The sequence below is a fragment of the Shewanella maritima genome (assembly GCF_043643735.1).
GTDB lineage: Bacteria > Pseudomonadota > Gammaproteobacteria > Enterobacterales > Shewanellaceae > Shewanella > Shewanella maritima_A.
In genome coordinates this window covers 1-57,671 of the sequence record NZ_JBHZSM010000019.1, presented here as the reverse complement: position 1 = coordinate 57,671, position 57,671 = coordinate 1, and the positions used below count along the sequence as shown (strand labels likewise).

At 41.1% G+C, this 57,671-nt stretch carries 44 protein-coding genes, 5 tRNA genes and 1 other RNA gene (1 of these 50 running past the window's edge); 19 read left to right on the top strand and 31 right to left on the bottom strand.

Features of this window, described 5'->3' with window-relative positions:
* The 3 genes from ACHUGF_RS16520 to ACHUGF_RS16510 all read right to left on the bottom strand — a co-directional run.
* A protein-coding gene (locus ACHUGF_RS16520) for a GNAT family N-acetyltransferase (RefSeq protein ID WP_394132855.1) crosses the window boundary here: on the bottom strand, positions 1–385 show its 5' portion. Its footprint begins 158 nt before the window's first position; the window shows 385 of its 543 coding nt (coding positions 1–385); the start codon lies at positions 383–385; its stop codon lies off the left edge, out of view.
* Positions 386–747: 362 nt separating this feature from the next.
* Positions 748–1,026 carry a peptidylprolyl isomerase gene (locus tag ACHUGF_RS16515; RefSeq protein ID WP_394132854.1) on the bottom strand — a complete coding sequence of 93 codons (279 nt, stop codon included), beginning with the start codon at positions 1,024–1,026 and terminating at the stop codon, positions 748–750.
* An 80-nt stretch (positions 1,027–1,106) separates the two neighbouring features.
* Positions 1,107–2,945: a DUF885 domain-containing protein gene (locus ACHUGF_RS16510; RefSeq protein ID WP_394132852.1), complete on the bottom strand. Its 1,839-nt coding sequence runs from the start codon at positions 2,943–2,945 to the stop codon at positions 1,107–1,109.
* Positions 2,946–3,017: 72 nt separating this feature from the next.
* Between ACHUGF_RS16510 and ACHUGF_RS16505 the strand changes: the two genes are divergently transcribed.
* Positions 3,018–3,527 (top strand): diguanylate cyclase domain-containing protein, encoded by a 510-nt coding sequence (locus ACHUGF_RS16505; protein WP_394132851.1) that lies wholly within the window; start codon positions 3,018–3,020, stop codon positions 3,525–3,527.
* Between the two features lie 127 nt (positions 3,528–3,654).
* On the opposite strand, the gene ACHUGF_RS16500 is transcribed toward ACHUGF_RS16505, so the two are convergent.
* The 10 genes from ACHUGF_RS16500 to ACHUGF_RS16455 all read right to left on the bottom strand — a co-directional run bounded on the left by ACHUGF_RS16500 (position 3,655) and on the right by ACHUGF_RS16455 (position 16,881).
* The gene (locus ACHUGF_RS16500; RefSeq protein ID WP_394132850.1) at positions 3,655–4,899 is read right to left on the bottom strand and encodes a tetratricopeptide repeat protein; all 1,245 of its coding nucleotides are present in this window, start codon (positions 4,897–4,899) and stop codon (positions 3,655–3,657) included.
* Between the two features lie 9 nt (positions 4,900–4,908).
* A complete protein-coding gene (locus ACHUGF_RS16495; protein WP_394132849.1) occupies positions 4,909–5,523 on the bottom strand; it encodes an energy transducer TonB in 615 nt (204 codons plus the stop codon).
* Between the two features lies 1 nt (position 5,524).
* The gene (locus ACHUGF_RS16490; protein ID WP_394132848.1) at positions 5,525–5,929 is read right to left on the bottom strand and encodes an ExbD/TolR family protein; all 405 of its coding nucleotides are present in this window, start codon (positions 5,927–5,929) and stop codon (positions 5,525–5,527) included.
* Positions 5,930–5,943: 14 nt separating this feature from the next.
* Entirely contained in the window at positions 5,944–6,471 is a 528-nt protein-coding gene (locus ACHUGF_RS16485) for a MotA/TolQ/ExbB proton channel family protein (protein WP_394132847.1), read from the bottom strand.
* The gene (locus ACHUGF_RS16480; RefSeq protein WP_394132845.1) at positions 6,471–7,826 is read right to left on the bottom strand and encodes a MotA/TolQ/ExbB proton channel family protein; all 1,356 of its coding nucleotides are present in this window, start codon (positions 7,824–7,826) and stop codon (positions 6,471–6,473) included. The genes ACHUGF_RS16485 and ACHUGF_RS16480 overlap by 1 nt, the downstream gene beginning before the upstream one ends.
* The gene (locus tag ACHUGF_RS16475) at positions 7,826–8,608 is read right to left on the bottom strand and encodes a DUF3450 domain-containing protein (protein WP_394132844.1); all 783 of its coding nucleotides are present in this window, start codon (positions 8,606–8,608) and stop codon (positions 7,826–7,828) included. The genes ACHUGF_RS16480 and ACHUGF_RS16475 overlap by 1 nt, the downstream gene beginning before the upstream one ends.
* A gap of 297 nt (positions 8,609–8,905) precedes the next feature.
* Complete coding sequence (locus tag ACHUGF_RS16470) at positions 8,906–9,847, bottom strand: class I SAM-dependent methyltransferase (protein WP_394132842.1); 942 nt, start codon at positions 9,845–9,847, stop codon at positions 8,906–8,908.
* Between the two features lie 85 nt (positions 9,848–9,932).
* Positions 9,933–12,545, bottom strand: a complete 2,613-nt coding sequence (locus ACHUGF_RS16465; protein WP_394132841.1) for a TonB-dependent receptor — start codon at positions 12,543–12,545, stop codon at positions 9,933–9,935.
* Positions 12,546–13,059: 514 nt separating this feature from the next.
* Positions 13,060–14,259 (bottom strand): porin, encoded by a 1,200-nt coding sequence (locus ACHUGF_RS16460; RefSeq protein WP_394132840.1) that lies wholly within the window; start codon positions 14,257–14,259, stop codon positions 13,060–13,062.
* Between the two features lie 219 nt (positions 14,260–14,478).
* The gene (locus ACHUGF_RS16455) at positions 14,479–16,881 is read right to left on the bottom strand and encodes a DNA polymerase II (RefSeq protein ID WP_394132871.1); all 2,403 of its coding nucleotides are present in this window, start codon (positions 16,879–16,881) and stop codon (positions 14,479–14,481) included.
* Positions 16,882–17,025: 144 nt separating this feature from the next.
* On the opposite strand from ACHUGF_RS16455, the gene dinG reads away from it, so the two are divergent.
* From dinG to ACHUGF_RS16425, 6 genes are all read left to right on the top strand, one after another.
* Positions 17,026–19,098 (top strand): ATP-dependent DNA helicase DinG, encoded by a 2,073-nt coding sequence (gene dinG, locus ACHUGF_RS16450; protein ID WP_394132839.1) that lies wholly within the window; start codon positions 17,026–17,028, stop codon positions 19,096–19,098.
* Between the two features lie 5 nt (positions 19,099–19,103).
* On the top strand, positions 19,104–19,877 hold the full coding sequence (locus ACHUGF_RS16445; protein ID WP_394132837.1) for a sulfite exporter TauE/SafE family protein: 774 nt from the start codon (positions 19,104–19,106) through the stop codon (positions 19,875–19,877).
* The gene (locus tag ACHUGF_RS16440; protein ID WP_394132836.1) at positions 19,874–20,536 is read left to right on the top strand and encodes a primosomal replication protein; all 663 of its coding nucleotides are present in this window, start codon (positions 19,874–19,876) and stop codon (positions 20,534–20,536) included. The genes ACHUGF_RS16445 and ACHUGF_RS16440 overlap by 4 nt, the downstream gene beginning before the upstream one ends.
* Before the next feature lie 10 nt (positions 20,537–20,546).
* Entirely contained in the window at positions 20,547–21,272 is a 726-nt protein-coding gene (locus ACHUGF_RS16435) for a DUF2057 domain-containing protein (RefSeq protein ID WP_394132835.1), read from the top strand.
* Entirely contained in the window at positions 21,272–22,177 is a 906-nt protein-coding gene (locus ACHUGF_RS16430) for a histone deacetylase family protein (protein WP_394132834.1), read from the top strand. Before ACHUGF_RS16435 ends, ACHUGF_RS16430 begins: the two co-directional genes overlap by 1 nt.
* 63 nt (positions 22,178–22,240) lie before the next feature.
* A complete protein-coding gene (locus tag ACHUGF_RS16425) occupies positions 22,241–22,528 on the top strand; it encodes a late competence development ComFB family protein (RefSeq protein ID WP_394132833.1) in 288 nt (95 codons plus the stop codon).
* A gap of 33 nt (positions 22,529–22,561) precedes the next feature.
* Here the strand turns inward: ACHUGF_RS16425 and ffs are convergent.
* An RNA gene (gene ffs / locus ACHUGF_RS16420) (signal recognition particle sRNA small type) lies at positions 22,562–22,658 on the bottom strand.
* Between the two features lie 706 nt (positions 22,659–23,364).
* Between ffs and ACHUGF_RS16415 the strand changes: the two genes are divergently transcribed.
* The 8 genes from ACHUGF_RS16415 to panP all read left to right on the top strand — a co-directional run bounded on the left by ACHUGF_RS16415 (position 23,365) and on the right by panP (position 36,931).
* Entirely contained in the window at positions 23,365–25,506 is a 2,142-nt protein-coding gene (locus ACHUGF_RS16415; protein WP_394132832.1) for an OmcA/MtrC family decaheme c-type cytochrome, read from the top strand.
* Between the two features lie 278 nt (positions 25,507–25,784).
* Positions 25,785–27,746 (top strand): OmcA/MtrC family decaheme c-type cytochrome, encoded by a 1,962-nt coding sequence (locus ACHUGF_RS16410; RefSeq protein ID WP_394132831.1) that lies wholly within the window; start codon positions 25,785–25,787, stop codon positions 27,744–27,746.
* Positions 27,747–27,835: 89 nt separating this feature from the next.
* Positions 27,836–28,825 carry a DmsE family decaheme c-type cytochrome gene (locus ACHUGF_RS16405; RefSeq protein WP_394132830.1) on the top strand — a complete coding sequence of 330 codons (990 nt, stop codon included), beginning with the start codon at positions 27,836–27,838 and terminating at the stop codon, positions 28,823–28,825.
* Positions 28,826–28,837: 12 nt separating this feature from the next.
* Entirely contained in the window at positions 28,838–30,925 is a 2,088-nt protein-coding gene (locus ACHUGF_RS16400; protein ID WP_394132828.1) for an MtrB/PioB family decaheme-associated outer membrane protein, read from the top strand.
* A gap of 229 nt (positions 30,926–31,154) precedes the next feature.
* Entirely contained in the window at positions 31,155–32,306 is a 1,152-nt protein-coding gene (locus tag ACHUGF_RS16395; RefSeq protein WP_394132826.1) for a sugar diacid recognition domain-containing protein, read from the top strand.
* A gap of 138 nt (positions 32,307–32,444) precedes the next feature.
* Entirely contained in the window at positions 32,445–33,806 is a 1,362-nt protein-coding gene (locus ACHUGF_RS16390) for a GntP family permease (protein ID WP_394132825.1), read from the top strand.
* Positions 33,807–33,818: 12 nt separating this feature from the next.
* Positions 33,819–34,994: a glycerate kinase gene (locus ACHUGF_RS16385; RefSeq protein WP_394132824.1), complete on the top strand. Its 1,176-nt coding sequence runs from the start codon at positions 33,819–33,821 to the stop codon at positions 34,992–34,994.
* Positions 34,995–35,275: 281 nt separating this feature from the next.
* Positions 35,276–36,931: a pyridoxal-dependent aspartate 1-decarboxylase PanP gene (gene panP / locus ACHUGF_RS16380; protein WP_394132822.1), complete on the top strand. Its 1,656-nt coding sequence runs from the start codon at positions 35,276–35,278 to the stop codon at positions 36,929–36,931.
* Between the two features lie 65 nt (positions 36,932–36,996).
* Here panP and ACHUGF_RS16375 read toward each other — a convergent pair whose 3' ends face one another.
* On the bottom strand, positions 36,997–37,503 hold the full coding sequence (locus ACHUGF_RS16375; protein ID WP_394132820.1) for a GNAT family N-acetyltransferase: 507 nt from the start codon (positions 37,501–37,503) through the stop codon (positions 36,997–36,999).
* A gap of 98 nt (positions 37,504–37,601) precedes the next feature.
* On the opposite strand from ACHUGF_RS16375, the gene ACHUGF_RS16370 reads away from it, so the two are divergent.
* Positions 37,602–39,077, top strand: coding sequence for an aminotransferase-like domain-containing protein (locus ACHUGF_RS16370; RefSeq protein WP_394132819.1), 1,476 nt, complete (start codon positions 37,602–37,604; stop codon positions 39,075–39,077).
* 197 nt (positions 39,078–39,274) lie between these two features.
* Here ACHUGF_RS16370 and ACHUGF_RS16365 read toward each other — a convergent pair.
* From ACHUGF_RS16365 to ACHUGF_RS16315, 11 genes are all read right to left on the bottom strand, one after another.
* Positions 39,275–39,360: transfer RNA gene (locus tag ACHUGF_RS16365), tRNA-Leu, on the bottom strand.
* A 44-nt stretch (positions 39,361–39,404) separates the two neighbouring features.
* Positions 39,405–39,478: transfer RNA gene (locus tag ACHUGF_RS16360), tRNA-Cys, on the bottom strand.
* 37 nt (positions 39,479–39,515) lie between these two features.
* Positions 39,516–39,591, bottom strand: a tRNA-Gly gene (locus tag ACHUGF_RS16355).
* Between the two features lie 144 nt (positions 39,592–39,735).
* Entirely contained in the window at positions 39,736–40,284 is a 549-nt protein-coding gene (gene pgsA, locus ACHUGF_RS16350; protein ID WP_394132818.1) for a CDP-diacylglycerol--glycerol-3-phosphate 3-phosphatidyltransferase, read from the bottom strand.
* A gap of 45 nt (positions 40,285–40,329) precedes the next feature.
* Positions 40,330–42,162, bottom strand: a complete 1,833-nt coding sequence (uvrC, locus tag ACHUGF_RS16345) for an excinuclease ABC subunit UvrC (protein WP_394132817.1) — start codon at positions 42,160–42,162, stop codon at positions 40,330–40,332.
* A 36-nt stretch (positions 42,163–42,198) separates the two neighbouring features.
* Positions 42,199–42,843, bottom strand: a complete 645-nt coding sequence (uvrY, locus tag ACHUGF_RS16340; RefSeq protein ID WP_394132816.1) for a UvrY/SirA/GacA family response regulator transcription factor — start codon at positions 42,841–42,843, stop codon at positions 42,199–42,201.
* 177 nt (positions 42,844–43,020) lie between these two features.
* Positions 43,021–43,440 carry a secondary thiamine-phosphate synthase enzyme YjbQ gene (locus tag ACHUGF_RS16335; protein WP_394132815.1) on the bottom strand — a complete coding sequence of 140 codons (420 nt, stop codon included), beginning with the start codon at positions 43,438–43,440 and terminating at the stop codon, positions 43,021–43,023.
* Positions 43,441–43,583: 143 nt separating this feature from the next.
* Positions 43,584–44,690, bottom strand: a complete 1,107-nt coding sequence (locus ACHUGF_RS16330) for an AI-2E family transporter (RefSeq protein ID WP_394132814.1) — start codon at positions 44,688–44,690, stop codon at positions 43,584–43,586.
* A 34-nt stretch (positions 44,691–44,724) separates the two neighbouring features.
* Positions 44,725–45,765 carry a DUF2955 domain-containing protein gene (locus ACHUGF_RS16325; protein WP_394132813.1) on the bottom strand — a complete coding sequence of 347 codons (1,041 nt, stop codon included), beginning with the start codon at positions 45,763–45,765 and terminating at the stop codon, positions 44,725–44,727.
* The gene (locus ACHUGF_RS16320) at positions 45,755–46,978 is read right to left on the bottom strand and encodes an HlyD family secretion protein (protein WP_394132812.1); all 1,224 of its coding nucleotides are present in this window, start codon (positions 46,976–46,978) and stop codon (positions 45,755–45,757) included. Before ACHUGF_RS16320 ends, ACHUGF_RS16325 begins: the two co-directional genes overlap by 11 nt.
* Before the next feature lie 351 nt (positions 46,979–47,329).
* A tRNA-Ser gene (locus ACHUGF_RS16315) sits at positions 47,330–47,420 on the bottom strand.
* 295 nt (positions 47,421–47,715) lie between these two features.
* Between ACHUGF_RS16315 and ACHUGF_RS16310 the strand changes: the two genes are divergently transcribed.
* Complete coding sequence (locus ACHUGF_RS16310) at positions 47,716–49,449, top strand: Lon-insertion domain-containing protein (RefSeq protein ID WP_394132811.1); 1,734 nt, start codon at positions 47,716–47,718, stop codon at positions 49,447–49,449.
* Positions 49,450–49,522: 73 nt separating this feature from the next.
* On the top strand, positions 49,523–50,038 hold the full coding sequence (gene fabA, locus ACHUGF_RS16305; protein ID WP_394132809.1) for a bifunctional 3-hydroxydecanoyl-ACP dehydratase/trans-2-decenoyl-ACP isomerase: 516 nt from the start codon (positions 49,523–49,525) through the stop codon (positions 50,036–50,038).
* 86 nt (positions 50,039–50,124) lie between these two features.
* On the opposite strand, the gene rmf is transcribed toward fabA, so the two are convergent.
* The 5 genes from rmf to rlmKL form a co-directional block, all read right to left on the bottom strand.
* On the bottom strand, positions 50,125–50,301 hold the full coding sequence (rmf, locus tag ACHUGF_RS16300; RefSeq protein WP_394132807.1) for a ribosome modulation factor: 177 nt from the start codon (positions 50,299–50,301) through the stop codon (positions 50,125–50,127).
* A 743-nt stretch (positions 50,302–51,044) separates the two neighbouring features.
* Entirely contained in the window at positions 51,045–52,976 is a 1,932-nt protein-coding gene (locus ACHUGF_RS16295) for a DUF3466 family protein (protein ID WP_394132806.1), read from the bottom strand.
* Positions 52,977–53,002: 26 nt separating this feature from the next.
* Positions 53,003–54,919: an ABC transporter ATP-binding protein gene (locus ACHUGF_RS16290; RefSeq protein WP_394132804.1), complete on the bottom strand. Its 1,917-nt coding sequence runs from the start codon at positions 54,917–54,919 to the stop codon at positions 53,003–53,005.
* A 1-nt stretch (position 54,920) separates the two neighbouring features.
* The gene (locus ACHUGF_RS16285; RefSeq protein ID WP_394132802.1) at positions 54,921–55,148 is read right to left on the bottom strand and encodes a glutaredoxin family protein; all 228 of its coding nucleotides are present in this window, start codon (positions 55,146–55,148) and stop codon (positions 54,921–54,923) included.
* Positions 55,141–57,273 (bottom strand): bifunctional 23S rRNA (guanine(2069)-N(7))-methyltransferase RlmK/23S rRNA (guanine(2445)-N(2))-methyltransferase RlmL, encoded by a 2,133-nt coding sequence (gene rlmKL, locus ACHUGF_RS16280; protein ID WP_394132800.1) that lies wholly within the window; start codon positions 57,271–57,273, stop codon positions 55,141–55,143. The genes ACHUGF_RS16285 and rlmKL overlap by 8 nt, the downstream gene beginning before the upstream one ends.
* A gap of 325 nt (positions 57,274–57,598) precedes the next feature.
* Here rlmKL and ACHUGF_RS16275 point away from each other — a divergent pair.
* A tRNA-Met gene (locus ACHUGF_RS16275) sits at positions 57,599–57,671 on the top strand.

The following is a 57,671-nucleotide window of genomic DNA, read 5'->3' as shown; positions in this document are numbered from 1 at the left end:
CGAATTTTCGAACTTCAAATTGATGTAGCCCCCAATCAATTACCGTTTGTAGGCTTTCTGAGGCATAACCTTGACCAAAAAACGTTGGGGAAATCATATAGCCTACTTCGACTCGCTTACTGTTAACATCTTGACAATAAAAACCTGTAATGCCGATGAACTCCCCAGTGTTCAAAGATTCAATTGCCAAAGAATACCAATCACCGCTATCAAACTCTGGTAATTGCATTCTTTGTTCAAACTTCGCTCTTATGATTTGCTCATCTTCAATGTCGCGAATAAATTGATTCACGATTTGAGATGACTGTAAACTCAACACAGAATGCCAATCAGACTCTTTTAACGGCCGAATAAGCAAGCGCTCACTAAATAGATTAATCGACATAATGGGACCTTAAATCTGAACTTTTGATATTTAACATACAGTAAAGAATCCACCTTCTGAAGAAGGTGGCTTTCATTCTGCCCCCTAAAAGGGGGCGTTTCAGTTATTTTGTAGCCTCAGTAGCATCTATGAGTAATGATATTTAAAGCCGTTGAAAACATGGATGTTTTCGTCGAGCCCACAGGGATGTGCTTGCTGCGTGCTTTAAATATCATTGCATAGCTGAATCAACCTCAAGCTGGCATGCCATACAAACAAAGATACAGGCAAACCCTAATTGATGATAACCACCTACTGAAGTAGGTGGTTTAGGGCTGAAAATAAAAAAGGCGGCTGACGCCGCCTTTAATAAAGAGAAGCAATTAGCCTCTGCTGGTAACTTCAAGTAAGTGGTAACCAAATTGAGTTTTAACTGGCCCTTGCACTTCATTCAAAGGTGCACTGAATACTACTTCGTCAAACTCTTTTACCATCATACCTGGACCAAAAGAACCTAAGTCACCACCTTGGGCGCCTGATGGGCAAGAAGAGTTTGCTTTCGCTACATCAGCAAAATCAGCACCATTAGTAATTTCAGTTTTTAGTGCTTGGCACTTTTCTTCAGAGTCTACTAATAGATGTCTTGCAGTTGCTTGAACCATGGGTTACTCCTAAATTGAGTTTGATATGTAATATATATGCACTGACATTATGACAAATCAATGACAGATGCTAGCAAAAATTATGCAGATTTAGCCAACTTTGACTCTACCCAAGCATTCACTTTCTTTTCCATGACTGCCATTGGTAAGGAGCCCGTGGTAAGGATTTGATCATGGAACCCTTTCAAATCAAACTTATCACCAAGACGTTTTTCAGCATCAGCTCGAAGTTTAAGTATGGTCAACTGACCAACTTTATATGATAACGCTTGGCCTGGTATGGCCATATAACGCTCCACCTCTGCAACAATATCAGTTTCAGCCATTGGCGAGTTGTCTTTCATATATTGAATAGCCTGTTCACGAGTCCAGCCTTTAGCATGAAGACCGGTATCAACAACTAGACGCATTGCGCGGAGCATTTCATCTGAAAGCTTCCCGAAATACTGATATGGGTCGTTAAATAAACCCATTTCAATGCCTAAGTATTCCGCATAGAGTGCCCAGCCTTCTTCAAAAGCAGTATAGCCCTTAAATTTTTGAAACTCTGGAACACCTTTAAGCTCTTGTTTAATCGCAATCTGGAAGTGATGACCAGGCGCTGCCTCATGTAAAGAAAGTGTCGTCATCCCCCATTTAGGTTGAGCTTTTAAGTTATAAGTATTGATGTAGAATACACCTGGGCGAGAGCCATCAACAGCTGGAGATTGGTATGATGCACCTGCTGCTGATTTCTCTCTAAATGCTTCAACTGGCTTCACGACATAATCAGCAACTGGCATAACATTGAAGTATTCTGGCAGTACTGCGTTGATTTTGTCTTTCAGCCCCATGTAACCATCAACAAGATCCTGTTTATTATCGAAGAAATACTCAGGCTCAGAAGATAGAGATGCAAAGAATGCAGTTAAGTCACCTTCAAATCCAACTTTAACACGCACTTGATCCATTTCCTCTAGAATCCGTGCCACTTCAGATAGACCTATTTGATGAATCTCATCTACTGGTAAGCTAGTCGTTGTGTGGCTATTTGCTAACTGCTGATACCAAGCTTTACCATTCGGTAACCCCCACCATCCGTCAGTGCCACGAGCATTTGGTAAATAAGTATCTCTAACAAAGTCCCTTAACTGAGTAAAGCTAGGTAAAAGCTCGTTAGCAATCAACGCTGTATACTCAGCTGTCAACTCAGCTTTAGCCTTTTCAGAAAAAGTGTCCGGAAACTTATTAATTGGAGAATAAAATAAGCTATCCGCAGGATTATCAACAAGCTGAGCATCGAGCTGAGGCACAATCCTTTCGACGAGTACTCTTGGCAACACGACTTTATTATCTATACCCTGTTTCATGCGTTGCTGAGCTGAGTCAACCCATGCAATAAATCCTTTTAGACGAGACAGCCAGTTTTTATAGTCCTCAACTGTGTTGAATGGCTGGGCACTTTCTGCTGTACCTAATTGAACCATGGTGAAGACAGTGCTATAGAATTGATTTATAGGTAGGTAATAAGAAGGGTAAGCCTCACTCATTAGGTCCATATCTCTGTCATAAATAAACATGCTATGACTCAAAGCTAAATCTGCAGGTAGCTGCTGCACATCAATTTTCTTTGCCTGAGATAAATAAGATTTGTTTAGCTGGTGACGCTGTTTTAAGTAATCCTCAGATAAATTATTACCAAATTTATCATTGTTATCATTCACACCAACGAACGTGGCGTAAACAGGCTCTAGTGTAAGTACATCTTTAAAGTATTGATCGACCATAGTCATATACTGTTGTTCTGCACTTTGCTGTAAACCTGATTTAACTTGTTCCTGTGCTTCACTTTTATCATTATTTACTTTCACAGTTTCTTGCGAGCATCCAGATAAAGTTAGCAGTAACCCTAGGCTAGCTGCTAAAGCCGTCTTTTTCATTTTTATTATTCCTTTCAACATGTTCTTAAAATTGAAACTATAATTAGATCATCCAACCATGGGAGAGCATCAATGATCTACTCATTTCGAAATTCTAGCTTTCGTGATCCAGAAACAGGTGTCTACAACCAAACCTATTTCATGGAAGTATTCAATCGCGAATGGCACAGGCATTTACGAGAGAAACAAACCCTAGCTTTATTGTATCTATGCCCTCACATACATGAAACAGTTAAACAGCCTCATTTGTTAGAATTGTTTACAAACCAGGTTTCTGAAGCATTATTAAGAGCAACTGACTTAATTGCTAGGCTTGACTCAAATCATTTTGCATTGGGTTTATTCAATGTTGATGACCAAGGTGCACAAGTTGTACTAGATAGAATAGATGAGCAACTTAGCGCATTCATGATGAAACATGGTAATGAGCATCAGTTTACGATGGATTACAAAGTCGCTGCTGGGATTTGTCTTCCATCTGAAGACTTACAAATTGAAAACTTATTTAATAATGTTGAGACATTATCAAGCGAATTAGATACAGCTAGAGATACTCACCAAGCACTGATCAGGGTGCAATAGTTAAAGCCCTAATACGCTAATATCCAAATAGCACATAAAGCTATCAGGTAAAGAAATGTGATAAAGCGGCCAAAAACAAAAGCCTCGTCAATTGACGAGGCTTTTTATGTCATAAACTGTAAACTTTTTACAAAGCTACATTATGAATTCGCGCTTTTTCCTTGATGTAAGAAATATAGCTATTAGCGGTTCGCTTAGTCTTGTTATCTTTTGCGGCCAACTGCGCACGCTGATAAGCAGGTTTGTACTGCTTCAAGGTTAAGTATGCCAAAGCTAATTCAAACTGAGCTTCACCTGGGTGTTCTAAACCACTATCAAGTGCTTTCTTTAGAACAGGGATCGCTTCGCGGTGCTTTTGATCTAAGACTAATATACGGCCTTGTTTCAAATATGTCTCACCATCATTATCTAAAGCAGCAGATTTACCATAATACAGAGCAGCTTCTTTCAGATTTTTAGCATTGTGATAAAAACCAGCTAATTGATTATAAGACTTCTTATTTTCTTCAATCAGGCCTGACTTCATATGCTTCTCAAAGATTTTGGCTGCTTGGTATGGTGCGCCTTGTTGAGATAACAATTGCGATAGGCGTGTGATATTGCCTTCAGTCTCAAGGAAACCATTCTTATACGCCAGATCATAAGTAGCTAATGAGCGGTCATAGTCTTCAGTCATTAAATAAAACTGAGCTAATTGAACCCATAAGCGCTTATCATCTTGGAAAAGCGGTACCATTACTTCAAGGATTTTAACAGCTTGCTTATAATCCTTTTTATTGAAGTAAGCAGTTAGTTTCATCTGATACAAACCTTTGTCAGGTTTATCAGATAACTCTATTCCTTTATCAGCAACTTCTAATACTTTATCCCACTGCTTAAGTTCACTGTAAGCAATACCGATACGGCGATAGATTTGAGATTCAGACTTACAGGTGAACTCCATCCACTTGTAGTAATAAGGAATTGCTTCCTTAAACATCTTCTCTTGCAATAACAAATCGGCATAAAGACGTAATGTAGCAGCATGATCAGTACCACCAAGAACATCAGCAACAACAGCTGTCTCTAGGTACTTGATTGCAGTTTTCATCTGACCTTTTTCAGCATAGAAATTACCTAACATACGGGCAATATATGCTTTGTCAAAATCATTACGAGCATTCGTTTCCAATAAGGTTGCAATAGCTTCGTCGATATTACCTTCAGTATAAGACTCGAAAGAGCTTTGTACTTTTTTAGCAGCAGTTGCACCAACAGCCTTAGATTGGCGTTTGTCAATTGGGCACTTTTCTACTGCCATAGCTGCTGGAGCCACTATTGAACCGCACAAAGAGAGCATCAATACGCTAGCTATTTTTGTAACTTTTTGCATGTTGCCTCCTTATCCTTTATCCAATGTGAAATCCAATTGAACAGTCATACCAGGCTGTTGCAATGGCTTACCATCAACAATTTTAGGTTTGTACTTCCACTTTTTCAACGCGCGGATTGCTTCGCGGTTAAATAAGCGTTTAGGTTCAGCTTTGATAACTTTCACATCTTCAACGCCGCCAACTTCATTAATTGTAAATGAAAGTTGAACCCAACCTTCTTTACCATCCCGAGCTGCTGCGATTGGATATTGAGGTTCGATACGTACGATAGGTGTTGCATCACCATCACGTGTCATCATATTACCAAGCTTAAATCCAGTGCTTACACCACTTTGAGCGACACTTCCCATGTTAAATGACATGCTGGTATCAATGTCAGAAGAGCTCTCTGGTGGAGGCGTATCTGGCAAAGGTGGTTGCTCTGGTGGCGTCGGTGGCTTAGGTTTAACCCTAGGCTTATCCTGAACTTTCGTATCCTGCTTATCCATACTGATCTCAATTACAGGAGAGTCAGTAGAGGTGTCGGCGCGCTTAGCGCCGCCACCGACCAAGAAGGCCATGAAGACAAACAAGCCGAAAGTAACAGCAGCACCAACAATGAGTGATACTATTGCTCTTAGCATATTAGTCTTTCCCCGCAGAAATCGAAATCTTATCGATACCGGCTTTCTTAACGTTATCCATAACCTTAACAACAAGGCCATGCTCGGCTTCTTGGTCTGCCTCAATAAGTACTGATGCTTCTGGAGACTCAGCCAACATTCTTTCAACGTTAGCAGTCACACGTTCGACGTCAACCTGACGGTTTTCCATCTTAATTACACCAGTCTTACTCACACCAATAAAGATGTTTGCAGACTTTTGTTGTGTCGCTGTAGACGCCTCAGGCTTCTTATAATCAAGACCTGAAGGTTTAATAAACGACGTTGTCACAATGAAGAAAATCAACATGATAAACACGATGTCGAGCATCGGTGTCATATCTACTTGTGCTTCTTCCTCTACACTTGAATGCTTTTTACGTGCCATTTTAAATACTCTCTCTAGTGGTGTGGCAAGCTATCTTTTAGCTTTTCAATACTGATTTTCATTCTTGCATCAAGACGTGTACTAAAAAATACACCCGATAATGCTGCGACCATACCTGCCATAGTTGGCATTGTCGCCATTGAAATACCAGCTGCCATCATACGAGCGTTACTCGTACCATGAACTGCCATCACATCGAACACTGCTATCATCCCGGTTACGGTACCTAGTAGACCAATCATTGGACATGTCGCTACTAGTGTTTTGATAATCAGCATACGAGCATTCATATCTTGTTTCGCTTGGGATACCCAAGCTTCACGGATACGGTGCGCATACCAAGAGGTTGAATCCTCTCTTGTATTCCATGCTTCGATAATTGCTTTGTGCTCTTTTGGTGCCGTTAAACTAACGTACCAATAGCGTTCTAGCATTAATACCCACATTAGGAATAGCACTGCCGCAACCAACCAAAGGACGTCGCCTCCGGTGGCCATGAAGCCCCTGACGGAATCCCAGATGTCCATCAGGTATAGCATCATTAGGCGTTCCTCTTCTCAGCGTGCTCTGCAATTAAGCCAGCACTTTGCTCTTCAAGTACTTGAACAACTGACTTACTACGAGCGATAACAATTGCGTGCATTAACATTAATGGAAGTGCAGCGACAAGCCCCTGTACAGTTGTCATCAATGCCATAGAAATACCACCAGCCATTAGACGCGGGTCACCTGTACCAAACAACTGAATCGTTTGGAAGGTTGCAATCATACCAGTTACAGTACCTAACAGACCCATCATAGGTGCGATAGCTGCTAATACTTTAATGATTGAAATACGTGCTTCTAGCGCAGGTGTTTCTTTCAGAATTGCTTCGTCAAGTTTCAACTCTAGTGTTTCAACATCAACGTCTTTGTTATCTTTGTAAGTTTGTAAGATACGTCCAAGTGGGTTATTACCTGGGTTTTCGATGTTCTTACGTTGAGCATTAACTTGAGCACCAACAAGGTACAATTTAACTAGACGCTCGATAGAGATTAACGCACCAAGTATAAGCAAACCAATAATGATGTAACCAATTGGACCACCCGCTTCAATACGCTCCTCGATTGTCGCCTTTTGAGTGAAGACGCTTAGAAGAACACCGCGAGCAGGGTCAACAAACAGTTTTTCATAACCAGAAGTTGCTTGAGAGAATGACTTAACACTTGATACTTGTTCGCCACCTGGTTGTTGAGATAGCTGCTGAATCAAGCCTAAGTCAGCGTTATAAATAACGTACTCACCATCAGCAAGTAGGTTATATGCACCAATACGAGTGACTTTAGTGTCTTTAACACCGCCATCTAAACCAGTAACTTGTGCATCAAAGCTGACAACTTTGCCCGATTCGACCATTTCAAATAATTGTTCTTCCCAGAAACGCTCTAACTCACCAATTTTAGGAAGCTCTTTACGGGCACCTAATTCTGCAATGAACTTATCACGATCAGGATACTGTGCTGATATGTTTGAAGAAACAAGCTTACCAGAGAAATCACCGGCTTCACCTTTAACTACACCGAACATTTCACCCAAGTCACCTTGAGCAATCTTACGATCTTCTTCTAACTGGGCAATTTTACGCTCGTTATCAGTAAACGCTTGTGCAAGATCTTTACCGCGTTGTGTTTCAGCAGCTAAAGCATTTTTCTCACGCTTGAGAAGTGCTGCTTTATCACCACGCTCATTTAAGAACTCAGCTTCACGCTTCTTATTGGTATTGCTAGCATTCGCACGGTCTGTTTGTACTTGCTTTAGTAGTTGTTCAATCGTTTTAGGTGCATCTGCTGCACTAACCATACCTGAAGTTAGTGAAAGAGTAGCAGCAACGATTGCTGTAGAAATAAACTTTTTCATTATTGCGCAGCCTCCGCAGCAGGGATTGGTAGAGCGAACATGTCTGGAGCGCCTTGTCCACGAGCTTGTTTAATCGCTTTGTTTAAGTTTCGAAGATAGCCATCTTCTAAACGATCCCAACCTTTGGTGTCTTTGTTATACATCCAAGCTGATTTTTGATCTTGGCTTTGCGCATATAAAGCAACACGACCGAAGTTAAGGTAATCAACTAAGATATCCTTGCCATCGATATTTACCTGGCCAGTTTGAGCATTCAAAGTTGAGCCATAACCACGCTCAATGTTATATGCATCTAAGATTAGGCGGTATTTTTCAGCTAATGTTACTTCTGCAGTGTTTAAAGTGTCTCTTAAACGCTGAACACGTGCTTGACGTACTTCAAGATTGAATGGCAGGTCAAGTGCAACGAATTGTTCTAAAGCATCTACCATTTTAAACATTAAAGGAACAACACCTTGACGTAACTGATCGACGCCATCAATGTCATCTTGAATGAGTTTCATTGTTGCTTCTTGGTCAGCTACCAAGCCTGCAACGTAGTCGTTGTAAGATTTTAATGATTCGCGCTCATCTGCAACTGCACCGTACTCAAATAACATATCTTGAGCTTGGTCAAAGTATTTATTTACCTTGTTCTGCGACGCAGCAGCTTCAGCATGAATTTTGCTATCTGCTTTTTGCACGTCGGCAAGAGAGTTTGCAACCACGAAGCTGCTGCTAGCAAGTGCCAGCGCGCCAACAAGTGCAGTAGCGATTTTTGTTCTATTGCTTACCTTGGACATAGTTCCCAACCAATTTGATGTGAATTAAAAAGTTTAACTTAGTAAGTTCCATTGAAACGCATTTGTTACAACGTGTTAAATGTCACTAAGTATGTCTTTCTCTTGTGATTGTTAGTTTTTTCTTCCCTTTTCTGCACCCGTTAAGGTACAGACCCGCTCGCATCATTTCACAAAATGTTGACCTGTGTCAACATTTGAAAACATCAAAAACTAGTGAAAATTGGAGTTAATGGAGCAATTCTTCGTGAAAGTTTAATTTCTATACATTTGTATAGAGCAAAGACTGAGCCCAAATATTCAACTCTGTTTTAGAAGCTCCACATACCAAGCAATAATGTCTTCATCTCGCACTACTGACGAACCAACTAAATCGAGCCTATTTTCATTACAAATAATAGCTAAATCTTCTAAGTCCCTTTCGTCTAAAGCGCTTTTAATCAATTCATTTAGTCTTTCAATGCTTGTTTGCCGCTCTTCAGCAACATGCTCTATCAGTTTCAATTTATTGCTAACAGGCCAATAAATCCCACTGGTAAACACTTGACCAAGTTGAAACAACAACTCACTAGACTTGGCCATGTCTTCATCAATATTAACCAGTGTTTTGATTGACACATTTACTTGCTGCCTTAGTCTTTCACACTTTTCATCAGCTTTGATCCTTGAAATATCCTGTGAAGTTTTGATTTCACCTTTTGCGATAACTAAAGCTTTTAGCAGCTCGAAAAGATCTTCAAATAAGGGAGACTTTATAAAAGAAAGGATTTGCTCATTTAGCTTTATTAAACGTGAGTGACGATGATGCATAACCAAAGCCACCTTTCCTTGTGGCTTCAAAACTCTTGCTATTTCAGATACTGTTTTAGGTAATTTGGTATATTCCACACCAAATTGAGATGTGCATAAGTCAAAAGTTTCAGCTTCAAAAGGAATACTTTCTGTTGTTTTATTTGATAGTAACTCTATGGTAATTCTGTCATTTATAACAGGTTTACGTAAACTAACTTTTGCATAATCAATTCCAAATATTTCTCCCATAAATTCATGATTTAAATGTTCAGTAATCAATAAAGGAACTGCACCATTACCTGTACACAAATCAAGTAATTTGAAGTTGTTTGGTAATAGCTTGGATACTCTCGCCCATACTTGCCCTAAGGCGCCATCGTAATTATCAAGCTCACCACCAAAAGAAGTTGTATGGCCCTGTTCCCAGTAGTTACTCCAATGTTGACTCAAAATAGTCTCCTTTTTTATTTTCTTTTTAGCATAAAAAAAAGGCCCCTTAAAGGGGCCTTTAATCAACTATTTCTTAAATAGAATCTTAGAACTTAAGTGTATAACTTGCACGGTATTCACGACCGTAGTTGTTATATAGATCAGCATTTTCATACTTACCTGAAGAACTTAACACAGGATCTTCGTCAGTTAAGTTGTTAACACCTAACAAGATTGATCCCCAGTTACCCGCATCATATATGTAACTGATGTTGTGAATTAACCAAGAATCTAACTTACCGCTATCTTTATCTTCGTAAGTTGAATCAGTGTAGTTCATGTTCCAAGAGAAGCTGTGATCACTGTATGAGTAAGATGCAGTGAATACAGACTTGTAATCTGGCTGGCCATTCCAACCTGCTGTATTAATAGCTTCAGCACCACCTTCAACTTCAATGATGTAGTCAATGATAAAACTGTTTGTCCAGTTAATACCAAAGTCACCAATGTCAGTCTCGAAGTTACCAGCAAACGTTGCATCAACACCAACAATTTGCATCTTGTCGCCGTTACCGTAACCAGTACCGATTTCACGAGCAGCACCTAATTCACCATTTGGACCATTAGGAGCACGTACAACGTAGAAAGTTTCATCTGGAGTTAATGTACCACCAGCAACACCTTCCATAACATTAGTGATTGAACGACGGCTGATTACGTTATCGATGTTTAAGTCAAAGTAATCAACTTTTACAGAGAAGTCATCAACGATATCCCAAGCGACACCTAAGTTGATATATTCAGAAGTTTCAGGACCTAAGTTACTGTTTGCACGAATATAAGTATCATACTGTTTACTTGAACAATCAGCTTCTGCAATACCATTCGATTCACAGAACGGGTAGTCAGTACCAGTATCAGCACTGAAGGTTGTTGCTGCATATAATTGGTCTAACGCTGGAGCACGGAAAGCTTCAGAGTAAGAAGCACGTACAACTACGTTATCAAGGGCTTGCCAGCGAACAGATGCTTTAGGTGCAGTGTTTGAACCAAAGTCACTGTATTTATCGTAACGAGCAGCTAAGTTAATCTCAACTGAATCAACTACAGGTAGTGCAACCTCGTAGAATACAGCCCATACATCACGTTCACCACCAGCAGAGTTACCTGCGCTACCACCAATTAGGCCAGCTTCAGATTGTGCATCGTAAACAGACTCGTAAGTTTGCTCAAAGAATTCAGCACCAATGAAGTGAGCAGCGTCACCACCAGGAAGTTCGAAAGCATCAAACCCAATACCACCATTCCATTGTGAGAACGTAGAACGGTCTTGAGTGAGGGTAGTTGCTTTCATGTTCGCAACACCTTCTTCAGAGCCTAAATCGATACCATTTGCTTCGTTATACGCTAAACCAGAGTAACTTAGGTAGTATTGACCGATTGACTTGTTATCAGCGATATTGTGGTGGTAGTAGATTTCCCACTCTGCATCATTCCAAGCACTAATTGAGCCACGTAAGCCAGTTAAGTAGTCTTGGTTATAATCATCAACATTACCATCACGTGTACCGATGCCTACCCAACGGAATAAGCCATAAGCACCATCTTCACCCGTTGGGTTATGTGGGTTATCAGCTGACATATTAGTCCAAGGTGCTGCTGGTGGAGCATAACGACCGAATGACTTGTTTTGCGTAAACATTACGCGACCAAACCACTCTACATCTTCAGCAACTTCATAATTAGCATCAACATAGACTGTATTACGGTCTACAGAAGCTTTGTTGTATGAAACATTACCGTAAGCATACATACAGTATTCAGAACCTTCACTCCAGTCATTATCTGCAGCAACACGTTTGAATACATTCTCACCATATTCAGAAATTAAATCATCACATAAAAGTGAAGCATTTGCTTGGCTAAAGCTCGGGTCAAATACAGTAGCACCATACCAACTCCAACCATCAGTCTCGTCGTACGCTTGAATAGTACCATCACCATCTAGGTCACGCATCCAAGGTGCTGTATATTCGCGGTCAGCATCAGCAATACCATCACGGTCTTGGTGGTCAAATGCAAAAGTAATGTTACCTTTGTCCATTTCGTAACCAGCAACTACAGAGAATTCTTTACTTGTTAGGCCACCGTCACGGTCACGGCTACCACCACCAACGTTAAACTCAACTCCTTGGTAATTTTTCTTCATGATGATGTTTACAACACCAGCAATCGCGTCAGAACCGTATGTAGAAGAAGCACCATCAGTAAGAATTTCAATTCTTTCTACTGCTGCCATTGGGATAGCGTTCAAGTTAGCTGATGCACCACCTAAAGTAGGTGAACCAGGGAAACGCTTACCATCGATAAGAACTAGAGTACGGCTTGAACCCGCACCACGTAAATCAATTGTTGCTTGAGACTGAGCTGAGCTACCAGAACGCTCAGAGAATGAACCGAAAGAGTTCAAGTTACTATTACGAAGCGCATCCGCTACAGTAAAGTTACCTTCCATCTTCATGTCTTCAGTTGTGATTGTCGTTACAGGTGATGCACCTTCAAGGTCACTACGCTTAATACGCGAACCGGTAACTTCAATACGTTCAACTTCATCAGCACCTTCTTCTGCTGCATAAACAGCTGGAGCACTGAATGCAGCTGCTGCTGCACCGCTGATCAGCGCAAAACGCACTGACTTCGCTAAAATATTCTTATGCATTGTCTATCTCCCTGGACATTTTTGTGTCTTTCTTATAATTCCAACCCTTCTTGGGTTGGTTAGTGACATTTGTTATTAAAAAGAAACAACAAAAGCCACTTGCAGACGCAATAAAATCACATTTGAAACAACTTATCAACAATTGCGACAAGTATTTCACGACGACTAAGGGGTGAAATGCACTAAAATTGTTCATTTTTTAAGGCATTTACACTGCAAAGAATTACTCAGTAAAATTTTAACCCATAAAAACAACAACTTAATTGGAAGTTTATTTTTTAGTTTTTCAACGTTTTTTTTTGTTTTTTTTAACACCCATACGATACACACCTGATACATTATCTCTCAGTTATGACCTTATCCTTTATCAATAGTAAACAAAGCTCAATAATTGACTGTTTTTTAAGCACAAAAAAACCAGCAATTATAATTTGCTGGCTTTCTTTATTGATAGACTATGTTAAATGGTTACATTTGGACTATACGTAATTTTCCATTTACATAGTTTATATTCTTACAGGAAGTAACGGATACCGATACCTACACCGTCATGATCAGATGCTTTCATCACGCTTTCTAGGCTACCTGAGAAATCACTGTTATCGAAACGACCTTCTAGATAAATAAGTAAATCGTCACTCCAGTGATAGTGTGTACCAATCACTGCAAATTCACGAACAAACTTGTCACCGTCATATACTGCTTGATATTCATCACCTGCATCAAGACGGTTATAAGCCGCTAAGATACGAATGTTGTTATCAAAACGGTACGATACTAATGTTTCAATACCGTAAGCTTCTTGAATTGGGCGACCCGCGTTATCTGTATCATGGTTTTCTTGCTTACTGTAGTTTGCTGCGGCATAAAAACCTTCTGCAGCCCAGTCACCATACTTAAAGCCTACACCATAAATAGAATCTCTTGCGTCATAACGCTCACCACTGGAGGTTGTCGCTCTAAACTCACCAGCGTTGTAACCAGCTGTAAGCGTAATACTATCTGTAACATCATAGGTCAGTGCAATACCATAGGTGTTATTATATTCAATCTCAGTTAGAGACTCAGACGTAATACCTGCATCATTTGTCAATGGAAAACCAGGGATGCTTGGATTACCAAATTCATCTTCTACAACAGAGAAAGAATCTTGTTTCAACTGTGCTTGAACGGCAAAACTAAAGTCACCGAAGGCATTACGGTATTGTACGGTTTTATCACCACGACCAGTACCGTTTACAGAGCCATCACCCTTATTGAACGTATATGTACCAGATGCATCACCATCCCAAACAATAACGTTGTTAGTTGCATAGACTACGTCATACCACGCACCCCATTGCTTACCAAAAGTAATTTGCCCGTAATCATCATGAGCTAAACCAACATAACCAAGGCGGTTTGATAAGAAGTTGCCGTTTTCATAGCCTAAAGCGTCATTGTCATACTTGATTTTGCTATCACCAAACGGGTTTACACCCCATTCGAATAATGCATTTGCACTCCAGCCATTGCCCATATTGCGGTCAAAACCGAAGTTGATGCGTGACGCACCATTTACTAGCTCAGTTTCACTTTGGCCGTGGTAGATACGCGCGTCAACATAACCACCGATAGAAACAGTGTTTCTATCATCTTTGTAAATTTCAATCGCTGATGCAGCAGGAACAAACATGGCTGCAGCTAATGCTGAAGCAACTAGACTTTTCTTCATCAAACTTAACCTTCTATCTATTATTTGAATGGTGCAAACAATCCATTTTATGATTTATTTCCTAAGTGTTATGAAGACTAGCACAAGGAAAATTTCTGACTCATTAAAACCGATAGGATTAGTTAAGTTTATACTAAAGTCATACAATCGCGCTTACAAACCCGCGCCGCCAGCAAACTGCAACTCAACAACTGCACAACATAAGACCTGAATTTTACATTAAATCAACCTCATTTGCGGCACGCTGATTGTGTCGAAATCCTCACCAATTAAATTTAAAATGGGCTCAACCACTGGTCTAATTTGCTTTTCGACATAATAATCCATGTCAATATTATCAGGTTCAAGCTCGATTGGTTGCGCGCCATTTGTGGTCATTACATACTTAATCATAGTTCCTTTATTTAGCAGTTGTGGGTTATTTTTGGCATGTGCCAATAGTTTGGCAGCTTTAACGTGAGGCGCGGACTTAGCCGTGTAATCATCAGCATGTCTGCGCAGCCGCTTCTTCAGCACTAACTGTTCCCTATTTACAGAGTTTGCCAATGCTTCAATGGCTGCCTTTATGTATTCAACAACATCTTTATCGTTGAAGAACCGATGATAAACTTCATATTGAATACGTTTAGCAAGTGGCGTCCAGTCGCTACGCACCTGCTCCATGCCCTTAAAGGTCATGTGTAACTGCCCTTCTTTATCACATTTAGCGCCTACATAACGTTTTTTGCTTCCCTGATCAGAACCTCGTAGAGTTGGCATGATAAATTGTTGAAAATGTGACTCGAACTCCAGCTCTAAGAAGCTCTCGACCTTAAATTCTTGTCTGCACCACTGTTGCCATTTAATGGTCATCTCTTTCGCTAATTGCTGACCTAACTCAGCAATGCTTTCATCAGACATTGCTTCCTCAACCCACACAAATGTTGAATCTGTATCACCATAAATAACTTTATATCCTTGAGCTTCAATCCATACTTTTGTTTGTTTCATGATTTGATGTCCGCGCATGGTAATAGAGCTGGCAAGCTTTGCATCATGAAACACGCAGGTTGTGGAGCCTAATACACCGTAAAGAGAATTCATGATAATTTTAATGGCTTGCGATAAAGGATCGTTTGAATTCTGTTTAGCCTGTTCACGTTGCTGTGCAAGCTCTGCGATGAGTTTAGGTAAGATTGCCCCTTCACGGCTAAACTTAGCACCTAAGAAACCTGAAATTTGTTTTTCAGGCATGTTATCGAGCAGTTCCCCCTCAATCAGTCCTTTTGGATCAATTAGAAACGTTCTAATAATTGACGGGTACAAGCTTTTAAAGTCGAGCACAAGCACATTTTTGTAGTAGCCGGGAATTGAGTCCATGACATAACCACCCGGACTTTCTAACCCCTTACTAGCCGGGAACGCAGGAGCGACATAGCCGCTACGGTGTAAATGTGGCAAATAGAGATGGTTAAACGCGGCAACAGATGCCCCAACTCGGCCAAGTTCTAACCCGGTCAACTCAGAACGCGCTATGACGAAATCTAATAGCTGTGTATGCTTGAATATATCCCATACTAAGCGACTATCTGTAATGTTATAACGTGCAAGTGCTTGCTTATCATGTTGAAATAAAAAATCTATTTCATTGCTTCGATTATCAACCTGCTCTATCGCTTTACCTTCACCTAATAGCACTCTTGATACGAATTCTAATGAGAAACTATCAAATTGATAAAAGGCTGCTTTTAACCAATCAATACCATCTAATACCACACGGCCTGGTAAATTAAGTGTTTCTGGTCGAAACTTATCAGCGACTTTCCACGACATTACCGTTCCATTTCTGCCAATGGTTAAAGGTATTTTGTACAGTGCAGCTCGACGAGATAACAAAGCTAAATCGAAACCGACGACAGCCCAACCGATAATCACATCGGGGTCATATTGCTCAAACCAAGTAATGAGTGTTTCGATTAGCTGTTTTTCATTGCTAACCCAAATGATATGGCAGTCAGAATCAATACCTGACTCTATGTCACTATCTGCTTCTCCCACCATAATGACAGTGTTAATATCAACTTCGGGAAATATCCCACCGTATAAGCCCACCGAATAAAGCTGACCACTAAAACTGCATTCAAAGTCTAAAGAAACAACACTAAGCGGGTATTTTTGAGATAAAGATTTACTTTTTCTAGCCTTAGTCACATTGAAGGTTAATGCTCCTTCATTGGTTTGTTTTAAGTGACTTTGTTCTTTGAGTTCTTGAGCAAAATACCCTTGCATCTCAGTTTCTAAAGAAATGAAACGTTCAATTAAATATCGTTGCTCAGGGCGAATATCAGTTTCAAATAAAGTAATACCAGCATCATTAGCTACTTTCACTAATTCACGCAATTGTTGAGGGGATTTCAAATAAAGCGCGCTAATTGACTCACTAGAGAAGTTTTTTAAGGCTACAGCTTGGTGTCTGAAGCTTACTATTGCCAGTTTTTCTAAAGCGGGTACGAAGCGTTGTTCACAAAAACAAATCACTTCAGCTGGCTCCACACGCGCACAAATCACCTTTTGTTGGGTTTTAATATAATAGTGCAGCGACATTTGGCCATTACGAGTCACGGCATGGCGGGTGAGAACCATACCTTTTATGACTGTTAATGGTGGATTTGAACCGAACTGACCAATTTGTGTTTTATTCTTAGGCAAAATTTACTTCTTCTTAGCTACTCAATTCACTGTTATTATGTACAGCATAATTTACTCTTTCGAAATCACAAACGACTAATGTTAACTAATCAGGTTAAAAGCCAAATCCGAGATGTGTACAAAAGTATCGCCACATCTTTACCTCATTTTCGTTCGCGTAGAGAACAAAATTATATGGTGGCAGAAATCTCAAAAACATTAGCAGGTGATTATGATAAACATCGAAAAATTATTGTTGTAGAAGCCGGTACAGGTATTGGTAAGTCTTTGTCATATATCCTTGGCACCATTCCACTTGCACTCGCTTCAAAAAAGAAGGTGTGTATAGCAACGGCAACGGTCGCGCTCCAAGAACAACTGTTGCATAAAGATTTACCTTTTTTTCTACAGCAATCAGGGCTCGATTTTAAATTCGGGTTAGTTAAAGGCCGTCAACGCTACGTTTGCCTAGCCAAACTTGATGCCATGATAGGTGCAGATGACTCACAAATTGCAATGTGGCAGAACAAACCAGATCAATCTCAAATTGATAAGCTGAAAAAATTACGTGACGACTTTCAGCAAAAAAAATGGAATGGCGAAATCGACACCCTGAAAAATCCCATTGAGGATTTTTTATGGCAACAAATCTGTTGCGATAAACACAGCTGCCATAGACAGGTTGCATCACATCATCATTGTCCATTCCATAAAGCCCGAGAAGATGTTGAAACTTGGGACGTACTCATCGCTAACCATAGCTTACTGTTCGCAGATCTAGAGCTCGGTGGTGGGGTTATTTTACCTGAGCCAGAAGACATGTTTTATGTTATTGATGAGGCTCATCATCTACCCATAGTCGCAAGAGACTTTTCAAGCGCACAAGCAACATTACGTGGAGCCAGTGACTGGATAGAAAAATCCACTAAAACCTGTACTAAGCTACAAAATCAGCTGAAAACCACCCATATCATTTCGCCTGTACAGGCGATGTTAGATTTAAATGCTGAATTAGTGACATTGCTCAACCAAGTTGCCAGCTATTGCGATGCGCAATTACCGCTGTTCAATAACCCAGAATCTCGTTGGCGTTTTGAGCATGGTAAGTTGCCACAACCCTTGCTGATCCAAGCAGAGAATCTTGCTTCTTGCTCAGGGAAAGCCGTTAAGCAGTTTACTAAAATCATTTCTGTGCTTAATGAAGCCATAAAAGATGGTGAATTAGCTAAACACCTGGCTGAAGCTGCGCTTGCCGAAACAGGTTTTATCTTGCAGCGACTAGAAAACCTCAGCAAGCTTTGGAAAATGCTGGCTAAAGAGGACAACAGTAAAGGTGCTCCATTAGCCAGATGGGTAGAGTTACTCAACAGCAAACAACAGGACTATTTATTTTCAGCCTCTCCTATTGAAGTAGGATATATGCTTGAGTCCATGTTGTGGGAGAAAGCTGAAGGTGTCTTACTGTGTAGTGCAACGCTTCGTGCATTGAATAACTTTAATCACTTTGCGCATCAAGTCGGGCTTTCGGTAAACGATGGCAGCCGCTTTTTAGCACTGCAATCTCCATTTGATTACCAAAACAATGCAACTTTATTTATTCCACAAATGGATAATGAACCGACTGCAGATGGCTATACAGAAGAGCTTGCTGAACAAATACTGGCGTTGATTGAAGGTGAAATGGCCACTCTAGTGCTGTTTGCATCATATTGGCAGATGGAAAAAGTGACAGATTTAATAGAACCAAAATTGAAAGACATCCCCATGCTTGTGCAAGGCTCTATGTCTCGTCAACAAATGCTGGCTCAACACAAACAGCGCTGTGATGATGGCAAACCAAGCTTATTAATGGGCACAGGCAGTTTTTCGGAAGGGTTAGACTTACCTGGGGACTATCTCACTAATTTAATTGTGACTAAACTGCCCTTTGCAGTACCGACCTCACCAGTAGAGCAAGCACATGCCGAATATGTCAAGGCAAAGGGTGGAAACCCATTTTTACAATTAACGATTCCGGATGCGTCGCGCAAACTCATCCAAAGCTGTGGTAGATTATTACGTAAAGAGCAAGATTATGGTCGGGTAACGATATTAGATCGCCGTTTAGTGACCAAACGATACGGTAAGTCTTTAATCGATGCCTTACCCCCTTTTAGAAAAGTAATAGAGTAGATTTTTTGGAATTCATTAGCGATCCAAGTTCTTGGGTTATTTTAGCTGCCATTGGTTTTGTAGCAGGCTTTATTGATGCTGTAGTCGGTGGCGGAGGCTTACTCTCTATTCCGGCTTTGTTAGCCGCAGGCGTGCCTCCTCATCTAGCACTTGGCACTAACAAGCTTGCTGCATGCTTTGGATCATTAACCTCCAGTTACACCTATTATAAACAACACTTTTTTACCCCAAGTTTTTGGAAAGCTGGCGCGATTGCCACAGCCATTGGCGCTGTTGTAGGAAGCTGCATCGTGTTTATGATGGATGCTGACTGGCTTCAAAAATTGCTACCTATCTTGATTATATGTATCGCGGTTTATACATTTTTTAGCCCACAATCAATGGGAGAAGATAACATTCAAGCCCCCTGTTCACCATCTTCAAACAAAAAACAAGCTTCACAAGGTTTCATTCTTGGGAGCTATGATGGTTTTGCAGGCCCTGGCATTGGCGCATTTTGGACAGTCAGCTCAATCAAGCTGCATCAATTACCTTTGCTGCATAGCTGTGGCTTAGCTCGCGCAATGACGGCAGTTTCCAATGTGACTGCGTTAATCATTTTTGCTTTGTTGGGGCAAGTTCATTGGGGCTTAGGGCTGTGGATGGGTATTTGTATGATGCTCGGTTCTATTGTAGGCGCTAAAACAGCCATTCGTTATGGTATACCTTTTATTAAGCCGCTATTTATTATTGTGGTGATGGCAATTGCGCTGCAGCTAAGTTGGAGCGCTTGGTCATGAATACCTCACAATTGATTCAAAGGCTAAAACAGCAATTATCTCAGCTTGAGCAAGAGGCGCTAAAACACGATCAAGCATTAGCGCCACAGCAACAAAAATATTTACAAGATATCGAACGCTTTAATCAACAATTGTTTATTCAACAAGGTGCAAAGTTATCACCTTGTATTCAACAGATCCGTAAAGACATCCAACAACTTGAGAAGCAATTAGAGGTGCAAGTTGGTAAAGCATTAATCGAGCAGCGTTGTCTGAATATTCAAGACAAATTTACAGCTCTAAAGCGCGCTTTATTGACCACTAATATCAACATAAAAGCAGAACAACAGAAACGCACAAGCAATCGGGCTAAATACGCCAAAAAACTTCAAAAGCAAAACGATAACAATGGCTTTGGCTGGATTGCAAGTAATGTGATGCAAAATAGTCATCAAATGTATCAAGAATTGAATAAACATCTAAATTGGGCTAAAAAGATTGAACTAAAGATTGCAGAAATGGAACTAAGCCTTGACACTTGTCATCAATCAGACAAATTACAACTGCAAAATGACATTCTGTCTCAGCACCGCCGTCTTGGTAAATGTAGACAGGCGATTAGCTATATAGAAGACAGAATCCAATTGTCTGAAAGGCCAAATCAGAGATTAAACCGTTAAAGGAGTTACAATGAATATTCTCGTTAAAACCAGTGCAGCACTTGTGTTTTTAGCCTCTTCCTCGGCAACAGCTGCCAACTTGACGATCCCAATGGACTTTGAATATTTAGCCCTTAACGGCGTTGAAGTCGAAACAAACTTGTTTTCCCACAAATCAGATTTAACGTTAAGCGAAGGTACACATAAAATTGCAATTCGTTACCACGATCTCGTGGAAGATGATTTTAGCGATAGCCAGAGCACGGTTAAATCTTCACCTTTCATTATTACGTTACAGGTCGATGGGGATTATCAATACCAACTATCGCCAGATGATAGTCGTAAGATAGTAAGAAGACCGCAGCAATTTGCTAAACAACCAAAGGTTGTGATTACTCGTGAAGATAAAGGCCAAGTACAATATTCTGTACAATTAACAGATTACAAAGAAGAGTCATTTATTACCTCACTATTTAATGGTAACAATAAAGAAGACTTCATTGAGCAATCAGCTCAAGCGACCACAACAGCAAACAGTAATGTCGCAGTGGCTTCAGTGCCTGTAACAGCGACATCAGTAGCTGTAGCAACTGCGCCTAAAACGGTAGTTTCAGCCACCGCACCGCAAGCTCAAACCGCTGTACCAGCAGCAACAGCTCCTAAAGCTCAGGCAGAACAAATGCTGCAATATTGGTGGTTACAAGCTGACGAAAAAACGCGTAAAGAATTTATGAGTTGGGCTATTAAACAGCTCTAATGTCACTACCATTTGTCTATCACGCCAGCTATTCTCAGCTGGCGTTACCCTCACAACATAGATTCCCCAGTAGTAAATACCGAAATTTATATCTTGCAGCCCTTAATCATGGTTGGTTATCTTCAGCCCAGCACCATAAGCCAGAAGCTATTGACCCGCTAATACTCACTCAAAGTCATGACATTTCGTATATTGAGCAGTTTTTAAATGGCACTTTACCTGATAAATTCATGCGTAGGATTGGCTTCCCTTGGACTGAACAACTCGTCACAAGAACGCTGCATGCAGTTTCAGGCACAACATTAACCGCTCAATTAGCGCTTGAATATCAAAGGGCGATTCATTTAACAGGCGGTTATCATCACGCTCACCATGATTTTGGCAGTGGCTTTTGTATTTTCAACGATTTAGTTATTGCCGCAAAACAAGCACTGACTCAAGCTGAAATCGATAAAGTGTTGATTTTTGATTGTGACGTTCATCAAGCAGATGGTACTGCGGCAATGTGCCAAGATGAACCAAACATTATTACTTGTTCAGTACATTGCCAAAAGAATTTCCCGTCAAGGAAAATGCATTCTGATCACGATATTGCGTTGGATAAATTTTGTGATGACAATCATTACCTTCAAACCATTGCTGAAGTATTGCCACTACTGATAAATCTTCACCGACCCGATCTCATCATCTACGATGCCGGTGTCGATATACATCAAGATGACGATCTAGGTTATTTAAATATCACTACCGAAGGATTGCTACAACGCGATACATTGGTTTTTAAAACAGCAAAGCAACACGGTATCCCTGTTGCATCCGTTATTGGAGGCGGGTATAGCCGAGATCCTGACTCACTCACTCAAAGACACGGCCAACTATTGATTGCGGCAAACACTATCTGGTAAGCCTAAGATGTGCTACAAATAATCTATAAGTATAAAAACAGCATCAAAAAATGGAGCGATGTTATGCAACTTGAAATTCGTAATTATTATGAAGTGCTGCTGATGGAAATTCTTCGAGATGAAGGACTAATGGAAGAGCTACCAGAAGATTATCTTGCCGACTTATCCTGTGTGACGTTAAATCAGCTACCTGTCCGCTATATACGCCACTTAGTTGATACGTACTTTTTTGAAGACTATAACGAGCTTCAACAAATGAAAAATGAAATTTATGCTGCGCTAGAAAAGTCTCGAGCATTTCTCAAAGCCAACTTACAAAAGACACTAGAAGAACAATCTGAAGTCGAATAAATGATTATCTGGGGGGAATTAATATTGGAGGTTCCCCTAGAGCCACACCCCGGCACACGAGTCGCCTGCTGCGGTTGCTCCCTTCCGGGCCTGGCCGAGTTCACAAGTTATCGTTGCGAGGGGACCCTAGGGTCACCATTGATTTCAAACCGATTAATTATCTTCAACCTTGCTTGAACGCGGTGGATTATCCCTTAGCCAAGGTAGATGATCAAGCATAAATATCAACATATTGGTTTCTGAGCTATTAAGTGGCTAGCAAATAAGCAAGGCTGCAGAAATGACTCACATCAATATGCATAAAGTTTGCCAATCGAATAAAAACTTCGCGGCACGCAAATCAGAGCACATGGCTCTTTGAACTGCCAAATGTTCAGCTTACGCATACACTTATTCCACTCACGAGTCAGAACTTAGTGATCAAGATCACATATTCACCTACCTTCCTTCCCCGCTAGCTGACATAAAAATATCATCAACTAGCCTTATATTAGCTGTTTCATAGATATAAATAGGCTTACAAAGATAAACGTTCAGAATAAAACTACGACTAATGCACAATGGTGTGTATCCATCAACTCAGCTAAAAGATACAATTGTTAATTTTAGGGTGCATCCAAATAAAAAAAGACAATATGACAACGATTTAGTGCCATTTTGTTTTCAAAACCACCCCCTAAAAGTGGTACGTAGAATACCCCTATTTTATTACTAGGATATGGATCACAACTTAAAATAACATTAAGGGATCTTCAAAAATGTCTTAGTTAAACTTGCCGGCGGAGTATTCCAAAAACTTATTTTTTGAGTGATGACAAAAAATTGCAGGGAACAAGATGAAAAAATTAGTAATGATTAAAGCTACCAAAGCTTTATTAAGTGCAGGTTTGTTAACCTTTGCACTCACTGGTTGTGGTAGTGATGGTAAAGATGGCGAAGATGGTGAAAACGGTCCTATTGGTTCTCCAATAGAAACCGCAACATTTATCAAAAGTACAATTACTGATGCAAGTGTTGATGAAAATAACTTTCTAACTGTGACATTCAAATTAGCTGATGCTAATGGCGCAGCGCTATATGGTTTAACTCAAAAAGATATCGCCGCGATTTCATTTGGCCGAGTGGGCAACGCAACAGAGCTAGGCGAGGATGAAATTGTAAACCCAAGCGTTGAACGTCAAATTTGGCTAAGTTATTACAATAAAGATAAAGGTGATGGATACTTTACAGGCTCCAATTACTTTAATGGCAGTTCGAGTGAATGTACTGATTGTTTCACTGATCACAATGATGGTTCTTATACCATCACTGTCGACAGAGCAATTGACACGCTTGATAAATATGAATTCGTTGCTGACACAACCAACGGTGTTTATATGTCGTTAAAAGCGACCAATAGTACAGAACAATCACTGCTTGATAACACATTTTATTACTGGATCCCTGCCACTGAGTCTGTCGTAGAAAAACCACTGCAAATACTCGCCAATAGTGACTGTCAAACATGTCATCGTGCAGGTCAAAATGGTGCGTTATCATTCCATGGTTCTAAGCACACAACAGAAGAAGCGTGTTCATTCTGTCACACAGACTATAACCGTTATGAGAAGCAAGACACGGATTCAGAAGGTAACCCAATAGGTGATGCCTATGCATTTGATGGGTCGATTAAAGGTATGGTGCATAGTATCCATAATGTATCAAACTTTACCGATGAAGGTATTTACCCTCAAAAAACATCAAACTGTCAAACCTGCCATAACCCGGACGAAAACTTCAATCTAACAGACAGTTGGAAAGCCGATATGGATACAACTGCTTGTTGGAGCTGTCACTCACCAAGTCCTGCGGAAGTTGCTGCTGGTGTACCATCATCTCATAGACAAGGCCAAAATTGTTTATCCTGTCACAGTGACGCTGGTAGTGCTCGTGGTGCTGAACAAGCGCACTATACTTTAAATAGTAACAATGCATCTGCCACATATTCTGTTACGTTCAATAGTATGTCGGTTGCTGAAGATGAGTCAGCCATTTTAGTCAACTTCACAGTGACTGACGCTGAAGGTCAATTTATTAGCATTAACCAAATTGACCCACGGCCGTATCAATATGGCGGCTTTAATAGTGCGATTGTTATCAATGGTGTATTGAACGATGACTATTTAGTTAACTACCAAAAGGTAGGCTATGACACTTTCTCAGAGGAAGCTGATGGCTCAATAACTTCAATCGTTAATGCAACGGATTTTGACATCCAAACTATTATTGAAGCACAAGCAACTGTGGTGTTAAGTAGTCAATTACACGTTTGTTCACATCGTGGTGTCATCCAATACTGTGATGAAGATGATTTAAACAGTGGTTCGCAAGATGCGCCTTATGTTACATCTGACACTTTCTACTTCAACTTAGATGGTACGACTGTAGAAACTTCGCCACGTGTTCAACATGCAATAATGAGCGACTGCCAGCAATGTCATACAACACAAATTACCCATAGGTATACAAATGATATTGATGGATGTGCCACTTGTCATAATGGCACTCGAGTTAATAGCAGTGGAGCATCATCTAATCTAGCAACGGTTGCCCATAACAAACATTACTTATATGACGCTAATGGCGATTTATTCTTTAAGAAAACAGAATGTCAGGCTTGTCATGGAGAAGATGGGTTCTCTATTAACAAGATTACCGCAGATGCAACTCCAGTAGGATTTGGTCGCGACGCTGATACTGGAGAGACATTAGTTGTATCTCCTCAAGCTGCTGCTTGTTTGAGCTGTCACCAACCACCATACGGGCTTAATGAGACAACCATTGGACATATGGAGAGTAATGGCGGTGTTGTAGGTACGATTACACAATTAGGTGTGCCAATGTCTGAATATGAAGCACTCAATGTTGTAGAAACCTGTTCAACCTGCCACACCGACACTAATATGCTTAACGCACATTCTAATTGGGGTGGAAACTAATCTAAATATAACCATACAGAGTCGCAATGTTGCGGCTCTGTATTTTGATTGAATCTTAGTATTAATTATTTAATGAACAGCTACCTATAAATAATTAGAAAGATCTGCTTCACACATTATATGAGTGATTAAAGATTTATATGGCAAGTTAAAGTAATCTTATTAATAGGAATTTTTCCAGTATTGGGTTAACTGAAAGATATTTAAGACCGATGATAACGGTTAAATCTGCAGAACATACTGCCAGTAAGCCAATATATTACCTTTAGCAGGGAAACATGATGAAAACGAACTACTCAAAATTAGCCTTGTTGCTTGCTGCAACAGGCGCAATGACCTTAGCAGGTTGTAGTGGTGATGATGGTAAAGATGGCGAGCCGGGTAGACCCGGTGGAGAACCCGCCGCTGAAATCGAAACCCTCATTCTTGATGTCACTAAAGTCAGCTATGAAAACAATACCCCTACTGTTGAAGTTTTCGCGACCAACGAGGAAGACCTCGCAGTTGTAGGCTTAGTTGATCTTTCAATTGAAAATGCTGCGCAATTAATTCCAGCAGGCGCTTCTGGTGCAGGTGACAGCGCAAATTGGCAAAAATTGGGGTCAACATCTACTTTCGTTGACAACAAAAACGGTACTTATACGTTTACTTTCGACAGCTTCGATACTGAAACGTTCAATAAAGATCTTACCCAGCGTTTTAATATTATTGCTAAAGCCTCTACTCTAGCCAATGGTACAACTATTGTGCCAGTGACTGAAATTGTAGAAGACTTTGATGGTGAAGGTTACCAAGCTATCTTTACCAAAGATGTGGTTTCACATGAAGTATGTACTGCTTGTCATGCTGAAGATCAAACTATCTACCACAGAGCAACAACTGTTGAGACATGTATTACTTGTCACACCCAAGAGTGGGCTGAAGGTCGTGGAAAACCTGAAGTTGCATTTAGCCACTTGGTTCACAACGTACATAACTCAAACAAGGTTTGGGGACGCAACGACTACACAGCAGAAACGGCACATACACTAGTGCAAGACAACTGTCAGCTATGTCACGTTGAGAATGAAGACCTAGCAGAATGGGGTAACTGGACTCGTGTTCCGACGATGGAAGTGTGTACTAGCTGTCACGTTGATATTGACTTCAAAGCAGGTACAGGTCACCCACAACAACAAGATAACTCTAACTGTGTAGCCTGTCACAATGCTAGTTGGACTGAAGAAATCCACACAAGCGGTTTAGCTCAGAAGAAAGCTTTCATTGACATGTACGGTATGTCAACAACTCTCACGGCTAACAAAGCTGATGAGAATGACATGTCAGCAACACTGTCTGTGACAATTTTAGATGATGAAGGCAACAAAGTAGATGCGACCTCACTGGTTAGCAAACTTGCTCGTGTTGAAACCATTACCAACGTTGGCCCTAACTTCCCAATTATGGGTTACAACCCTAACCCTAATGGCCTTCAAAAAGTGACTAAAGACTTTGTTCTTCAAGGTGCTCTTCAAGACGATGTCACTATCGTTGATGGCAGTTTCCAATACACTATCGACTCACTGCCATTTGGTGAAGGCGATGCCGATACTGCATTTAGCTTTGTTGGTTTCGAAATGTGTAATGATGGCGTACAAGCCATTGACTGTGCAGAAGAAGTCGCAACTACTAGCATGAAAGCTGACCTAGCACATGGTACCTTCTCTGGTGAAGAACCGAGCTTACGTCACATTGATTCAGTGAACTTCAGTACTTGTCAAAACTGTCACGGTGAAACTTTCGAGTTACACAAAGGTTACCACGCAGGCTTTATCATGACTGAGCAACTCGGCCGTGAAGTTGACGGTGAAATGACCGTAGGTATTGATGGCTGTGTGACTTGTCATACACCAGATGGTACTTATGCATCAGGCGCGAACCTTGGTTCTATTGAGATGAAGTTACACAAAACTCACGCCTCACAAGATATCATTGGTGATTGTGCTCAATGTCATAATGACTTTAACCTTGATGCCTTCATCATGAAAGGTGCATTAGCGACTAGCCCAGGTTTATATACCACGCCAGTAACTGCGACTTGTGCATCGTGTCATGGCGTAGAAGAAATTAAGGCGCATGCTGAAAGCCAAGGTGCGATCGTCAATGGCGACTTCACTGAAGCTAACCAAGCTGTTGAACTTGAGTTCTGTTTACGCTGTCATATTCCGACAGTCGAAAACCACACCCTTACCAAGTTTTAATTTGCCGTATTGAGAAGCTGCCAATGGGTAGCTTCTCAGAATAAAATTGAAAACAATATTCAACAAAACGGACAAATTAGGAAAAAAAGATGATGACTACAATGAAAATATCTCGCATTTTCCCTGCATTGATAGCGACTGCCCTCCTTTGCTTTGGTTTGACTACCCAAGCACATGCAGCAAAATGGGATGAAAAAATGTCTCCAGATGAAGTTGAAACGCTTCTGGATAAAAAGTTTGCCGAAGGCAAATACTCTTCTCAAGGTGCGGACTCATGTTTAGCATGTCACCGCCGCTCAGAAAAAGTAATGGATTTATTCAAAGGCGTTCATGGCGCAATTGAATCATCTAAAAGCCCAATGGCTGGCTTACAATGTGAAGCTTGTCATGGACCACAAGGTACTCATAACCGTGGTGGTCGTGAGCCGATGATTGCATTTGGCCCAGATTCTTCACTCAGCGCTGAAAAGCAAAATAGTGTTTGTATGAGCTGCCACCAAGATGACAACCGCATGACTTGGAACAACAGCCACCATGACAATGCTGATGTATCTTGTGCTTCGTGCCACAGTGTTCATACCGCAAATGATCCAATCTTAGATAAAAAGACTGAAAATGAAGTATGTACAAGCTGCCACACGAAAGCGAAAGCTGACATGCACAAACGTTCAAGCCACCCACTAAAATGGGATCAAATGACATGTAGCGATTGTCATAATCCACATGGCAGCTTAAGCGATTCAGACCTTATCAAGCCAACAATTAACGAAACTTGTTACTCTTGTCACGCTGAAAAACGTGGTCCAAAACTTTGGGAACACGCACCAGTGACTGAAAACTGCGTATCTTGCCACAGCCCTCACGGCAGTGTTCACGATGGCATGTTAAAAACTCGTGCTCCTCAGCTGTGTCAGCAATGTCACGCGTCAGATGGCCACGCAAGTAATGCTTATCTAGGTAACACTGGCATGGGCTCAAATGTAAATGATAATGCCTTTACAGGTGGCAGAAGCTGCTTGAACTGTCATAACCAGATCCATGGTTCAAACCATCCATCTGGTAAATTACTTCAGCGCTAAGGGGACAAGTAGATGAAAATGAAATTAAATTTGATCACCTTAGCCTTACTCACTGGCTCAAGCTTTTCAGTGATGGCAAATGGTTATGGTATTTCGAACGCGAATACAGAAAGTGTAAAGTTTGATAAATGGCAGTGTAAGCGCTGTACAGTTGAAACAGGCTTCTCTGGTGATGTGGGCGTCGGCGTAGGTTACAATAGCGAAGAAGATATTAAATCTGCCAATGCTTTTGGCTCTGATGAAGAGTTTGCTGGCAAAGTTGATGCTAATGTACGTTACATCGGTGAGACAGGCTACCAAGCAGATATCCAAGCCAGTGATTTAGGCTTAGATAATGGCCGCTTGAACGTAGACATTGGTAAATTAGGGACATACAACCTTAACTTTAATTACCGTTCTATTGCGACTTATCACACAGATAAAGCCATGACACCATACTCAGGTAGTGGTACCGATGATCTCACTTTACCTGGTAACTGGGTAACGGGTGGTTCGACAGGCGATATGACGCAATTGTATTCTAGTGTTAACCCATTGGAGCTTTCACTAAAACGTGAACGCGCTGGAATGGGGCTTGAGTACCAAACTGAATCGATGTTCAAAACCTACGTATCATTTGAACGTGAAGAAAAAACGGGAACTAAACAAGCGTCTGGTAGCTTCTATAATCAGTCAATGATGATTGCTGAACCGGTTGACTACACGACAGACACAATCGAAGCCGGTATTAAGCTACGTGGTGATAATTGGTTCACTAGCCTTAATTACAATGGTTCTATTTTCAAAAATAGTAATAGCCAACTTGCCTTTGATAATGCATTTACACCCACATTTGGCGCTCAAGAACGCGGTTACATGGCATTAGACCCAGACAACGAATCGCATACTGTGTCTTTACTTGGTCAATATAACACCACATCCACGGCACTAAGCGGACGTATGATGTTAGGTAAAATGACCCAAGATGAAGAGTTTGTCACTTCAGGTTACGGCTATACATTACCGAGTGAATCATTAGATGCTAGCGTCGATTTAACCGGTATTAACTTACGCGGCTCTCATAGAGTAAACCGTGATCTTCGCCTATCTGCCAGCTATGACTATAGCGACCGTGAAAACAACACGAATGTGGAAGAGTGGACGCAAATCAGTATTAATAGCGCTAATGGTCAAGTTGCCTACAACACGCCTTATGACTACACCAATCATAGAGCGAAATTAGCAGCTAACTATCGTATTACACGCGATCTTCGTTTAGATGGTGGTTACGATTACCGTCGCGATGAGCGTAGTTACCAAGACCGCGAAACCACAGACGAAAACACAGTTTGGGCTCGTTTACGAGTTAATACTTTTGAACGTTGGGATATGTGGGTTAAAGGTAGCTATGGTAGCCGCGATGGCTCCAACTATAGCGCATCTGAGTGGACCTCATCTGAGCAAAACAAGTTACTGCGTAAATACTATCTTGCAGACAGAGACCGTACACAGGTTGAAGTTCGTGTAAGTCATACACCAATTGATTCTCTAACGATTGATTTAGGTGCACGTTTCGCACAAGACGATTATAGCAATACAGAAATCGGCTTAACCGAATCTAAAGATACGAGTTACGATCTTAACTTGCATTACATGGTTAGCGAAAACATGTCGCTTAACGCATTCTACAACCATCAAGTCATCGATACCGCGCAAGCTGGTAGCTCAAACTTTGGATCGGCTACATGGTATTCGGATGTAGAAGACAAAGTAGATGTTGTGGGTGCAGGCTTGATGTATGACAACCTAATGGATAGTAAATTACGCCTTGGTCTCGATTACACCTACTCGAACTCAGACAGTACTACACAAGTCACTCAGGGGATTACTGGTGACTACGGTGATTACTATGCGAAAGTACATAATGTAAACGCATATGCGACCTATCAAGCATCTGAAAAAATGGCGCTGAGATTAGATTATCGAATTGAAAAATATGAAGATAATGATGCGGCGAATGAAATTAATCCAGACACCATTTGGAATGTATTGAGCTTTGGTAATAACAGCCATGATTATACAGCCCACATGGTAATGCTAAGTATGAGCTACAAGCTTTAATATAAAGCCAGCTCTTTAAAAAAGCCGACATTGATTAAAATGTCGGTTTTTTTGTTTTTGAACTTGCAATAAACATTAATTTAACACTATATTAACAAGGTGAATTACCTTGTGATAAAATTTGGGCAGAAGGATCTTGCCCACATTTTTCTTCCTTTCCCCTCCCCGCACTACTTAATGTTGATAAGCTAACAGTCATTACCATGACTTCTATAAGCAGAGGCAATTTATGCTCGATATTGATACTAATGTCGCGAAAACTATCGTTTATCGAACCAGTGAAACCATTGGACATAATATCAACGTGATGAATGCTAAAGGTATCATTTTGGGCTCTGGTGACAATACCCGCCTAGGATCAGTACACGAGGGAGCCTTGCTTGCAATCAGTCAAGACCGAACAGTGGAGCTCACCCAACAAAGCGCAAACAGCTTGCAAGGTGTAAAACCTGGGATCAATTTACCATTGCATTACAAAGGGCGAGTTATTGGTGTCATCGGGATTACAGGGGCACCTGATGAAGTCAGGCACTACGCCGACATGCTCAAGATGACCGCTGAAATGATTGTTGAGCAAGCCTATTTACTAGAGCACACACAATGGCAAAACCGTCAACAAGAAGAGTTTGTATTGCAGCTCATAAAAGCCCAGCCTGATGATATTCACTCGCTTATACATTGGTCCGTTCAACTAGGCATAGATTTAAGCCTACCGCGTGTTGCAGCCATCATAGAACTTGAATCAGTTGATGCTAAGTTGATGCATGACAACCGCGCACTTAAACAAATGGTCTATTTGTTACAAAATCCAGACCGTGGCAATTTGATTGCGATGACCTCACTGAGTCAACTTGTCATTCTAAAACCGGCTTTTTTAGATGGTGAAGCTTGGAACCCTGAATTAGAAAGCGTACGCATCGATAAATTATTGCAGCGGATCCCTGCCAATATGAATCTCAAGCTCAACATCGCTTTGGGTCATTACTTCGATGATGTTTTAGGACTGGCAAAATCTTACAAAACGGCACAAGAAACACTTAAGTTGGGCAAGCTATTACATCCCGTTAAAACCAAGTATTTATTTGAAGATTACAGCCTACAAATCCTACTTTCTGGATTAAAAAACCATTGGCGTGGTAATGCGCTAGGTCAACCTTTTCAGTTATTAATAGAACACGACAAAAACCAACAGTTGCAGAAAACCTTCACTAGCTACATTGAACATTTAGGCGATCAGCAAGCTTGTGCCAAAAGTTTATTTATTCACCGAAATACGCTCAGATACCGCCTAGAAAAAATCGCTAAGATAACGGATACCGACATTAATAGCTTCCAAGGACTATTAAGCCTTTATCTTGGGCAAATGATGCATCAAGAATAGTACCCAGCTAGCTGTTCATTTGCACAACATTGTAATTATTCAACTTATAAAATTGGTTCGTTTGCACAAAGCGTTATTGGCGTTATTGCATAATAATGCCCACTACTCAAACCCTACAAAATAATTACGAGACTAACCATGAGCATGCTGTTTATTCTTATAGGTGTCATTGCATTTATTGTTATTGCGACCTCTAAATTTAAGCTCCACCCATTCCTAACATTAATTCTAGCTTCTTTTATCACCGCTTTCGCATTTGGCGTGCCTAGTGCTGATATTGCTAAAACGATCTCCACCGGCTTTGGCGGGATCCTTGGATACATTGGTTTAGTGATAGTACTGGGTACTATCATTGGTACCATACTTGAGAAAAGTGGTGCAGCAATCACCATGGCTGATGTGGTGATAAAAGTATTGGGTAAACGTTTCCCAACGCTGACAATGTCCATCATTGGTTATATCGTATCAGTGCCAGTCTTTTGTGATTCTGGCTATGTTATTCTTAATTCATTAAAGCAATCTATGGCTAACCGCATGAAAGTCTCAAGTGTCTCGATGAGCGTTGCGCTTGCTACAGGCTTGTATGCCACCCATACATTTGTTCCGCCGACACCAGGGCCAATTGCTGCAGCAGGAAATTTAGGGCTAGAATCTCAGCTTGGCTTGGTGATTGCGATAGGTGTGTTTGTTGCTGCTACAGCTGCATTTGCAGGTATGTTATGGGCTAACAGATTCAAAAATGAACAACCAGATGGTGACAATGCCCACGAGTTAACTGAGCAGCAACATCAAGATTATGAAACGCTTAAAGCCAGCTACGGTACGTTACCTACACCAGCTAAAGCATTTGCTCCGATCTTTATTCCAATCTTGCTGATTTGTTTTGGTTCAATCGCCAACATGCCAGGTAAGCCTTTCGGAGAAACGGCATTTTTCGACATTTTATTATTCCTAGGGCAACCACTTAATGCACTATTAATTGGTCTTGCATTATCACTAAGCCTACTAAAATCTGACAATAAAACGACTGAGTTTGGTGAACGTATCACTCAAGGCATAACTGTCGCCGCCCCAATATTGTTAATTACTGGTGCAGGTGGCGCTTTCGGTGCCATTTTGAAAGAAACACAAGTTGCCACCTATATGGGTGAAAGTTTATCTACCTTAGGTGTAGGGATCTTCATGCCATTCTTAGTTGCTGCCGCTTTAAAGTCGGCACAAGGCTCATCTACCGTTGCATTGGTTGCCACTTCCGCGCTTGTCGCCCCTTTGTTAGGTGATATTGGCTTAGCTAGCGATATGGGTCGTGTATTAACGGTAATGGCTATTGGTGCAGGCGCAATGACGGTATCTCACGCAAATGATAGCTTCTTCTGGGTCGTGACTCAGTTTAGCCGCATGAGTGTTAAACAAGCATACCGCGCACAAACCATGGCAACACTAGTGCAAGGGTTAACGGCAATGGCACTCGTTTACATTCTTAGCCTAGTACTTCTGTAATTTGGAATTCCTATGAAAATCGTTATTGCACCTGACTCATTCAAAGAAAGCCTTAGTGCACTTGAAGTGGCTAATGCCATTGAAACAGGGTTTAAATCTGTTTTTCCTGATGCCCTGTTTTGCAAAGTCCCAGTAGCTGATGGAGGCGAAGGTACAGTTCAAGCAATGGTCGACGCCACATCAGGAAGAATGGTCACTGTGAATGTCACAGGCCCATTAGGTGAGCAAGTTAAAGCTTGTTATGGGATTTTGGGTAATGACGAAGTTTCAGGCTCTACAGCAGTCATTGAGATGGCGAGTGCATCTGGGTTGCATTTAGTGCCACCAGCTAAGCGCGATCCTTTAATTACCACCAGTTTTGGTACAGGTGAACTGATTTGCGATGCCTTAGAAAGAGGCGTTAAAAGGATTATTCTAGGCTTGGGTGGCAGTGCAACCAATGATGCTGGTGTCGGTATGCTGCAGGCATTAGGTGCAATATTTACTGATGACAAGGGCGAACCTATTGGTTATGGCGGTGCACAATTGGCCGCTATCGAGTCGATAGATTTAAGTCAGCTACATCCAAGCATTAATCAATGTCGTATCGATGTTGCCTGTGATGTGGATAACCCTTTATGCGGTGTTACTGGTGCTTCAGCGATTTTTGGCCCACAAAAAGGTGCTGACGCAGCCAAAATTTCACAATTGGACTCAGCTTTAAAGCATTTTGCCACCAAAACCAATGAGTACTTGTCTGATAGTAAGCACGCTAAAGAGAATAGACTTGATTCACTTGCAGGCGCTGGTGCGGCAGGCGGCATGGGATTTGGCGTGACAGCATACCTCAAAGCGACCCTAATGCCTGGTGTAAAGATTGTGACGGATACAGTTAAGCTAGCAAAAGCTTGCGAAGGCGCAGACTTGGTCATAACGGGTGAAGGCAGAATTGATGGTCAAACAGTATTCGGCAAAACCCCAATGGGAGTATTAGAAGTCGCTCAGGAGCACCAAGTTCCAGTCATAGGGATAGCAGGCTGTTTAGGTGATAATGCTAATGCAATCTGTCTCAAGGGAATGAGCGCAATCTTCCCAATTATCCCAGCGCTTGCACCGTTAAATGATGTGCTTGATCAAGCCACAAATAACTTAATTCAAACCTCTAGAAATATCGCAGCTACAATCGCTGTAGCGAAAAAGTTCAAGTAACCTATTTAAGTAACTAGCCTAAGTGACCTAAACAGGTTACTTAAGCAGGAAATCTGCAAAGTACAGCTCTATCAGCCTTATTTGTATAGTTCATATAGATAAGGCTGAATATCTTCTATTCACTGCCGTTTAACCATTGTCAGCATGAAGTTCATTTGAAAAACTTGAAGCCAGCTTTGCCTTAAAGTAAAGTTAGCAACCAAAATCGCCCGTTTAACGCTAATATAGTTAGTCAACAATCATATTTAAGGCGATGATTATTATAAAGATGGCAATACTAGATGACCTTGAAACACTCCCGCCAAGCGCAAGCCTCTGAAGAGAGCCTTATGCGTATCTTCACTGTGCCTGAGGATGAATCATCCACGCTCAGCATCATTGAAAATAAACTCTCTGAAGATCTCGCCGGTTTTCTCGGAGAAAGCATTGCTGCGCTTGAAAAACCACTAGGTCTTATTGAAGAAGACTTTCAATCTCATCGCATTCCCAATAAGCCTAAATATGTTTCTGATTATACCGATGAAATAATGCAAAATTTAGTGGCACATTCGGTACATACCTCTGCCCCAAGTTTTATCGGACACATGACATCTGCCCTACCTTATTTTGTTTTGCCTCTATCAAAAATGATGGTAGGTCTAAATCAAAACTTGGTAAAGATAGAAACTTCCAAAGCCTTTACGCCACTTGAACGTCAAGTACTAGGGATGATGCATCACTTGGTGTACCAAGAAAACGATGATTTTTATGATCAATTGATGCATAGCGCCAACCACTCACTCGGGGCATTTTGCTCTGGCGGCACAGTTGCCAACATAACGGCGCTTTGGATTGCACGAAATCAATTATTAAAAGCGGATGGGGATTTTAAAGGTGTACATATTCAAGGACTACCTCAGGCCTTGAGACACTACGGCTATGATGACCTCGCGATCCTAGTATCAGAAAGAGGTCATTACTCACTAGGTAAAACGGCTGATTTACTTGGCATTGGACGTAACAGCATCATCAGTATTCCAACAACGGCTGACAACAAAGTCGATGTTGAACTTATGCGTGCCAAAGCTGCCGAGCTACAAGCCAACAACATCAAAGTGATGGCCATTGTCGGCGTTGCTGGCACCACTGAAACGGGCAATATTGACCCACTGGATCAACTCGCCGCATTAGCGGCAGATTTAGCATGTCACTTCCATATTGATGCGGCATGGGGCGGCGCGAGTTTGCTGTCCCAAAAGTACAGACATTTACTCAAAGGCATTGAATTAGCCGACTCAGTCACTATTGATGCACATAAACAAATGTATGTACCCATGGGTGCGGGAATGGTGCTGTTTAAAAAACCTGAATTAGCGCAATCTATTGTGCATCATGCTGAATATATCTTACGTGTTGGCTCTAAAGATTTAGGCAGTCAAACGCTAGAAGGGTCTCGCCCTGGAATGGCGATGCTTGTGCATGCCTGTTTGCAAATCATTGGGCTTGAAGGCTATGAAATCCTCATCAATAACAGTTTAGAAAAGGCACGTTACTTTGCTAATATCATCAATCGGCACTCTTATTTCGAGCTAATTACTGAACCTGAACTTTGCTTGCTTACCTATCGCTTTGTGCCCAAACTCGTCCAGCAAAAACTCGATTTGGCTATTAGTCGAAATGATCAAGACGCACTCAATAAGATGAATCAGCTGTTGGATGAATTAACCCAATTCATCCAAAAACATCAACGTGAACAAGGTAAGTCATTTGTATCTAGAACAAGAATAAAGCCTGCAAAATACGCCAGAACTGATACCACTGTATTTAGGGTCGTATTAGCCAACCCGCTGACAGCCAATGACATCTTGCATGATGTTCTTCAAGAACAAATGGACATTGCGAAACTGGATAATCAATACCTTCCTAAACTTTACACGTTTGCAGAGCAATATGTATAAACCTTAATATGTAACGCTGGTAGAAGCAGTACCCTCTGCCAGCGTTACACTTTCTTCAACTTATTTTATTTCAAAAATAACCGATAACGATCTAAGATTAACCCTTCTTCTTGGTATCTCGCCACATATTGCATTCCCAACTTCTTTAACACGTTAGCTGAAGCAGTATTTTCAGGCATCACATCGCCAAACACCTCGATCAAATTAAGGTGCTGTTTTGCATATTCAATGCAAGCCAAGTTTGCTTCAGTCGCAATGCCTTTCCCCCAATAATCAGGGTGCAAACGATACCCTATATCAACAAAGCGTGTTTCTTGCTTAAACCCGCAAAAACCTATCACCTTCCCCGTGTCTTTCAAAGCTACTGCCCAACGTGCAAAACCGTGTGTTGCATATTCTTTCAACCAAATATTATTAATAATGCTCAAGGCATTTTCTACGTTGTTGCACACCCCAGCATCACCCGTATACAGGTTAACGACTTTTGGTGCATTAAAGTCGTACACAGACTGAGCATCGTCAACATTGAATTCACGAATAACCAATCTGCTTGTGGTTGTTATTATTTTCATATCGCCTCCTATCTGTATTGGTTTTTATATTAAACAAACCGTAAAATACAAAACAGATACAGTTAATCACCAAAAATACAGTACAGTTAGGTAGCCTTATGGCCTTTTTTAAGTATCAGCAACTCATCGATGATGTTATTGCGCAAATAGATAGTGAGCAACTGACAAACAAACTGCCTTCGGTCAGGGCATTAGCGCGTCATCGCAATATTTCAACGGCAACGGTTGTACAGGCATATCATGAATTAGAAAGACGTGGGTGGATACTGGCAAAACCAAAACAAGGTTTTTTTGTCAATACTTTGCCGAGAACGAAGTTACCTGATTATGGTGTCGCTGTCAGCCATTGCAAAGCAAAGATCCCACTGGTTGAAGCTGTGCAGTTTTCATTTAATGACTCTGCTATTGTGCCGCTATCTTGTACTGCACCAAGTACCGTAGTAGATAATGAAGCCTTATTGAATCGACTCTATAAACAAGCCTTTAAAACGAGACCATTTCAGTTAATCATGGATGACCCGATTGAGGGACTGCCTTCGCTTCGTAAACAACTTGCTAGTCATCTATCTCACGCCCAAGGACGGGTTAGCGCGGCAGAATTACTGATCACCAATGGCCGAAAAGATAGCTTACAGATCGCGCTGCTGGCCAGTAACGCATTACAGTCTCCCATCGCTGTTGAATCCCCAACATCTTTCTACTTTCAAGCTATGCTGTCACAATATCAAGCTGAGGTAATTGAAGTGCCAATGCAAACCAATTATCAAGATGAATTAGCATTACTTTCAAAAACTCACCAGCAACGTCCCTTTAAAACCTATCTAGTCAACCCAAATTTTGCAGATCCAACAGGCCGGTTACTCTGCGTAGAAGATAAACGCGCCCTGCTCGTTTGGAGTGTCAAACACCAAGTAACATTAATAGAATATGACAGGGGAGAATTGTATTTCGGTGCAAATAGGCCTGTGTCACTAACACACTTAGTCAGTCATAGTCAGCAACATATAAATTCTCCTGATGCAGAGGTTTTATCTAAAGCCAGAGTCATCAGTATCGGAGACTTTTATGACACGGTATCGCCCACATTTAGCTTAGGTTACCTACATTGCAAAAATACCTACCAAGCATGTTTATTTACCAAACAAACTACTGCAGAGGAAGCAAACGTCGGTTTACAACAGATGATGGTGCAATTGATGAGCTCTGGGCAATATATGCAGCTTGTAGAAAAACTTAGGCAAACAATGCGTCAACAAATGCACAGTTTCAAACAACTACTCAGCGCTGAGTTAAACACACTAGCAATGCCTATTTATATCAGCCAACCATCAGGCGGCCCATGTTTATGGTGCAAACTACCTTCAGAGCTAAGTAGTGCAGCACTGTGGGATAAACTAATTCAACGCAATGTTGCTATTGCCCCCGGTAGTATGTTCACCTTTTCGAGCGACTACGACAGCTTCTTTCGGGTTACTTTTGCCCTACCTTGGAATCGGGTCTTTTCTGAAGGGGTAACAACTTTGGGGAAAACTATTTCAGAGTTTGTGCAGCAACCAACTAGAGACAATGGTTAGCTCTTGAAATTTCGTTTACGTAATCAAGAACCCTAGACTTTATAATGGTACCCGAGGCCAGATTTCAACTGGCACGTCTGATTTTCATTAAGAGTTCGAGGGATTTCTCTTCTATGGTTGATGACGAAAAAACGAATACAAAAAAGCCCCAACTTTCGTTGAGGCTTTTATGTCCATCACTCCGAAGAGCTTAATAATGGTACCCGAGGCCAGACTTGAACTGGCACGCTTATTCAGCGAGGGATTTTAAATCCCTTGTGTCTACCGATTCCACCACTCGGGCAAAAGTGTCGTTTCAATCGAAAATCATCAATTAAAACAAAATAGTGGAGGCGCGACCCGGAGTCGAACCGAGATCGACGGATTTGCAATCCGCAGCATAGCCATTCTGCCATCGCGCCATATAAACAATAACCAATCTTTAATATTCATAAAAATTGGAGCGACATATCGGGTTCGAACCGATGACCTAAACCTTGGCAAGGTTTCGCTCTACCAACTGAGCTAATGTCGCTTTTTTCGGTTGCTGGTTAACTTTATTAACTGCTTCCGTTGTCTACGAGGGAGCATTCTACCGATTTAACTTTCTGTGTCAAATGCTGATTTCAGTATATTTAACTGTTTGCACAGTATTTAAACTCATTGTGGTATTTGTGTACTATTCAGCTGTTAAATCTTTCCACGCGGCGATTATATAGGCCAGCATTGACCAAAAAGTAAGAATAGCCGCAATGTAAAATAGTCCAAATGCCACATTAGTTAGCATTTCAGTTGGCTGCCAAATCAAACCAATAATCGCGATCATTTGTGCTGCGGTTTTATATTTCCCCAACCACGACACAGCAACCACACCTCGCTTACCAATTTCAGCCATCCATTCTCTGAGTGCCGAAATCACAATTTCTCGTCCAATCATCAATACTGATGCTAAAGTGAGGAACACATTGTCATACTGCTGAACTAACAGGACTAACGCTGTAGCAACCATCACTTTATCGGCAACCGGGTCAAGAAATGCACCAAAGCGAGTTGACTGATTTAATTTCCTAGCAGCGTATCCATCCAGTGCATCAGTAACTGCAGCTAACCAAAATACGAAAGCTGCGGCAAATGGAGCCCAAGTATACGGGAGGTAAAACAGGACAACAAAGACCGGCAGTAAGACTAAACGGAAAAATGTTAATGCTATAGGTAAATTAAACGGCATTAGATAAACCAATTTTATAGAAGCAGCGCCAATCTTGCCTTAATTTTACCCTGCCCGCAATGCATCATGGATTGTTTGTGCCATTTCTAAGCTAATTCCAGGCACTTTTACTAATTCAGCAATGCTTGCCGCTTTCACCTCTTGAATACCACCAAGGTGTTGTAATAAGGCTTTACGGCGTTTAGGGCCGACACCAGCAATTGACTCTAAAGTTGAAGTATTACGTGTTTTCTGACGTTTATTACGATGCCCCGTTATTGCAAAGCGGTGAGATTCATCCCGAATATGTACCATGAGGTGAAATGCCGGAGAATCATTGGGTAATTCAAACTGTTGTTCACTACCACCAATCAAAAAGGTTTCAAGCCCTTGTTTACGCCCTTCCCCTTTAGTCACACCAATTAAAAGTGGAGCAACGTCTAGATGCTGACATTTATCATCAACAATCTTTTGCGCCACTCTTAACTGGCCTATGCCACCATCAATAAACAAAATATCCGGCACCTTGCCATTAGCATCAATTTTATCAAAACGGCGAGATATTGCTTGTTGCATAGCAGCATAATCATCGCCTGCAGTAATTCCATTAATGTTATATCTGCGATAATCAGCTTTATGTGGGCCTTCTCGATTAAACACCACGCATGATGCTACCGTGCTCTCCCCCATGGTATGACTGATATCAAAACATTCCATTCGGTTAATCTGGCGAGTAAGCTCTAAAGCTTCTTCAAGTAATTGGAAGCGTTGTTCAACCGTTTTCTTATGGGATAGACGTGTTGTAACGGCATTGTGAGCATTGGTCTCAGCTAAACGTAAAAAGCTGGCTCTTTCACCGCGCACATTAGTCTTTATTTCTAATTTCTTTTCTAGTGCAGCTTCGATAGCAGATTGTAATGTTTTTAGCTCATCAAACTTGTGACTTAAAATTATCTCTTTTGGTATTGTGCGTTGAATATCTGCATTGAGGTAGAACTGACTTAAAAATGAATAGAGTACTTCATCCAGTTCGGTTTTAGCTGGTATGGTCGGATAGTAGCTGCGAGACCCAAAGATTTTACCGTTACGAATAAACATCAAGTGAAAGCAAGCAACCCCCGAGGCGTAATGTGCACCAATCACATCCATATTACCACTATGATTAGATACCTCTTGCTGTTCAGCCACTTTCCTCAATGCGGTAATTTGGTCTCGGTAACGGGCAGCTTGCTCATAGTGCATATCAATGGCTGCCGATTCCATTTTAGCGACCAACTGACTAATAACCTGCTGATCTTTACCTTTAAGAAATAACTGGGCCAATTTTACCTGTTCGTGATACTCATCATCACTGACCATAGCAACGCAGGGAGCGCTGCACCTGTCTAATTGGTATTGCAAGCAAGGTCGAGAACGAGATTTATAATACAGGTCTGCGCACTGTCTTATAGGAAACAGTTTTTGCATTAAATGTAAACTTTCCCTCACGGCTCCACCATTGGGATAAGGACCAAAATATTGGCCTTTTTCACGTTTTGCACCGCGATGATAAGCGAGCCTTGGGTGTTTATGGCCACTCAGCAGAATATAGGGGTATGATTTATCATCTCTTAACAGCACATTGTATTTAGGCATGTACTGTTTGATGTAATCATTCTCAAGCACTAATGCATCTGTTTCACTGTGGGTCACAGTGACATCAATATCTTCAATATTGGCAACCAGCGCTTGAGTTTTTACATTAGGTAGGTTTACCCGAAAGTAAGAGGTTAATCGTTTTTTTAAATCTTTTGCTTTACCAACATATATGACCTGCTTTTGCTTGTCATACATACGATAAACTCCCGGTTGGGAAGTCACGGTTTTTAGGAATTCGCGGGCATTAAAACTGTTTGGCATAAAGAGAGTCAAGCAGCGCTAACACGCTGCTGTATTTTAGAAAGAGCCAGTATCGAGCATTTTATAACGGATAGCTAAACGGGTGAGTTCAACATCACCACTGATATCCAATTTAGCAAACAAACGATAGCGATAACTATTAACTGTTTTTGGGCTTAAATTCAGCTTCTCAGAAATATCGTTAACTTTTTCACCATTGGTAATCATTAACATAATCTGCAATTCACGCTCTGACAAAGAGGTAAATGGATTTTCATCGGTATGGCTAAATTGACTTAACGCCATTTGCTGGGCAATTTCAGGCGATAAATAGCGTTGCCCACGTGATACTTGCAAAATAGCTCTGATCACTTCCGGAGAAGTAGAGCCTTTAGTTAAATAACCTGATGCTCCGGCTTGCATTACCTTAGTAGGGAATGGATCTTCAGTTTGAACAGTTAACACAATAATTTTTGCGTCAGGCTGAAAACGTAAAATTTTACGCGTAGCTTCAACTCCTCCCATTCCAGGCATATTCATATCCATTAAAATGACATCAGCTTCATTTTGGCGAGACCACTGCACAGCAGTTTCACCATCAGGAGCTTCTCCCACCACCTTAATGCCACGCTCATCTTCTAATATACGACGGATCCCTGTGCGTACGAGTTCATGGTCGTCAACAAGATATACAGAAATCACCAAAAACCTACCTATTATTCATATTTAAACAACAGAGTTGAATAAATTTATTCTTATTAGAAATTGCATTGTTTTAGACAAAAATCATAAGCAATTTAGCATTAATTGTATATCTGATAAAGCAAGTTACGACAGTTGAGAATTGATTCAGTTATAAGTACCTAAAAGCGAGTTCAATTACTCTCCTTGAATCGTTAATACTAACTGCCTCGAACCACCATTATTTCTGTGTTCACACAAATAAATCCCTTGCCAAGTTCCCAAGTTCAACTGTCCATGAGTGATGGGTAAAGTGTGGTTAGAGCCAATGATAGTCGACTTAATGTGTGCAGGCATATCATCAGAACCTTCATAAGTGTGCTGATAATAAGGCGCGCCTTCTGGAACAAAATGATCAAAATGGCTTTCAAAATCATTTCTAACGGTAGGGTCAGCATTCTCATTTAGTGTTAATGAGGCTGAAGTATGCTTTATCAATATATGCAATAACCCGACTTTAATATCGGCTATCTCAGGTATTGAGCTAATTATTTCATCATCAATCAGGTGAAAGCCTCTAGGCTTTGGAGATAGGTTTATTTGCTTCTGGAGCCACATATTTTTCTACCCATATGATTTATTGCCCACATCTTACATTTCAAATCACATTAAGTGAAAAGAAAAATAATATATGAGCAATAATATCATAGAGATAGCACGCGCACTCTAAAGCCTATGAAATAGAGCGATTAGGGTACGATCTAGTCACCTGAGTTGTTATCTTCTGTATTAAGTGGCATTGAGTCAATCTCCAACCAGGCAATGAATAACTTATAACCCAGCGCTAACACAACCGCTCCCACGAAGAGCCCAACAATGCCCGACATAATCATGCCACCAATCGCGCCAAGAAGAATAACCAGCATAGGTATATCAACACCACGCCCCATCAGTACCGGTTTCAAAATAGCATCACTACCACTGACCAGCACCGACCAAACTAAAAAAATGGTTGCTACAGTGGTACTTTCTACAGTAAACACAAAGGCTGCTAAAGGGCCTAAAATAATAATGGGAGGCAATTGCACAATAGCTAAAAGCAAAACAGCTAGCATCCAAATCGCTGTACCGGGTACATCAACAAACACTAAACCTAAGCCAGCCAAGGTGCTTTGAATAATCGCGACACCTATTACGCCTTGAACCACACTTCTTACGGTGGCGACGGTAAGGGCTTGAAAGTCTTCTCCATGCTTACCTGCAAGGCGGACGGCTACTTTGTGAGACATCTCGCTAGAAGTAGCTGCACCTTTCATAAATACGCCAGCAATGATGATAGAAATAATAAACTGTAAAAATGTTAGACCAAAGCCACCCAACATCGAGGCGAGTGATGACGTCATTGACTTCAACTTTTCACTATTCGCTTGAATCAGTGACTCTAAATTAGAAGATGCACCTAACCAAAACTGATATAGCTTCTCACCGATAAGTGGCAGTTCAGCGACGGATTCTTTTGGTGGAGGAATGACTAATGTACCTTCACTCACTTGCGCCACAAAGTCAGTGGTACCAGTAATCAAGGTGCCAGAAAATGCAACAACAGGCACAATAAGAATGGCTAAGGCTATCAATGTTACTATTAAGCTTGATTTCCCAACGGAAAGATTCAATTTTTTCGACAACATCAATACCACCGGGTAAAGTGTAATCGCAATAATCGCGCCCCATAATATTGGCATAATAAATGGTCTAATGATGTTAAAGCACCATAGGATCATCAAAAAAATCAATGCAACTTTGATGGAAGCTTCAATGGCAAACTCGCTAAACTTTGCTTTGGTAAGCTGTGTTTTACTGTCAGACATAGAAAATCCTTACTCTATAGTAAAAGGGGAACCCCTAAGTTTTTAACCAGCGCCACTGCCGAGTTTCTAAGAAAAAAGACATCACTATCATGTAAACACTCACCATGAATATTTGTGCAATGCGAATGTAAAAGCTGTTGGCCACATCCGCATCAGAGGAAGTGACAGCAGAACAAAGCAATACTAATAAGGTTGAGAAAATAGTAGCAAAAATTGGGGCTTTTTCAGGGTTATGATAAATTTTAGTAGCAAAAAATATTGCTAATAGCATCATGAAACCCACATAAAAAATCAGTGATGGTGAAATAACTATCACATTATAAAATGCAATCGCCAAAATACCGCCAATCACATTGGTAATGAGCAAAAACAAACTCACTTTAACTGTATTATTCTCAGTCGTTTGCAACGATAAAATAGCAATGAAAATCATCGTCAGAAGTGCATCAGTAATTTGCAATATATAGAAAACGCAAATCACTGGATATGCTAGTACTAACGCCTTAAATGCCGCATTTTGTCTAGATTCAGAAGATAGCTCCGGCGCATTTAATTCATCTTTCTCAGGCGCTAAATCAGGCAGTATCACATGAAATAGTGAGAAAATAATGACCGCGACTAAACCAGAAAGCCCCAATCCAAACGCGACAATACCCGCCATACCTGGGTGTAACACCGCCATGTATGGCAACAGCAAAGTTGCGATAATCACCATTAATGCAAAGAAGTTCCACCGAGGATCACTGAAAAGGTAATACGCCCATAACATGGCAATGGCAATGACTGGCATTAGCACCGCAGGATATTGAACTGGCCCAAAGGTCACGACCCAAGCAATAAAGCCAATAACCAACATTGACGCCAGCAATTCATAGAAGGTCTGCAACGTAGGCGCCTGTCTGTCGACTAAAAACTTAGCCACAAATACAGGAACGATAAAAGCTAAGGGCCAAGCCACCAAGGCTGATACCAGAATGGCAACCCCCATAGCGAGTGTAAAACGTAACACTCGCCGGGTGACTATCAGCTTTTGTGAATCCACATCCGTGGTTTGAGCTAACGCCTTATCTGACATATGAGAATAGGCTCACGATACGTATCCAAAGCTTACCAAGCACATTCAATAAACCATTTTCATCTGTATAAACAATCACATCAGCTTGCCCACCGACGCGCTTTAGCCCTTTGGCCACCTCAGGGTCAAATTTAATGGTCACAGGAAAGCGCTGTGATTGCCTTAACCAACCTGTTTGCTCAGAAGGTTTAGCCAATTTACCGGTTTGCTCATTTTGCCCCCAATCAACACCATAATCGATGTAAGCCACTTCACCTTGGAAGACTTTTCCAGGTGCATAATCTAAGGCAAACTCAACTTTGTCGCCCGGATTAATATTACCTAGACTGTTCTCCCTAAAGCTTGCTTCAATCCATATATCGTCTGCAGAGATAAAGGTCATAATTGGCTGACCTGCTGCAGCATATGCGCCCTCTTTTAATCTAAAGTTAGAAGCAACCCCCTGAGAAGGTGCACGTATATAAGTCCGCTCAAGGTTTATTTGAGCCTGCTCAAGTTCTAACAATGCTGATTTAACATTCGTATTATTTTCACCCTCTGCACCAAGACGCTCTACAGCTTTAGCTAAATCAGCTTGTGCACTGGCAACACCAGCTTCAGCACTGGTAAGTTCCGCTCTTGCATTATCCCCTTCTGCTTGAGACATAACACCGGTTTTAACCATTTCAAATACGCGCTCAGACTGTACTTTGGCATTCTCATAGTTGGCTTCAGCACTTTTAACTTTTGCCTCAGCGGCACTCACACTGGCAGTGAGTGCTCCCATATTCTGACCCGCTCGAGTCACTGTCTGTTCGGCTTTAGATAAGGCAATTTCGTAGTCTTTCGGGTTAATACGTGCCAATACATCATTTTCTTGTACTAACTGATTGGGAATAACCGATATTTCAACTACTTCACCTGATACTTCGGGGGTAACGGGAACGACATAACCACGCACACGACCTAAATCAGAAAGAGGAATAAAGCGATCTGCTACCAATTGAAAAACAAATACACTAAATACCACAGCTAAAATGATATTTGTCGCTTTGCGAATTTTATTCGTTTTTTGTTGTGCTTGAAGGTTTGCCTCTTGATTAATATTTTCGGCTTCCGCAGTTTCTTCGGCGGGGTTATCATGATTAATCTGTTGCGGCTTTTCTGACTCGGTTGAATCAGTTTTAGATGGTTCGTTATTGACGATTTCAGAGTCTTTCTGCTCGTTGCTCATCGTAATTCATTCCTTGATAAAAATGTCTGTGCATCCAGTTAAACCTATTCAATTAATGGCTAAGATTGCATAGAACACTCATGCTTGACACACATCTGTGCAGTTCTGCGATTTCAATAAGCTATTAAATTAAATGGAATACCTTGCTTCTTTACCACTTAAGTTAACAAACCCATCATAATGTTACAAACAGTTCGCATGTGTAAATCAATAAATTAACTCAGGTGATAGCTTTACAACAAAATATAACTGGACACTACTAGCATTAGAGAGAGGACGGAAAGTAAGAGAGGATACGGAGCAATATAAATGCAAAAAGCCCGCTAAAATAGCGGGCTTTTTGACTGAATATGGCGGAGAGATAGGGATTTGAACCCTAGAGGGGCTACAAACCCCTGCCGGTTTTCAAGACCGGTGCATTCGACCACTCTGCCATCTCTCCGAACGCCGCGAATAATATGACAACCAAGCTAAGCTGTAAAGCCCTAAATGAAAAAAAGCTGACACTTGCCTAGTATTCAACCAACATTAGCTAGCAAATCATATCACAGTTTATCTTATTCATATTTTGTAAGTGAAAAGCGGTAAGTTAATGCAAGATAGCATCTTTATACCGATAAAATAGAAGGATATTAATCAGCTAAATCCCATAAGGATAGCCTCAAAAATCCGACGCAAAAATTCAAATATGCTACTATCGGCCTAATGACTACTCGACAAAGCTTTTATTAGACCTTATGACTCAAACCTGTTTACCCAGCTCTGCACTCGCGCCGCAATTTAACCTTCCAGCGCAATTAAGCTCATCTATCTATTCAAGCCATCTACTACTCGGCCAACAAAGAGTCGTTGATAGCTTCGTTTTGTGTTCAAAGCTAGCTGAGCAACATTTATTCCTCGCAGATTTTCCGGGCGTAAACCGTGTTAAATTCATACAAGCTTTAACCTTACAGGCATCGACACCAAGTGATGCCTATCTAGTTGCCAGTAAACAGAATGGCGATACCAGTTTTCATTGGCAAGATATGGTGGTTCCAGAAAATGTAGGCACTATTACCGTTAAGGATGAGTTATTTACCTACTTGCACGGCAAAATCACTCGTGCTCAGTTAATTGGTAAGGTGACCAAAAAAGCAAATGCCACCCAATATGAAGCAGGCGCACTGGCCAAACACCATTATGTGTACATTTGTGTGGAATCTTTATGGAAACGCGAAAAACTGTGGGAGTTGTTAGCGCAAATTATTGAAGATGGCCAATATAGTGTAAACAGCGAACTTGCCCCTATACCGCTAAATTGCAAAATAGTGCTGGTAGGTTCAAGTTTGTTTTTTAGCCATTTGAGAGAAGAAGACAAATTGTTCATGAAACAATTTGCTATGTTAGCTGAAATGAATCACGAGTTGGATTTAACTAAGCACAGTGAACATCAATATATGCAGTGGCTTCAAGCAATTGCGGAAATTGAGCAAGTTCAACTCGACATATCTGCCATCAGACCTTTGCTTTGGTATAGCGCCAAAATGGTGGAGCACCAACAACGCTTGAGTCTTAACATGATTGCTATGGGACAACTAATAGCGCAAGCCAACGTTTATTCTAACGAAACACAAGTGTCAGCCAAAGCCGTTTCGACCGCAATAGAGAAGCAAATCGAACGTCATAATAGCTCTGAAGAATATGCAGCTCAAAACTTTGATGACAAATTTATCACGCTTCCAACCGATGGTGACATGATAGGCCAGATAAACGGTTTAACCGTTATCGATACCGGTGACTACAGCTATGGCGAACCAGCAAGAATTTCAACCACGGTGCATTATGGTGATGGAGAAGTGGCAGATATTGAACGTAAGTCAGAATTGGGCGGCAATATTCATGCAAAAGGCATGATGATCCTCTCTGCTTGCTTATACAGAATTTTTGGCCGTGATGCCCCGCTACATTTAAATGCCAACATTGTGTTTGAACAGTCATACCAAGAAATTGATGGTGACAGTGCTTCATTAGCGGAATACTGTTGTTTAATGTCAGCGATTGCTGAGACGCCCATTCTTCAGAGTTTTGGCGTCACAGGAGCGTTAGACCAATTTGGTAATGTTCAAGCTATCGGCGGCGTAAATGAAAAGATTGAAGGCTTTTTTAAATTATGTAAACGCCGTGGATTAACGGGCAAACAAGGTGTAATTATACCCCGCGCAAATATTCTGCAATTAAACCTTGAGCCTGAAGTCATTATTGCGGTCAATGAACAACAGTTTTTTATTCATGCCATTGATCATATGGATCAAGCTGTTGAACTCTTGATGCAACTCCCCGCAGGTGAAGCAGATGAGCATAACACTTTCCCTGATTCGTCTCTTTACGGCAAGGTTCAACAAAGGCTTGATAGATTAGCGGGACATGAAATTGAAGCGGAAACTCCCTCATTTTTAGCTCGAATACTGAAAAGATTGCGCTCAACAGAGTGATCGGAGTTGTTTAGCGTACACGTGTTCGCTATCTTGTTGCCATCTTATAGCGTATAGAGTGGTATCGAGTTAAATGGAAAAAGCGAACAGTTTCACTAAAGAGCAGTTAATTGCTTGTGGTCATGGTGATTTATTAGGCCCAAATCGTCCTCGTCTTCCCATTGATAATATGCTGATGATTGATCGCATTGTCACAATTAATGAAGATGGCGGTGATTTTGGTAAAGGCGAAATTGTCGCAGAATTAGACATTACTCCAGAACTATGGTTTTTTGACTGCCACTTTGCTGGTGATCCTGTCATGCCAGGTTGTCTTGGCTTAGATGCAATGTGGCAATTGGTTGGTTTTTTCCTAGGCTGGGAAGGTGCTGAAGGTAAAGGACGCGCTTTAGGGGTAGGTGAAGTCAAGTTTACTGGCCAAGTACTGCCAGAAGCTAAAAAAGTCACTTACAAGCTAAACATTAAGCGAAAAATCCACCGTAAACTCGTCATGGGTATTGCTGATGCGGTAATGGAAGTTGATGGTAGAGAAATATACTCAGCAACCGATCTGAAAGTTGGTATTTTCCAAGATACCTCAACATTCTAAATATCGAATGTGACACTTTACAACACTAAAATGCCCTCAAAACACGACTGCTGTTTGAGGGCATTATTCTTTCCTTTTTGAAAAATTTATTTATTAAACAATCCACTCAAGCGACCGTCAGTCCCTTCACGCCAACCACCTAACCATTGTGATTTAGAATCCAGATTAGCGTAGGGACAATTATCTTTAGATCGACCTCCAATCCCTGCCTGAAACCCCTTCGAAAAAGCTCTATCTAAACGATCTCTTTTTTGTCTTTTCATGCAAAACGTCCTCTAAAAATTGTTCCATGAAACCCAACTTGCACTTGGCAAATCTTTGCTTCACCTCTAGAAATAGATCGATTTTTAAACAAGATCAATCCCTATTTTGATCAAGTTCATGCCTAAATTGATTAAGGTATTGAGATCTGAGTTAAAAATAAATTGATCGATTTTTGCTCGATATTTTTACCAGTTTGGTCTACTTCAATTTTGAACACTCTGTTCAAAAATACAGCTAAAAGAAGCTCACAAAAAACTTGGAAGGAGAAAAGATTGGTAATAGGAATCCTCGATATAGGGCGAGTAAATACAAGAGCGCTTTCACAAGAACTTGAATTAAGAGAATTCAATAGAACAAAACGAATATAACAGCATTAACTATAAGTTAAGCCAGTCAACAAACCACCTCCTGTAGAAGGTAGCTTTGTGTTTGCCCCCGTAAATGGACGTTTCAGCTATTTTGTAGCCTCAATGACACCGATAGACGATTAGATTTAAAGCCGTTGAAAGCATGGATATTTTCATCGAGCTTTTTTAAAACCAAGGAAGGGAATGTGCTTACTGCGTCATTAAATGTGATTGTATAAAACTAACATGTCATGTAAGCAGAAAATGACAGTTAAGCCTATTGAATGATAATCAACGAATGAAGTAGGTGTTTTATGGGGCTGAAAGTAAAAAACGGTAGCAAAGTCATTTGCTACCGCTCGATGATTTTAGTTAATACAGCGTCGGCTTGTGGTTTATTTTGCCCAAGTAAAGCGTCGACGCATCCACAATAACGGTAAAGCAAGTAACCATGCCAAGCTAGCTGCCCCTTTGCGCTCATAAGGGGTTTCTTCTTCGCGATCTGATACGGTACAAGCTTCACCATTTACCGGTTTCATCACCACCATACGAGGAATGGTGGACGTTAATGGCTCACCATTAGCGTTCAATTCAAAAAACGGCTTGTTGTTTTCACCTAGTATTAGATTGCCATCTTCGTCATACTGAAAAGTTGGCTTACGGATGAAAGCAGTACCTACAATTGTTCCATCTTCGTTAATTCCATTAGCCTCAACAACATAAATTTCAGAGTCATAGGTTAACCGCTCGCCAGTACCATCAATAACCGTGACTTGTCTGCGCTCCCAATCCTGCCCATCATTTAGCATATAACCTCGCGATTCACAGGTTAGCAACGCATTAATGTTCGAAAAAGACTCATCATTGTGATTATATAAAAAGCCAGCTTTCGGTCTTGGCTTTTCTTTATCGAAAGTCACTTCAATATTACCTACAACCTGACCTAGGCTATTAATGTCCTTTGGACGGCTACTGAGATCCGATAAACCTGCTAAAAAGTCATCAGGTGTAATCACTTCTGCATCAGGGTTAGTCGTATCATAAATGAAGAACTTTTCACGTTGATAACCATTGATATAGCGCTCATAAGAGCCTACAAGTAAGCCGCTATCGTTGACATCATAGGCTATTGAACGAAATATATCGTCAATCATCGGTACCCAGTTATATTCATACTCTCCAGCTGAATTTTTCGACCAAAATGCCGCATCTTGACGTAATTTATCACGGTTATCATTTCGATAAACATGAGAACGCCCTACAACGATGTCACCTTGAGGATTGATACCCAAACCTTGAGCAACAAAAGTAGAGGTAGAGTCATCATCTGGCGTTAAACCAAGCTCAAGTTCAGTAAACTCAGGTACGCCATCTTCATCTAAAACGTCTAAGTCCCATACACCAGCTCTCATTTGGTATTGAATAGCAACAAAACTACTATTTGTATCGGGATATTGTAAGTTTTGAATACAGGCTTCAAGTGGAACAGGATTATCTTCATCAGAAGGCTCTAATGATTGCTCAACACAAGTATTAATGTACGATTTACTTTGTTCCGCAATATCAGTTGTTGCATAACCTACAGCAATATTATCATTGTTTACCGAAGCTATAACGGATGCACCACCGACATTAACTTCTTGCTCATCAAAGTCTTCTGTAGCTTCATAAAGGTACGTTGTATAAGGAGGGGGGAGTGTCAACTCTGAGTCATTTACTATTGCTACACCACGGTTTTCAAAATCTCGGTAATACCAAAACTCTTGATCTTCTATTTCCCCTTCATAAGGTAAAGTTCTCTCTTCACCTGTTCTTGCACCAACTTTTACACCAGCATCATTAAGGCCGTAAAAATAAGTATCAATTGAGTTTACAATCAGTTCACCTTCATCATCCCTTTCTGTTGGAGGAGTTGTACCCGCAATACTAAAAAATTCGGGATTCCAAGGCGTTTCAAGATGGTTTTCTTCAGCAGTGAAAGTAAAGTTATTCGCTTGAATAGGTAAATAAACGGAATAAGTAATACGCTCTTGAGGCAACAAACCATCTTCGACGTCGATTAAATCATCATCAAAGTCATCATCAGACAGCTTTCTCTTACCTTTAGATACACCAATAAGTTCATCATTAGCATTCACGCCCATAGCGTAACCATTACGCGTGCCTTCAATAGTACCGCTTAAGTCGATTTCAACGAGGCCAGTATCTGGGTTTACGGTTTCTTCAATATTAAGGATTTCGTAGACAGGTGCTGCTTGTACTTGGCTTAATGAAGCAATCACACCTAACGCAACCAGTGATATACCTCTATTCAACTTTAACTTCATGTAATAATTCCTGTTTTTATTATCCGCTACTTTAACGACTCGAGCTCTTCCCATCGTTCAAAGCAGGTTTCTAACGCTTGTTCTTTTTCCGCTAACGCTTGTAACTGAGCATTAACGGTATCTTGTGTTTGGTTGTAAAACTCGGGGCTATTAACTGCTTCCTGCAGTGTTTCAATCTCTTGCTCTAATTGTTCCATTTGCGCAGGTAAAGCTTCTAACTCTCGTTGTAACTTATATGAAAGTTTTTTTGCAGCCTTTTCTGGCGCTTTAACAGGCTTTTCCTTTTGAGGCTGTGCAGTTTGGACAACAGTTTCTGTCTCGGGTTCCTCAGTATAAAATTTTGCCCCCTGAGCAACGGCATCCTGGTAACCGCCAACATACTCTGACCAATGTCCATTGCCAGCAAACCACCAGCTACTGGTTACGGTATTATCGATGAATGCCCTATCATGACTAACGATTAACAGAGTACCTTCATAATCAGTCAATAAAGACTCGAGTAACTCAAGTGTTTCAATATCAAGATCATTGGTTGGTTCATCGAGAATAATTAAATTAGCTGGACGTAACAGTAACCTGGCTAACAAAAGTCGGTTTTTCTCACCGCCAGATAACGCTTTCACTGGCGTTCTTGCACGCATAGGTGAGAACAAAAAGTCCTGCAAATAGCTCAATATATGCCGGTCTTGACCGTTAATTGTTACCGTGCTTTTGCCTTCGCCGACGTTTTCTTCAACAGTCTTCTCAGGATCTAGCGCTTCACGATACTGATCAAAATATGCAACTTCAAGCTTGGTTCCGACTTTTATTTCACCTGATTGTGGCTGAAGTTGCTCAATCAACAGTTTTATCAATGTTGATTTACCGCAACCATTTGGGCCAATCAACGCGATACGATCGCCACGCATAACAGAAGTAGAGAAGTTATTGACCAAGCTTTTCTCTGGAATACTGTAATTGATGCTCTTTACATCAAACACCAGCTTACCTGAACGTTCAGTATCAGATACCGCCATCTTAGCGTTGCCTTGGCGATTGATCCGCGCTGTTCGTTCTTGCCTTAATGCTTTAAGGGCACGAACGCGGCCTTCATTACGTGTACGGCGGGCTTTAATACCTTGGCGAATCCATGTTTCTTCTTCAGCTAAACGCTTATCGAACTGGGCATTTTGTTCTTCTTCTACCCTTAGCCACTCTTGTTTACCGGCTAAGTAAGCTTGGTAATTACCAGGCCAATTGGTTACCACGCCGCGATCAAGGTCCACAATGCGTGTCGCCATGCGCTGAATAAACCCACGGTCGTGACTGACAAAAACAATCGCGCCTTTATAGTTAAGGAGAAATTGCTCTAACCATTCAATAGTATCAATGTCGAGGTGGTTTGTCGGTTCATCTAATAGCAATAAATCAGGCTCGCTCACTAGCGCTCTTGCAAGTGCGACTTTGCGCTGCCAACCGCCTGATAATTCACTTAAGGGCTTATCGGCATCTAACCCAAGCAACTGACAAGTTTGTACAATGCGAGAGTCGAGCTGCCAACCATTATTATGATCAAGGGCTTCTTGTAGGCGTTGCATGCGTTTGAGCATCTGTTCCATTTTCTCTGGAGATGCTTCCGCTATATCGTGAGACAGTTGGTGGTATTGCTCGAGCATTTCACCAATCTCTTGTAACCCAGCTGCAATATAGGCATAAACAGTCCCCTGCTCTGCTTTAGGTGGGTCTTGCTGTAAGCGGCTAACATTAACATCAGTGGCAATATTAAACTCACCGTCGTCAAGCAGAACATCACCGGATAAGACTTTCATTAGACTGGATTTACCAGCGCCATTTCGTCCAACGATACATACACGTTCACCAGGTTCAATGGTAAAATCTGCATTTTGTAATAATGGCGTGTAACCGTATGCTAAAGAGCCATTATTAATTCGAACAAGACTCAATCTAAACTCCTATGAATGCTTGTAGTTGGTCTAATTCAAACGGCCAGCATAAAGCTTGTTTGCCATCAGAAAAAACCGGAATAGTGGTACCATATAGTTCAGCGAGCTGTGAGTCTTCACAGATATCGATGTATTGATAGTTAATGTTGAGTTGGTCAACTAATACTTTAGCCAACTCACACAAGTGGCAACCATCGGTATGGTAAAGGGTAAACTGACGATTATGCATGGGTAATTTGCCACACGTTATGAATGTGCGGATTACGCTTATAATCAAGCGGTAAACATTGGTCATCAATGTTGCTAACTTTGACACCCAACTTATTCAAACCATCCACGTCCATTTTAAATTTGCGCTTGTTGTTTGAAAATATAATTTCACCATTTGGTGCAAGCAATTTAATCAAATCCGTCAGCATTGCAAGGTGATCACGTTGCACATCCCAGCTATCTTCCATTCGCTTTGAATTTGAGAATGTTGGTGGGTCGATGAAAATTAAGTCAAACTGCTTATCATCGTTATCTTTAATCCATTGCAAACAATCTGCTTGAACAAACTGATATTTTTTATTTGCTAACCCATTAATGGCAAAGTTTTCTTTTGCCCAAGTTAGATAAGTATTTGACATATCAACAGTCGTGACACTGCTAGCGCCACCTAATGCTGCATGCACTGACGCTGAACCAGTATATGAAAACAAGTTCAGTACATGTTTACCTGATGATTTTTTCCCAACGAGTTTGCGTGTCACACGGTGATCTAAAAATAGGCCGGTATCTAGATACCCTGTTAAATTCAATTTAAAGCGAGCATTGTATTCTTGAGTAATGACTTCTAACTTTTGCTCATCAAGCTTTTGATACTGACTCGTACCCTTTTGGCGCTCACGTGTCTTTAAGGTAATGTTATCAGGACTAATGCCTAACGCATTTGGCAATGCTAACAATACATCGCTGATGCGACGTTTAGTTACAGCTTCAGGAATGGTCGCTGGCGCTGAGTATTCTTGAATCACCACATAGTCAACATACTTATCAATGGCGACATTGTATTCAGGTAAATCGGCATCATAGATGCGGAAACTATCTATTCCCTCTTTCTTAGCCCACTTATTAAGCTGTTTCATATTTTTGCGAATACGATTGGCAAATGCCGGTGCGATATCACCCACATCCACGCCATCAGGTAACTGCGGTGCATTTCTACGGGTACTTTTAGCGTGTAAAGTGTATAAATTAAATGCACATTCAAGCGCACCATTAAACATCTTCATTTGCTTATCGGCTTTTAACTTCAATGATGAAATAAGCTCGACATCGCTACACAACATAGCCACTTTCCAGCCACCAAATGATTTCTTAAAGTTATCGCCCAACTGATAATACAGTTGCAGTAATTCAGTAATGCTGCCTAAACGTTCACCATAAGGCGGATTAGAAATTAAAAAGCCCGTGGCTTCTGGCGGTGTCACGTTAAGTGCATTGGCAACAGAAAATTCAATAAACTCCGCAACACCGGCATTTTGTGCATTTCGTTTAGCAAGCGCGACTAATCGAGAATCTATATCTGAACCATAAAACTTAATATTACAGCGTGTTTTGCCTAATGAGGCTCTTGCTTGTGCTTCATCTACAATGTTTTGCCACAAAGTGGGGTTATGGCTGCGCCAATTTTCAAAACCAAAACTTTGACGTTGTAAGCCTGGTGCAATATCTGCCGCCATCAGCGCCGCTTCAATTAGCACTGTTCCACTGCCACAAAATGGGTCCATCAAGGTAGTAGGTTCTGCTTGCCAACCTGAACGCGCTAACATGTTTGCTGCTAAATTTTCTTTTAAAGGCGCTTCACCTGTTGTTGCCCGGTAACCGCGCTGGTGTAATGCTGAACCTGAGAAATTCATAGCAATCGTGACTTGACCATTGCGGTAATGAGCATCAATTTTAAAATCTGGATTGACGCGTTCAACATCAGGACGACGTTCACCGTCATCTCTGAAACGGTCTACTACCGCATCTTTAATTTTAAGCGCGCCAAACTGGGTGTTTTTAATGAAACCACCAGTACCATGGAAGTCGATACTAAAAGTGTGCTTATTAGAAAAGTGAGATGGCCAGTCAATACAATATGCAGCATTGTATAGCTGTTCAGGCGACTCGCATTGCCCTTTGTAAATCACTAATACAATGCGACTCGCAAGGCGTGTCCATAAGGTAATACGGTAAGCAAGCTCTAGGTCTGCTGAGAAATACACACCAGCCACACTTTCTTTCACTTCTAGGGCGCCAAACCCTTTCAGTTCATTCGCTAAACTGTATTCAAAACCTTTAGGTGCTGCTGCAAAAAAATTAAACATGTTGGGTCACTATCACCATCTCAAAAATCAGTCGGTTATTATACCTGCATAGCGCCACAATACCCAATGACTTATGCTATTTGTTTGTCGTAAAACACCCCATTCAATTTTATTGCGCCAAACTTTGAGCGACTCACTCTCGAACAAGGTAAAAAGGGTACTCATAGGGAATGAAGCAACAACAAAATGATTACTTTAACAGCAGTCGAACAGCTTTTTTAGATTAAGACTTGCAATGTGACATTCAGGTCGATATAGTTCGCCCCGCTTTGAAGCACAGCGGTAATTCAGTAATGAAATCCGAATTATTTCAAAGTTAATCGGACGCGGGATGGAGCAGTTTGGTAGCTCGTCGGGCTCATAACCCGAAGGTCGTCGGTTCAAATCCGGCTCCCGCA

Excerpts from the sequence above, each read along its gene's own strand:
- ACHUGF_RS16460 (WP_394132840.1), bottom strand. The coding sequence starts at position 14,259 with ATGAAGAAAAGTCTAGTTGCTTCAGCATTAGCTGCAGCCATGTTTGTT.
- ACHUGF_RS16335 (WP_394132815.1), bottom strand. The coding sequence starts at position 43,440 with ATGTGGCTCCAGAAGCAAATAAACCTATCTCCAAAGCCTAGAGGCTTT.
- ACHUGF_RS16485 (WP_394132847.1), bottom strand. The coding sequence starts at position 6,471 with ATGATGCTATACCTGATGGACATCTGGGATTCCGTCAGGGGCTTCATG.
- ACHUGF_RS16510 (WP_394132852.1), bottom strand. The coding sequence starts at position 2,945 with ATGAAAAAGACGGCTTTAGCAGCTAGCCTAGGGTTACTGCTAACTTTA.
- uvrC (WP_394132817.1), bottom strand. The coding sequence starts at position 42,162 with ATGCCAAACAGTTTTAATGCCCGCGAATTCCTAAAAACCGTGACTTCC.
- ACHUGF_RS16400 (WP_394132828.1), top strand. The coding sequence starts at position 28,838 with ATGAAAATGAAATTAAATTTGATCACCTTAGCCTTACTCACTGGCTCA.
- ACHUGF_RS16415 (WP_394132832.1), top strand. The coding sequence starts at position 23,365 with ATGAAAAAATTAGTAATGATTAAAGCTACCAAAGCTTTATTAAGTGCA.
- pgsA (WP_394132818.1), bottom strand. The coding sequence starts at position 40,284 with ATGCCGTTTAATTTACCTATAGCATTAACATTTTTCCGTTTAGTCTTA.
- ACHUGF_RS16370 (WP_394132819.1), top strand. The coding sequence starts at position 37,602 with ATGGCCTTTTTTAAGTATCAGCAACTCATCGATGATGTTATTGCGCAA.
- ACHUGF_RS16310 (WP_394132811.1), top strand. The coding sequence starts at position 47,716 with ATGACTCAAACCTGTTTACCCAGCTCTGCACTCGCGCCGCAATTTAAC.
- ACHUGF_RS16390 (WP_394132825.1), top strand. The coding sequence starts at position 32,445 with ATGAGCATGCTGTTTATTCTTATAGGTGTCATTGCATTTATTGTTATT.
- ACHUGF_RS16500 (WP_394132850.1), bottom strand. The coding sequence starts at position 4,899 with ATGCAAAAAGTTACAAAAATAGCTAGCGTATTGATGCTCTCTTTGTGC.
- ACHUGF_RS16330 (WP_394132814.1), bottom strand. The coding sequence starts at position 44,690 with ATGTCTGACAGTAAAACACAGCTTACCAAAGCAAAGTTTAGCGAGTTT.
- ACHUGF_RS16395 (WP_394132826.1), top strand. The coding sequence starts at position 31,155 with ATGCTCGATATTGATACTAATGTCGCGAAAACTATCGTTTATCGAACC.
- ACHUGF_RS16425 (WP_394132833.1), top strand. The coding sequence starts at position 22,241 with ATGCAACTTGAAATTCGTAATTATTATGAAGTGCTGCTGATGGAAATT.
- ACHUGF_RS16375 (WP_394132820.1), bottom strand. The coding sequence starts at position 37,503 with ATGAAAATAATAACAACCACAAGCAGATTGGTTATTCGTGAATTCAAT.
- ACHUGF_RS16320 (WP_394132812.1), bottom strand. The coding sequence starts at position 46,978 with ATGAGCAACGAGCAGAAAGACTCTGAAATCGTCAATAACGAACCATCT.
- rlmKL (WP_394132800.1), bottom strand. The coding sequence starts at position 57,273 with ATGTTTAATTTTTTTGCAGCAGCACCTAAAGGTTTTGAATACAGTTTA.
- ACHUGF_RS16475 (WP_394132844.1), bottom strand. The coding sequence starts at position 8,608 with ATGTCCAAGGTAAGCAATAGAACAAAAATCGCTACTGCACTTGTTGGC.
- ACHUGF_RS16440 (WP_394132836.1), top strand. The coding sequence starts at position 19,874 with ATGAATACCTCACAATTGATTCAAAGGCTAAAACAGCAATTATCTCAG.
- ACHUGF_RS16455 (WP_394132871.1), bottom strand. The coding sequence starts at position 16,881 with ATGGTTCTCACCCGCCATGCCGTGACTCGTAATGGCCAAATGTCGCTG.
- ACHUGF_RS16465 (WP_394132841.1), bottom strand. The coding sequence starts at position 12,545 with ATGCATAAGAATATTTTAGCGAAGTCAGTGCGTTTTGCGCTGATCAGC.
- ACHUGF_RS16285 (WP_394132802.1), bottom strand. The coding sequence starts at position 55,148 with ATGCATAATCGTCAGTTTACCCTTTACCATACCGATGGTTGCCACTTG.
- ACHUGF_RS16405 (WP_394132830.1), top strand. The coding sequence starts at position 27,836 with ATGATGACTACAATGAAAATATCTCGCATTTTCCCTGCATTGATAGCG.
- ACHUGF_RS16495 (WP_394132849.1), bottom strand. The coding sequence starts at position 5,523 with ATGCTAAGAGCAATAGTATCACTCATTGTTGGTGCTGCTGTTACTTTC.
- ACHUGF_RS16410 (WP_394132831.1), top strand. The coding sequence starts at position 25,785 with ATGATGAAAACGAACTACTCAAAATTAGCCTTGTTGCTTGCTGCAACA.
- ACHUGF_RS16430 (WP_394132834.1), top strand. The coding sequence starts at position 21,272 with ATGTCACTACCATTTGTCTATCACGCCAGCTATTCTCAGCTGGCGTTA.
- fabA (WP_394132809.1), top strand. The coding sequence starts at position 49,523 with ATGGAAAAAGCGAACAGTTTCACTAAAGAGCAGTTAATTGCTTGTGGT.
- ACHUGF_RS16385 (WP_394132824.1), top strand. The coding sequence starts at position 33,819 with ATGAAAATCGTTATTGCACCTGACTCATTCAAAGAAAGCCTTAGTGCA.
- ACHUGF_RS16505 (WP_394132851.1), top strand. The coding sequence starts at position 3,018 with ATGATCTACTCATTTCGAAATTCTAGCTTTCGTGATCCAGAAACAGGT.
- panP (WP_394132822.1), top strand. The coding sequence starts at position 35,276 with ATGACCTTGAAACACTCCCGCCAAGCGCAAGCCTCTGAAGAGAGCCTT.
- ACHUGF_RS16295 (WP_394132806.1), bottom strand. The coding sequence starts at position 52,976 with ATGAAGTTAAAGTTGAATAGAGGTATATCACTGGTTGCGTTAGGTGTG.
- ACHUGF_RS16480 (WP_394132845.1), bottom strand. The coding sequence starts at position 7,826 with ATGAAAAAGTTTATTTCTACAGCAATCGTTGCTGCTACTCTTTCACTA.
- ACHUGF_RS16325 (WP_394132813.1), bottom strand. The coding sequence starts at position 45,765 with ATGTCAGATAAGGCGTTAGCTCAAACCACGGATGTGGATTCACAAAAG.
- dinG (WP_394132839.1), top strand. The coding sequence starts at position 17,026 with ATGTTAACTAATCAGGTTAAAAGCCAAATCCGAGATGTGTACAAAAGT.
- rmf (WP_394132807.1), bottom strand. The coding sequence starts at position 50,301 with ATGAAAAGACAAAAAAGAGATCGTTTAGATAGAGCTTTTTCGAAGGGG.
- ACHUGF_RS16435 (WP_394132835.1), top strand. The coding sequence starts at position 20,547 with ATGAATATTCTCGTTAAAACCAGTGCAGCACTTGTGTTTTTAGCCTCT.
- ACHUGF_RS16515 (WP_394132854.1), bottom strand. The coding sequence starts at position 1,026 with ATGGTTCAAGCAACTGCAAGACATCTATTAGTAGACTCTGAAGAAAAG.
- ACHUGF_RS16490 (WP_394132848.1), bottom strand. The coding sequence starts at position 5,929 with ATGGCACGTAAAAAGCATTCAAGTGTAGAGGAAGAAGCACAAGTAGAT.